Source organism: Lentzea rhizosphaerae (genome assembly GCF_042649515.1).
Lineage (GTDB): Bacteria > Actinomycetota > Actinomycetes > Mycobacteriales > Pseudonocardiaceae > Lentzea > Lentzea aerocolonigenes.
Genome location: NZ_JBHRZI010000037.1, coordinates 1 through 55,739 on the forward strand (window position 1 = coordinate 1; position 55,739 = coordinate 55,739).

At 68.6% G+C, this 55,739-nt stretch carries 57 protein-coding genes (1 of these 57 running past the window's edge); 23 read left to right on the forward strand and 34 right to left on the reverse strand.

Annotated features, from left to right (window positions below; all coding sequences use genetic code 11):
- The first annotated feature begins 273 nt into the window (after positions 1–273).
- The 4 genes from ACFOWZ_RS39215 to ACFOWZ_RS39230 are packed head-to-tail and all read left to right on the forward strand — an operon-like array spanning position 274 to position 5,008.
- A complete protein-coding gene (locus ACFOWZ_RS39215) occupies positions 274–1,782 on the forward strand; it encodes an NCS1 family nucleobase:cation symporter-1 (RefSeq protein WP_382379033.1) in 1,509 nt (502 codons plus the stop codon).
- Positions 1,779–2,621 (forward strand): nitrilase-related carbon-nitrogen hydrolase, encoded by an 843-nt coding sequence (locus tag ACFOWZ_RS39220; RefSeq protein WP_382379034.1) that lies wholly within the window; start codon positions 1,779–1,781, stop codon positions 2,619–2,621. Before ACFOWZ_RS39215 ends, ACFOWZ_RS39220 begins: the two co-directional genes overlap by 4 nt.
- Positions 2,618–4,003 (forward strand): dihydropyrimidinase, encoded by a 1,386-nt coding sequence (gene hydA, locus ACFOWZ_RS39225; RefSeq protein ID WP_382379035.1) that lies wholly within the window; start codon positions 2,618–2,620, stop codon positions 4,001–4,003. Before ACFOWZ_RS39220 ends, hydA begins: the two co-directional genes overlap by 4 nt.
- Before the next feature lie 12 nt (positions 4,004–4,015).
- Positions 4,016–5,008, forward strand: a complete 993-nt coding sequence (locus ACFOWZ_RS39230; RefSeq protein WP_382379036.1) for a TIGR03842 family LLM class F420-dependent oxidoreductase — start codon at positions 4,016–4,018, stop codon at positions 5,006–5,008.
- A gap of 78 nt (positions 5,009–5,086) precedes the next feature.
- On the opposite strand, the gene ACFOWZ_RS39235 is transcribed toward ACFOWZ_RS39230, so the two are convergent.
- The 9 genes from ACFOWZ_RS39235 to ACFOWZ_RS39275 all read right to left on the reverse strand — a co-directional run bounded on the left by ACFOWZ_RS39235 (position 5,087) and on the right by ACFOWZ_RS39275 (position 13,585).
- Positions 5,087–5,506: a hypothetical protein gene (locus ACFOWZ_RS39235; protein WP_382379037.1), complete on the reverse strand. Its 420-nt coding sequence runs from the start codon at positions 5,504–5,506 to the stop codon at positions 5,087–5,089.
- A gap of 122 nt (positions 5,507–5,628) precedes the next feature.
- Complete coding sequence (locus ACFOWZ_RS39240; protein ID WP_382379038.1) at positions 5,629–6,579, reverse strand: NUDIX hydrolase; 951 nt, start codon at positions 6,577–6,579, stop codon at positions 5,629–5,631.
- On the reverse strand, positions 6,576–7,688 hold the full coding sequence (locus ACFOWZ_RS39245) for a glycosyltransferase family 4 protein (RefSeq protein ID WP_382379039.1): 1,113 nt from the start codon (positions 7,686–7,688) through the stop codon (positions 6,576–6,578). The genes ACFOWZ_RS39240 and ACFOWZ_RS39245 overlap by 4 nt, the downstream gene beginning before the upstream one ends.
- Entirely contained in the window at positions 7,685–8,587 is a 903-nt protein-coding gene (locus tag ACFOWZ_RS39250; RefSeq protein ID WP_382379040.1) for a phosphatidylinositol mannoside acyltransferase, read from the reverse strand. Before ACFOWZ_RS39250 ends, ACFOWZ_RS39245 begins: the two co-directional genes overlap by 4 nt.
- Positions 8,584–9,186, reverse strand: a complete 603-nt coding sequence (pgsA, locus tag ACFOWZ_RS39255) for a phosphatidylinositol phosphate synthase (protein WP_030466204.1) — start codon at positions 9,184–9,186, stop codon at positions 8,584–8,586. Before pgsA ends, ACFOWZ_RS39250 begins: the two co-directional genes overlap by 4 nt.
- Positions 9,187–9,280: 94 nt before the next feature.
- Complete coding sequence (locus ACFOWZ_RS39260; RefSeq protein WP_382379041.1) at positions 9,281–10,120, reverse strand: helix-turn-helix domain-containing protein; 840 nt, start codon at positions 10,118–10,120, stop codon at positions 9,281–9,283.
- 343 nt (positions 10,121–10,463) lie between these two features.
- The gene (locus tag ACFOWZ_RS39265) at positions 10,464–11,012 is read right to left on the reverse strand and encodes an HIT family protein (RefSeq protein WP_382379042.1); all 549 of its coding nucleotides are present in this window, start codon (positions 11,010–11,012) and stop codon (positions 10,464–10,466) included.
- On the reverse strand, positions 11,009–13,057 hold the full coding sequence (gene thrS / locus ACFOWZ_RS39270) for a threonine--tRNA ligase (RefSeq protein ID WP_382379043.1): 2,049 nt from the start codon (positions 13,055–13,057) through the stop codon (positions 11,009–11,011). Before thrS ends, ACFOWZ_RS39265 begins: the two co-directional genes overlap by 4 nt.
- A 33-nt stretch (positions 13,058–13,090) precedes the next feature.
- A complete protein-coding gene (locus ACFOWZ_RS39275) occupies positions 13,091–13,585 on the reverse strand; it encodes a GNAT family N-acetyltransferase (RefSeq protein ID WP_382379044.1) in 495 nt (164 codons plus the stop codon).
- A gap of 143 nt (positions 13,586–13,728) precedes the next feature.
- Between ACFOWZ_RS39275 and ACFOWZ_RS39280 the strand changes: the two genes are divergently transcribed.
- Both ACFOWZ_RS39280 and ACFOWZ_RS39285 read left to right on the forward strand, forming a co-directional pair.
- Positions 13,729–14,037: a hypothetical protein gene (locus tag ACFOWZ_RS39280; RefSeq protein WP_030466209.1), complete on the forward strand. Its 309-nt coding sequence runs from the start codon at positions 13,729–13,731 to the stop codon at positions 14,035–14,037.
- Positions 14,034–14,558 carry a hypothetical protein gene (locus ACFOWZ_RS39285; protein WP_382379045.1) on the forward strand — a complete coding sequence of 175 codons (525 nt, stop codon included), beginning with the start codon at positions 14,034–14,036 and terminating at the stop codon, positions 14,556–14,558. Before ACFOWZ_RS39280 ends, ACFOWZ_RS39285 begins: the two co-directional genes overlap by 4 nt.
- 132 nt (positions 14,559–14,690) lie before the next feature.
- Here ACFOWZ_RS39285 and ACFOWZ_RS39290 read toward each other — a convergent pair whose 3' ends face one another.
- The 6 genes from ACFOWZ_RS39290 to ACFOWZ_RS39315 form a co-directional block, all read right to left on the reverse strand.
- A complete protein-coding gene (locus ACFOWZ_RS39290) occupies positions 14,691–16,337 on the reverse strand; it encodes an AMP-binding protein (protein ID WP_382379046.1) in 1,647 nt (548 codons plus the stop codon).
- 187 nt (positions 16,338–16,524) lie between these two features.
- The gene (locus tag ACFOWZ_RS39295) at positions 16,525–17,223 is read right to left on the reverse strand and encodes a FadR/GntR family transcriptional regulator (protein WP_382379047.1); all 699 of its coding nucleotides are present in this window, start codon (positions 17,221–17,223) and stop codon (positions 16,525–16,527) included.
- Positions 17,223–17,990 (reverse strand): 3-oxoacyl-ACP reductase, encoded by a 768-nt coding sequence (locus tag ACFOWZ_RS39300; protein WP_382379048.1) that lies wholly within the window; start codon positions 17,988–17,990, stop codon positions 17,223–17,225. Before ACFOWZ_RS39300 ends, ACFOWZ_RS39295 begins: the two co-directional genes overlap by 1 nt.
- Positions 17,991–18,018: 28 nt before the next feature.
- Positions 18,019–19,371: an aldehyde dehydrogenase family protein gene (locus ACFOWZ_RS39305; protein ID WP_382379049.1), complete on the reverse strand. Its 1,353-nt coding sequence runs from the start codon at positions 19,369–19,371 to the stop codon at positions 18,019–18,021.
- Entirely contained in the window at positions 19,368–20,063 is a 696-nt protein-coding gene (locus tag ACFOWZ_RS39310; RefSeq protein WP_382379050.1) for a gamma-glutamyl-gamma-aminobutyrate hydrolase family protein, read from the reverse strand. Before ACFOWZ_RS39310 ends, ACFOWZ_RS39305 begins: the two co-directional genes overlap by 4 nt.
- Positions 20,050–21,390 carry a glutamine synthetase family protein gene (locus ACFOWZ_RS39315; RefSeq protein ID WP_382379051.1) on the reverse strand — a complete coding sequence of 447 codons (1,341 nt, stop codon included), beginning with the start codon at positions 21,388–21,390 and terminating at the stop codon, positions 20,050–20,052. Before ACFOWZ_RS39315 ends, ACFOWZ_RS39310 begins: the two co-directional genes overlap by 14 nt.
- A 110-nt stretch (positions 21,391–21,500) precedes the next feature.
- Between ACFOWZ_RS39315 and eat the strand changes: the two genes are divergently transcribed.
- From eat to ACFOWZ_RS39335, 4 genes are all read left to right on the forward strand, one after another.
- Entirely contained in the window at positions 21,501–22,925 is a 1,425-nt protein-coding gene (gene eat, locus ACFOWZ_RS39320; protein WP_382379052.1) for an ethanolamine permease, read from the forward strand.
- Positions 22,922–23,827 (forward strand): NAD-dependent epimerase/dehydratase family protein, encoded by a 906-nt coding sequence (locus tag ACFOWZ_RS39325; protein WP_382379053.1) that lies wholly within the window; start codon positions 22,922–22,924, stop codon positions 23,825–23,827. The genes eat and ACFOWZ_RS39325 overlap by 4 nt, the downstream gene beginning before the upstream one ends.
- The gene (locus tag ACFOWZ_RS39330; RefSeq protein ID WP_382379054.1) at positions 23,820–24,683 is read left to right on the forward strand and encodes a 3-hydroxybutyryl-CoA dehydrogenase; all 864 of its coding nucleotides are present in this window, start codon (positions 23,820–23,822) and stop codon (positions 24,681–24,683) included. Before ACFOWZ_RS39325 ends, ACFOWZ_RS39330 begins: the two co-directional genes overlap by 8 nt.
- Before the next feature lie 69 nt (positions 24,684–24,752).
- The gene (locus ACFOWZ_RS39335; protein WP_382379055.1) at positions 24,753–26,090 is read left to right on the forward strand and encodes a hypothetical protein; all 1,338 of its coding nucleotides are present in this window, start codon (positions 24,753–24,755) and stop codon (positions 26,088–26,090) included.
- Here ACFOWZ_RS39335 and ACFOWZ_RS39340 read toward each other — a convergent pair.
- The 5 genes from ACFOWZ_RS39340 to ACFOWZ_RS39360 all read right to left on the reverse strand — a co-directional run bounded on the left by ACFOWZ_RS39340 (position 26,087) and on the right by ACFOWZ_RS39360 (position 30,874).
- Positions 26,087–26,671 carry a GTP-binding protein gene (locus ACFOWZ_RS39340; RefSeq protein WP_030466221.1) on the reverse strand — a complete coding sequence of 195 codons (585 nt, stop codon included), beginning with the start codon at positions 26,669–26,671 and terminating at the stop codon, positions 26,087–26,089. The genes ACFOWZ_RS39335 and ACFOWZ_RS39340 overlap by 4 nt on opposite strands.
- Positions 26,652–27,017, reverse strand: coding sequence for a DUF742 domain-containing protein (locus ACFOWZ_RS39345; RefSeq protein ID WP_030466222.1), 366 nt, complete (start codon positions 27,015–27,017; stop codon positions 26,652–26,654). The genes ACFOWZ_RS39340 and ACFOWZ_RS39345 overlap by 20 nt, the downstream gene beginning before the upstream one ends.
- The gene (locus tag ACFOWZ_RS39350; RefSeq protein WP_089913172.1) at positions 27,017–27,451 is read right to left on the reverse strand and encodes a roadblock/LC7 domain-containing protein; all 435 of its coding nucleotides are present in this window, start codon (positions 27,449–27,451) and stop codon (positions 27,017–27,019) included. The genes ACFOWZ_RS39345 and ACFOWZ_RS39350 overlap by 1 nt, the downstream gene beginning before the upstream one ends.
- Positions 27,448–29,772 (reverse strand): sensor histidine kinase, encoded by a 2,325-nt coding sequence (locus ACFOWZ_RS39355; RefSeq protein ID WP_382379056.1) that lies wholly within the window; start codon positions 29,770–29,772, stop codon positions 27,448–27,450. Before ACFOWZ_RS39355 ends, ACFOWZ_RS39350 begins: the two co-directional genes overlap by 4 nt.
- Before the next feature lie 202 nt (positions 29,773–29,974).
- The gene (locus ACFOWZ_RS39360; protein ID WP_382379057.1) at positions 29,975–30,874 is read right to left on the reverse strand and encodes a superoxide dismutase; all 900 of its coding nucleotides are present in this window, start codon (positions 30,872–30,874) and stop codon (positions 29,975–29,977) included.
- Positions 30,875–30,990: 116 nt separating this feature from the next.
- Between ACFOWZ_RS39360 and ACFOWZ_RS39365 the strand changes: the two genes are divergently transcribed.
- Positions 30,991–32,271 carry a hypothetical protein gene (locus ACFOWZ_RS39365; RefSeq protein WP_382379058.1) on the forward strand — a complete coding sequence of 427 codons (1,281 nt, stop codon included), beginning with the start codon at positions 30,991–30,993 and terminating at the stop codon, positions 32,269–32,271.
- A gap of 3 nt (positions 32,272–32,274) precedes the next feature.
- Here the strand turns inward: ACFOWZ_RS39365 and ACFOWZ_RS39370 are convergent, their stop codons facing one another.
- The 5 genes from ACFOWZ_RS39370 to ACFOWZ_RS39390 all read right to left on the reverse strand — a co-directional run bounded on the left by ACFOWZ_RS39370 (position 32,275) and on the right by ACFOWZ_RS39390 (position 36,179).
- Positions 32,275–33,117 carry a helix-turn-helix domain-containing protein gene (locus ACFOWZ_RS39370; RefSeq protein WP_382379059.1) on the reverse strand — a complete coding sequence of 281 codons (843 nt, stop codon included), beginning with the start codon at positions 33,115–33,117 and terminating at the stop codon, positions 32,275–32,277.
- A 126-nt stretch (positions 33,118–33,243) separates the two neighbouring features.
- Positions 33,244–33,978: a hypothetical protein gene (locus tag ACFOWZ_RS39375; RefSeq protein ID WP_382379060.1), complete on the reverse strand. Its 735-nt coding sequence runs from the start codon at positions 33,976–33,978 to the stop codon at positions 33,244–33,246.
- A 50-nt stretch (positions 33,979–34,028) separates the two neighbouring features.
- Entirely contained in the window at positions 34,029–34,349 is a 321-nt protein-coding gene (locus ACFOWZ_RS39380) for a hypothetical protein (protein WP_382379061.1), read from the reverse strand.
- 66 nt (positions 34,350–34,415) lie between these two features.
- Complete coding sequence (locus ACFOWZ_RS39385; protein WP_382379062.1) at positions 34,416–34,730, reverse strand: hypothetical protein; 315 nt, start codon at positions 34,728–34,730, stop codon at positions 34,416–34,418.
- 9 nt (positions 34,731–34,739) lie between these two features.
- Complete coding sequence (locus ACFOWZ_RS39390; RefSeq protein ID WP_382379063.1) at positions 34,740–36,179, reverse strand: PucR family transcriptional regulator; 1,440 nt, start codon at positions 36,177–36,179, stop codon at positions 34,740–34,742.
- A gap of 128 nt (positions 36,180–36,307) precedes the next feature.
- On the opposite strand from ACFOWZ_RS39390, the gene uraH reads away from it, so the two are divergent.
- From uraH to ACFOWZ_RS39435, 9 genes are all read left to right on the forward strand, one after another.
- A complete protein-coding gene (gene uraH / locus ACFOWZ_RS39395; protein ID WP_382379064.1) occupies positions 36,308–36,622 on the forward strand; it encodes a hydroxyisourate hydrolase in 315 nt (104 codons plus the stop codon).
- 2 nt (positions 36,623–36,624) lie between these two features.
- Positions 36,625–37,485: an FAD binding domain-containing protein gene (locus ACFOWZ_RS39400; RefSeq protein ID WP_382379065.1), complete on the forward strand. Its 861-nt coding sequence runs from the start codon at positions 36,625–36,627 to the stop codon at positions 37,483–37,485.
- Complete coding sequence (locus ACFOWZ_RS39405; RefSeq protein WP_382379066.1) at positions 37,476–37,937, forward strand: (2Fe-2S)-binding protein; 462 nt, start codon at positions 37,476–37,478, stop codon at positions 37,935–37,937. The genes ACFOWZ_RS39400 and ACFOWZ_RS39405 overlap by 10 nt, the downstream gene beginning before the upstream one ends.
- On the forward strand, positions 37,934–39,286 hold the full coding sequence (locus tag ACFOWZ_RS39410) for an 8-oxoguanine deaminase (protein WP_382379067.1): 1,353 nt from the start codon (positions 37,934–37,936) through the stop codon (positions 39,284–39,286). The genes ACFOWZ_RS39405 and ACFOWZ_RS39410 overlap by 4 nt, the downstream gene beginning before the upstream one ends.
- A complete protein-coding gene (locus ACFOWZ_RS39415) occupies positions 39,283–41,469 on the forward strand; it encodes a molybdopterin cofactor-binding domain-containing protein (protein ID WP_382379068.1) in 2,187 nt (728 codons plus the stop codon). The genes ACFOWZ_RS39410 and ACFOWZ_RS39415 overlap by 4 nt, the downstream gene beginning before the upstream one ends.
- Positions 41,470–41,488: 19 nt before the next feature.
- Complete coding sequence (locus ACFOWZ_RS39420; protein ID WP_382379069.1) at positions 41,489–41,950, forward strand: nucleoside deaminase; 462 nt, start codon at positions 41,489–41,491, stop codon at positions 41,948–41,950.
- A 157-nt stretch (positions 41,951–42,107) separates the two neighbouring features.
- The gene (locus ACFOWZ_RS39425; RefSeq protein WP_382379070.1) at positions 42,108–43,514 is read left to right on the forward strand and encodes an NCS2 family permease; all 1,407 of its coding nucleotides are present in this window, start codon (positions 42,108–42,110) and stop codon (positions 43,512–43,514) included.
- 59 nt (positions 43,515–43,573) lie between these two features.
- The gene (locus ACFOWZ_RS39430; protein ID WP_382379071.1) at positions 43,574–44,656 is read left to right on the forward strand and encodes an XdhC family protein; all 1,083 of its coding nucleotides are present in this window, start codon (positions 43,574–43,576) and stop codon (positions 44,654–44,656) included.
- Positions 44,541–44,870: an allophanate hydrolase-related protein gene (locus tag ACFOWZ_RS39435; protein ID WP_382379109.1), complete on the forward strand. Its 330-nt coding sequence runs from the start codon at positions 44,541–44,543 to the stop codon at positions 44,868–44,870. The genes ACFOWZ_RS39430 and ACFOWZ_RS39435 overlap by 116 nt, the downstream gene beginning before the upstream one ends.
- A gap of 296 nt (positions 44,871–45,166) precedes the next feature.
- On the opposite strand, the gene ACFOWZ_RS39440 is transcribed toward ACFOWZ_RS39435, so the two are convergent.
- The 6 genes from ACFOWZ_RS39440 to ACFOWZ_RS39465 all read right to left on the reverse strand — a co-directional run bounded on the left by ACFOWZ_RS39440 (position 45,167) and on the right by ACFOWZ_RS39465 (position 51,441).
- The gene (locus tag ACFOWZ_RS39440; protein WP_382379110.1) at positions 45,167–45,790 is read right to left on the reverse strand and encodes a response regulator; all 624 of its coding nucleotides are present in this window, start codon (positions 45,788–45,790) and stop codon (positions 45,167–45,169) included.
- Between the two features lie 35 nt (positions 45,791–45,825).
- Positions 45,826–46,980 carry a sensor histidine kinase gene (locus ACFOWZ_RS39445; RefSeq protein ID WP_382379072.1) on the reverse strand — a complete coding sequence of 385 codons (1,155 nt, stop codon included), beginning with the start codon at positions 46,978–46,980 and terminating at the stop codon, positions 45,826–45,828.
- Between the two features lie 15 nt (positions 46,981–46,995).
- Positions 46,996–48,393, reverse strand: coding sequence for an IS607 family element RNA-guided endonuclease TnpB (gene tnpB, locus ACFOWZ_RS39450; protein WP_382379073.1), 1,398 nt, complete (start codon positions 48,391–48,393; stop codon positions 46,996–46,998).
- A gap of 467 nt (positions 48,394–48,860) precedes the next feature.
- Entirely contained in the window at positions 48,861–49,586 is a 726-nt protein-coding gene (locus tag ACFOWZ_RS39455; RefSeq protein ID WP_382379074.1) for an ABC transporter permease, read from the reverse strand.
- The gene (locus tag ACFOWZ_RS39460; RefSeq protein WP_382379075.1) at positions 49,570–50,463 is read right to left on the reverse strand and encodes an ABC transporter ATP-binding protein; all 894 of its coding nucleotides are present in this window, start codon (positions 50,461–50,463) and stop codon (positions 49,570–49,572) included. The genes ACFOWZ_RS39455 and ACFOWZ_RS39460 overlap by 17 nt, the downstream gene beginning before the upstream one ends.
- 57 nt (positions 50,464–50,520) lie before the next feature.
- Positions 50,521–51,441: a LysR family transcriptional regulator gene (locus ACFOWZ_RS39465; protein ID WP_382379076.1), complete on the reverse strand. Its 921-nt coding sequence runs from the start codon at positions 51,439–51,441 to the stop codon at positions 50,521–50,523.
- 71 nt (positions 51,442–51,512) lie between these two features.
- Here ACFOWZ_RS39465 and ACFOWZ_RS39470 point away from each other — a divergent pair, with 71 nt between their 5' ends.
- On the forward strand, positions 51,513–52,328 hold the full coding sequence (locus tag ACFOWZ_RS39470) for an SDR family NAD(P)-dependent oxidoreductase (protein ID WP_382379077.1): 816 nt from the start codon (positions 51,513–51,515) through the stop codon (positions 52,326–52,328).
- Here ACFOWZ_RS39470 and ACFOWZ_RS39475 read toward each other — a convergent pair.
- Entirely contained in the window at positions 52,321–52,911 is a 591-nt protein-coding gene (locus tag ACFOWZ_RS39475) for a TetR/AcrR family transcriptional regulator (RefSeq protein WP_382379078.1), read from the reverse strand. The two genes, ACFOWZ_RS39470 and ACFOWZ_RS39475, sit on opposite strands and share 8 nt — an antisense overlap.
- An 81-nt stretch (positions 52,912–52,992) precedes the next feature.
- On the opposite strand from ACFOWZ_RS39475, the gene ACFOWZ_RS39480 reads away from it, so the two are divergent.
- Positions 52,993–53,319 carry an antibiotic biosynthesis monooxygenase family protein gene (locus tag ACFOWZ_RS39480; RefSeq protein WP_382379079.1) on the forward strand — a complete coding sequence of 109 codons (327 nt, stop codon included), beginning with the start codon at positions 52,993–52,995 and terminating at the stop codon, positions 53,317–53,319.
- A 16-nt stretch (positions 53,320–53,335) separates the two neighbouring features.
- On the opposite strand, the gene ACFOWZ_RS39485 is transcribed toward ACFOWZ_RS39480, so the two are convergent.
- Complete coding sequence (locus tag ACFOWZ_RS39485; protein WP_382379080.1) at positions 53,336–53,938, reverse strand: DUF305 domain-containing protein; 603 nt, start codon at positions 53,936–53,938, stop codon at positions 53,336–53,338.
- A 91-nt stretch (positions 53,939–54,029) separates the two neighbouring features.
- Here ACFOWZ_RS39485 and ACFOWZ_RS39490 point away from each other — a divergent pair, with 91 nt between their 5' ends.
- Positions 54,030–55,511 carry an LVIVD repeat-containing protein gene (locus tag ACFOWZ_RS39490; protein ID WP_382379081.1) on the forward strand — a complete coding sequence of 494 codons (1,482 nt, stop codon included), beginning with the start codon at positions 54,030–54,032 and terminating at the stop codon, positions 55,509–55,511.
- 12 nt (positions 55,512–55,523) lie between these two features.
- Here ACFOWZ_RS39490 and ACFOWZ_RS39495 read toward each other — a convergent pair whose 3' ends face one another.
- On the reverse strand, positions 55,524–55,739 hold the final stretch of the coding sequence (locus tag ACFOWZ_RS39495) for an MFS transporter (RefSeq protein ID WP_382379082.1). 945 nt of this gene lie beyond the right edge of the window; the window shows 216 of its 1,161 coding nt (coding positions 946–1,161); its start codon lies off the right edge, out of view — the gene reads right to left on this strand; its stop codon occupies positions 55,524–55,526.

The following is a 55,739-nucleotide window of genomic DNA, read 5'->3' on the forward strand; positions in this document are numbered from 1 at the left end:
GGTCAAGCCTGGCCGCGACGGGCAACCTACCGGGGGTCCGGGGGCGAAGCCCCCGGCTGGGGTCTGGGGGCTCGGCCCCCAGAAGACACAGCGGAAGAGACCGGCTGACGCTTTCCGTCGGCAGACCTGTCCCACTCTGAAGCACAGAATGTGCGCGGATCAAGACAAGCGTGGACACTTTGACACTGCCACACCTGCGGCACCGGACCCAGGATTCTCCGATGGAACCGACCGCGTTCGCCGTGTTTCAGCAGCGTAACAGGGGGTTGAACGATGGCAGTTGAGTCCTCACCGCCCCAGGTCACACCGGACGGCCGCGTCGAACTGAGCGACGTGGGTCCCATCAAGGACAGCCGTTTCTACAACCCCGAGCTCGCGCCGGTGCCGATCGAGCAGCGGACCTGGACGACGTACAACTTCTTCGCGCTGTGGATGGGCATGGCGCACAACATCCCCAGTTACACGCTCGCGGCGTCGCTGATCGCGCTGGGCATGGACTGGGTGCAGGCGTTCCTCACGATCACGCTGGGCAACCTGATCGTGCTGATCCCCATGCTGCTCAACAGCCACGCCGGCACGAAGTACGGCATCCCGTTCCCGGTGTTCGCCCGCGCGTTCTACGGGATCCGCGGGGCCAACCTCGTCGCGCTGCTCCGCGCGTTCATCGCGTGCGCCTGGTTCGGCATCCAGACGTGGGTGGGCGGCAAGGCGCTGCACGTGATCATCGGCCGGCTGGCCGGTGAGGGGTGGACCAAGGCGTCCGAAGTGGGCGGTCAGCCCTGGACGTTGTGGTTGTGCTTCTTCGGTTTCTGGGTCGTGCAGATGCTGGTCATCTGGCGCGGTATGGAGGCGATCAGGCGGTTCGAGAACTGGACGGCGCCGCTGGTCAGCGTCGGGTTCCTGATCCTGCTGGGCTACGTGCTGGTGAAGGCGGGCGGCTTCGGGCCGATCCTGCACACCGGCAGCAAGCTCGGCTGGGGTCCCGACTTCTGGAAGGTCTTCTTCCCGTCGCTGATGGGCATGATCGCGTTCTGGTCCACGCTGTCGTTGAACATGCCGGACTTCACGCGGTTCGGCGGGTCGCAGCGCAAGCAGGTCACCGGGCAGATCCTCGGTCTGCCGACCACGATGTCGTTCATCGCGATCGTGGCGATCCTGACGACGTCCGGCGCGCAGGCCCTGTACGGCGAGGCGATCTGGGACCCGGCGGACCTCGCGTCCCGCTTCGACAGCACGATCCTGGTGCTCGTCGCGCTGATCTCGCTGGTGCTGGCCACGATCTCGGCGAACCTCGCGGCGAACGTCGTCAGCCCCTCCTACGACTTCTCGAACGCGTTCCCGAAGCGCATCACGTTCGCGATCGGCGGCCTGATCACCGGCGTCGTCGGCGTCCTGATCCAGCCGTGGCGGCTGATCTCCGACCCGAGCATCTACATCTTCGCGTGGCTCGGGTTCTACGGCGGTCTGCTCGCTTCGGTGGCGGGTGTGTTCGTCGCCGGGTACTGGGTGATCAAGAAGACGCAGCTGCACCTGCAGGACCTCTACCTGGACGGCAGGGGCGCGTACTGGTTCAACGGCGGCTGGAACTGGCGTGCCGTCCTGGCGACCCTCGTGGGCTCCGTGCTCGCGGTCGGCGGTGCCTACGGCGGACCGTTCCCGGCGGACGGCCTGATCCCGTTCCTCAAGCCGCTCTACGACTACAACTGGGTGGTCGGCTTCGTCGCCGGCTTCCTGGTTTTCCTTGCTCTGAAGGACAACACGGCAAAGGAGACGACCAGGTGAGCAACATCATCCGGGCGGCGCTCGTCCAGCAGAAGTGGACGGGCGACAAGGAGTCGATGATCGCGAACGCGGTCGAGCACATCCGCAGCGCCGCTTCCCAGGGCGCGCAGGTGCTGTGTCTCCAGGAGCTCTTCTACGGACCGTACTTCTGCCAGGTTCAGGACGCGGACTTCTACTCCTACACCGAGGCGATTCCCGACGGCCCCACCACGGAGCTGATGCAGGAAGTCGCGGCGCAGAACAACATCGTGCTGATCGTGCCGATGTACGAGGTGGAACAGCCGGGCGTCTACTACAACACCGCGGCCGTGATCGACGCGGACGGCACGTACCTCGGCAAGTACCGCAAGAACCACATCCCGCAGGTGAAGGGCTTCTGGGAGAAGTTCTACTTCAAGCCGGGCAACCTCGGTTACCCCGTGTTCGACACCGCGGTGGGCCGGATCGGCGTCTACATCTGCTACGAGCGCCACTTCCCCGAGGGCTGGCGCGCGTTGGGGCTCGCGGGCGCGAAGATCGTGTTCAACCCGTCGGCGACGTCTCGGTCGCTGAGCGAGTACCTGTGGCGGCTGGAGCAGCCCGCCGCGGCCGTCGCGAACGAGTACTTCGTCGGCGCGATCAACCGTGTCGGCGTGGAGCCGTTGGGAGACAACGAGTTCTACGGTCAGACGTACTTCGTCTCGCCGCGCGGCCAGCTCGTCGGTGACGCGGCGTCCGACACCGAGGAAGAGCTCGTGGTGCGCGACCTGGACCTCGACCTGCTGACCGAGGTGCGGGACACGTGGGCGTTCTACCGCGACCGCCGTCCCGACACCTACGAGGGCCTGGTGACGCCGTGAGCGTGCTGATTCGCAACGGACTGGTCATCAACGCGACCGGCTCGCACGCGGCCGACGTGCTGATCGAGGGCGAGCACATCGCCGCCCTGGTCACGCCTGGGTTCGAGGTGCAGGCCGACGAGGTGATCGACGCGGCCGGGAAGTACGTGATCCCGGGCGGCATCGACGTGCACACGCACATGGAGATGCCGTTCGGTGGCACCCAGTCCGCGGACACGTTCGAGACCGGCACGACCGCGGCGGCGTGGGGCGGCACGACGACGATCGTGGACTTCGCCGTGCAGCCCAAGGGAAGCAGTCTGCTGTCCACTCTGGACAAGTGGCACAGCAAGGCCGACGGCAACTGCGCGATCGACTACGGCTTCCACATGATCATCTCTGACGTGAACGACGCGTCGCTGAAGGAGATGGAGTCGTGCATCGCGGCCGGGGTGAACAGCTTCAAGATGTTCATGGCCTACCCCGGCGTCTTCTACGCCACCGACGGCGAGATCCTGCGCGCCATGCAGAAGGCGCGCGAGACCGGTGCCACGATCATGATGCACGCCGAGAACGGCATCGCGATCGACCAGCTCGTCGCGCAGGCGCTGGCCAACGGTCTGGGCGACCCGGTGCAGCACGGGCTGACCCGCCCGCCGGAGCTGGAGGGCGAGGCCACCTCTCGAGCGATCCAGCTGGCGAAGGTCACCGGTTCACCCCTGTACATCGTGCACTTGTCCGCCGCACAGGCACTCGACGCGGTGACGGCCGCCCGTGACACGGGCCAGAACGTGTTCGCGGAGACGTGCCCGCAGTACCTGTACCTGTCGCTGGAGGACCTGGCCCGTCCCGGCTTCGAGGGCGCCAAGTACGTCGCGTCGCCTCCGTTGCGTCCCAAGGAACACCAGTCGTCGTTGTGGCGGGGCCTGCGGACGAACGATCTCTCGGTGGTCAGCACCGACCACTGCCCGTTCTGCTTCAAGGACCAGAAACAGCTGGGGCTGGGCGACTTCTCCAAGATCCCCAACGGCATGCCCGGCGTCGAGCACAGGGTCGACCTGCTGCACCAGGGCGTCGTGAAGGGCGAGATCACCCGCGAGCGCTGGGTCGAGATCGCCTCCACGACCCCGGCCCGCATGTTCGGCATGTACCCGCGCAAGGGCGTGATCGCACCGGGCGCCGACGCGGACGTCGTGATCTACGACCCCGCGGCCACGCAGACGATCTCCGCGGAGACCCACCACATGGCCGTGGACTACTCGGCCTACGAGGGCTTCGACGTCACCGGCAAGGTCGACACCGTGTTCTCCCGCGGCCGCAAGGTGATCGCCGACGGCGCCTACCACGGCTCGACGGGCCACGGCCGCTTCGTGTCCCGCGACCTCAACCAGTACCTGGTCTAGGAAAGGACGATCGTGGACTTCGGCATCGTGCTGCAGACCGACCCGCCGGCGCGGGACGTGGTGGAAGGCCTCCGCGCGGCCGAGGACTGCGGCTTCCGCTACGGCTGGACGTTCGACTCCTGCGTGCTGTGGCAGGAACCGTTCGTCATCTACTCCCAGGTCCTCGCGGCCACCCGTGACCTGATCATCGGCCCCATGGTCACCAACCCGTCCACCCGCGACTGGTCGGTGACGGCATCGCTGTTCGCGACGCTGAACGACATGTTCGGCAACCGCACGGTCTGCGGCATCGGCCGGGGCGACTCGGCCCGCCGCGTGATCGGCCAGAAGCCGGCCTCCCTGGCCACGCTGGGCACCGCGATGCACGTGATCAAGGAGCTCGCCGAGGGCCGGGAGGTCGAGCACCACGGCACACCCGTGCAGATTCCGTGGGTGCGCAACGGAAAGCTCGAGATGTGGATGGCCGCGTACGGTCCCAAGGCGCTGAAGATGGTCGGCGAACAGGCCGACGGCTTCATCCTGCAGACCGCCGACCCGGACATCGCCCGCTGGACGATCGGCTCGGTCCGCGAGGCCGCAGCCGCCGCCGGACGTGACCCGTCGGCCATCACGATGTGCGTGGCGGCCCCCGCCTACGTCGGAACTGATCTCTCCCATCAGCGGGACCAGTTGCGGTGGTTCGGGGGCATGGTCGGCAACCACGTCGCGGACCTCGTTGCGCGGTACGGGGATTCGGGCGTCGTGCCCAAGGCCCTGACCGACTACATCAAGGACCGCGAGGGCTACGACTACTCCCACCACGGCAAGGCGGGCAACCGCTCGACCGACTTCGTGCCCGACGCGATCGTGGACCGGTTCTGCCTGGTCGGTCCGGAGTCGGCGCACGTGGAACGGTTGCAGGAGCTGAAGGAGATCGGCGTCGACAACTTCGCGCTGTACCTGATGCACGACGAGAAGGACAAGACGCGCGACGCCTACGGCTCGTCGATCATCTCCGCGGTCTGAGCTCCGCGAGGTTGGCGATGAAGGGAACCTTCCTCGACCTGAGGTGGAGGAAGGTTCCCTTCATCGCCGAGCGTCACGTCAGAAGTTCGGGTTGCTGAACGCCTTGGAGTCGCACTCCGGGATGAACGTGTCACGGCAGACGTAGATCACGATCCGCCGGATGCCCTCGATGTCGCTGGCGTGCACGTCGTCCCAGGACGCCTCCGAGTTGCAGCCGCCGTGGTGGAACCGCTCCGTGCCGGTCCAGCGGTTGTCGACGTCGATGTACCAGAACACCGGCTGGCTGTCGCAGGCCAGGTCGCGCAGGTGCGCCGTCGGGATGTTGAAGCTGCTCCTGTTGGTCCAGCTGATCGAGCCCCAGGCGCGCGCGTGCCGCGTGCCGTCGCTGTTGCTCTCGTAGATGTTGTAGTCCGTGGCCGCCAGCGCGGGCGTGACACCGATGCCGGCCAGCACGGCGACCGACCCCAGCGTCGCCAGTGCCTTGGAGATGAGACGCACCCCTTGCTCCTTTCGAAACGTCCCCCATTCGAGTGACGCGAAAGGATCATGCCCAACGGTCCATCAAGATCCAATACATCGGACCGAATCGTGATCATCGTCCACAATCGACGGAAGGACGGCTACCGCACGGTGCGGGTCTCGCCATCCCACTCCGCAGTGAGCTCGGGCAGCAACTCCGCCAGCTGCACCGGATACACCGTGTCCTCAGTGGACTCCAGCTCCTCCACCGTCCACCACCGGTACCCGGAGATCGTCGTCTCCTCCACGTCGTTGAACCCCGACGTGTCCACGGCCAGATCCCCGTCCACGGAGGCGTAGAAGAACCACTCCTCCGCGTCGAACGTGTCGCCGTCGAAGCTGAACACCGCACGACGACGCCAGATCGGGCCGATCAGCGACTCGGGCGAGAGCTTCAGACCGGTCTCCTCGAAGGCCTCGCGCACGGCCGCGTCCCGCAGTTCCTCGCCGTCCTCCACACCGCCGCCGACGGTGAACCAGAAGTGTTCCTGGGGGCGCGCAGGGTCGAAGCCGTGGAACAGCAACACGCGCCCCGCAGCATCCGTCAGCACCACACGGGCAGAAGGGCGCGGTGTCAGCATCACGGCGTCGGACGGTGCGGACGGCTCGGCGATCTCGAAGTACGACGGCTGCGGTGCGGTGCCGCTCAAACGCAACCACCGCACGATCCTGCGACGGCGCTGGAGCAAGGTGTCGCGGACCGCGTCGTTGTGCACGCGGCGGGCCAGCACGACGCGTTCCTCGGCGTCGGCCAGCTCGAAGGCCAGTGCGGGAGCCAGAGCAGAGCGGTCCAGGGCGCCCAGCAAACCGGAGAGCTCGTTCTCGGCCAGCTCGCGCTCCGAACGAGAAGCCGACTCGGCACGCGAGGCCGCAGCGGACAGGGCCGGGTCCAGCAGGGCGCGGACCACGACCGCGCGGCGGGCCAGGGCCGCGTCGAGGGCGGCCCAGGCTGCGTCGGTGCGGACGTGCAGGCGGTCCAGGCGGTTCGCGATCGAGAGGATCCACGCGGACAGCAGCAAAGCGAAGACGACTACAACCAGGAAAGTGGTCATGCCTCGCTCACCCGGCGCGGGTCGGCGGCGATGGCCGTTTCGTAGACACGCAGGACCTGCGACGCGACCACGGACCAGTCGAAGGCCTGCACGCGTGCGGACGCCTGGTCGACGTACTCCGCGCGCAAAGCCGAGTCCTGCAACACAGAGCGCAACGCCGAAGCCAAAGCAGCCGCGTCGCCCACCGGGAACAGCACGCCCGCCTTGCCGTCGTCCAGCACGCGGCGGAACGCGTCGAGGTCCGACGCGACGACGGCGGTACCGGCGGACATGGCCTCGGTCAGGATGATGCCGAACGACTCGCCGCCGGTGTTCGGGGCGACGTAGACGTCCACCGAACGCAGCATCCTGGCCTTCTCGACGTCGTCGACCTGGCCCAGGAGGTCGACGCGGTCGGCGAACGGGCCGTCGAACGTCGACTCGCCGCGGCCCACCACCAGCAGCCTCAGGTCCGGGAACTCGTCGGCGATCAGGCCGAACGCCTCCCACAGGATCGGCATGCCCTTGCGCGGCTCGTCGTAGCGGCCGACGAAGCCGATCGTGCCGCCGGGGCTCGGGTATCCGTCCAAAGTGGACGCCGAGGCGAAGAACTCGACGTCGACGCCGTTGGGGATCTCCACCGCGTCGCCGCCGAGGTGCTCGACCTGCACGCGCCTGGCCAGCGCGGACACGGCGATGCGGGCGGTGACCTTCTCCAGGAACGGTTGCAGCACGCCCTGGAACGCCGAAAGCATCTTGGAGCGCGGGGTCGACGTGTGGAACGTGGCGACGATCGGGCCGTCGGCGACCATCAGCGCCAGGAACGACAGCGACGGCGCCGTGGGCTCGTGCAGGTGCAGGACGTCGAACTGGTGCTCATCGATCCACCGGCGTACGCGCGCGTATGAGACGGGGCCGAAGGACAACCGCGCCACGGACCCGTTGTACGGGATGCCGACCGCGCGGCCCGCGGACGTCACGAACGGCGGCAGCTCCTGGTCGTCGTCCGCCGGCGCGAGGACGTTGACGGAGTGCCCGAGGCCGATCAGGGCGCGCGCGAGGTCGACGACGTGGGCCTGCACTCCTCCCGGGACGTCGAAGGAGTACGGGCAGACGATGCCGACCTTCACCGCGAGAGCCTCCTGGCGAGGGCGGCGCGGCGGCTCTCCGGCAGGTCGGCGAGCCAGAGCTTCTGGAGCATGTGCCAGTCGGCCGGGTGCGCCGCGATGTCGGCCGCGAACACGTCCGCGACGGCCTGGGTGGCGGCCTGGACGGTGCTGACCTTGATCGGCGGGTGGATGCGGAAGTGCCAGCCGTCCTCGGTGAACCAGCAGCCGACCGGGAGCAGCGCGGCCCCCGTCGTCGCGGCGAGGTGCGCGGGGCCGGCGGGCATCAGGGTCTGCTCGCCGAAGAACGTGACGGGCACGCCGGACGAGGTCAGGTCGCGGTCCGCGAGCAGGCAGACGACCTTGTTGTCCCGCAGGCGCTCGGCCAGCACCGTCGCGGGTGGACGGTCGCCGCCGTTGAGCGGAAGCACCTCGAAGCCCAGGGTCTCGCGGAACTCCACGAACTTGCGGTACAGCGACTCCGGCCTCAACCGCTCGGCCACCGTCGTGAACGTGCCGGAGTGACCCACGAGCCACACGCCGGCCATGTCCCAGTTGCCGCTGTGCGGGAGCGCGACGACCGCACCGCTGCCCTCGCTCAACGCGGCGTCGAGGTTCTCCTGGCCGGAGACCTGCGAGTTGCACTTCTCGTACGCAGCGCGCAAGTCCATAGACGGCAGACGGAACGCCTCGCACCAGTAGCGCGCGTACGACCGCAAGGAGTCGCGCACCAGTTCGTCGAGTTCTTCCTCGCCCGCACGGGGCACGACCCGGCGCAGGTTCTTGCGCAGCTGTTCGACGCCCTCGCCACCGCGCTTGGCGGCGTAGTCGGCACCGAAGCGGAACAGCGCGTGGGCCCACGACTGCGGCAACAGCCGAATGAGCCGCCACCCGGCCGTGTACCCGAGGGTCGCGAGGTTCACGCGGCCTCCCGCGCCGACTTCGCCACGGCCAGGATCCGCTGGATCACCGTCGCGACCGTCATGACCGCCAGCAGCCACAACGCGATGTCCATCAGGTGCGGCACGCCGAGTCCCTGCACACCGGCACCGACCAGGGCGACGATGAAGCGCTCCGCCCGCTCGGCCAGACCACCGTCCGCGGAGAGCCCCGACGCCTCGGCGCGCGCCTTCACGTACGAGATGACCTGCGAGGCCACCAGGCAGATGAAGCCGGCCACCGCCGTCCAGCGCGCACCCGTGTCGAACGCGTACCAGGTGAGCGCCGCGAACAGCGCGCCGTCGGCGATGCGGTCGCAGGTGGCGTCGAGGACGGCGCCGAACTTCGTCGGCCCCTGTGCTCTGGCCATCGCGCCGTCGATCAGGTCGAGCAGCACGAAGAACGTCACCAGCGCGCAGCCCAGGAACAGCTGCCCGCGGGGGATGAACCACAGTGCGCTCGCCACGGCACCGGCGGTGCCGACGACGGTGACGGCGTTGGGCGTGAGGCCACGCGCCAGCAGCCACGCCCCGATCGGATCGGTGACGCGCGAGACGGACGCGCGAGCGAAGATGTTCAGCATGGCGTGTCGCAGCCTAGCTGGACTGGTGAAACGCACTTCCCGCGGGTGAGGCGGCACCCACGAGCAGCCGCTCAGAATCCCCCTCTGGCCCCCTTCAACCGAGCCGGCGGTGATCCTCCGCTATCCGCTTCAGCAACGCCTGCAGCTCCTCCCCCCGCACCGCCAGCCGCTCCAGCCTGCCGAACAACGCGAGGTACTCGCGCACGTCCAGCGGGTCGGTGATGGTGGCGTTGCCGGTCAGCACGCTGACCGTGACGACGCGCTCGTCGTAGATGTGGAAACCGTGCAGCGCGACCACGTTCGCGTCGGCTGACCACGGCACCACGCCCAGGCGGACGTTCGGGCGGCGCTGGATCGCGGCCAGGTGCTCGACCTGTTCCGCCATCAGCTCCGCCGAGCCCATCCGCCAGCGCAGCGCGCTTTCGGAGAGCACGAACACGAACTGCTTGGCCAAATCGTCCATGCGGGACCGTCGTATGCGCAGGGCGGCCACCGCGGCCTCCTGCTCCGACGGCGGCATCGTCCCCAGCACGATGCGCAGGTAGGCCTCCGACTGCAACAACGCGGGTACCAGGTTCACCTGGAAGAACCTCGATGTCGCTGCTCGGGCCTCCACGCGGCTTATCGTCTGCTGGTGGCGGTGCGCCCCTCGGTGCAGCACGACTCGGCGGGTTTCCGCCTCCGCGTGCAGCGACCTGGCGAGTTCGACCAGTTCGATGCGCGTCTCCCTCGTCGCGGCCAATTCCGCTACGAGACGCTCCACATCCGTGACGGACGGGAGCAGCATGCCGTTCTCGATCTTCGACAGCTTTGACTGGCTCATCCCGGTGGCACGGGCGGTGGCCGTGCCGGTCATCTTCGCCTCGGTGCGCAACCGGCGTAACTCACGCGAAAGCCGTTCTCTCGCTAATCGCGAACGCTCAGGTGCGGTCATGTTCGCACCGTAACCATCCGCACACGTTGAGACGATCGGCCATAGGCGGGGACTTGACTCGCAGTTGACACCTCCAGGTGGGTGATCTCACCTACCTGGAATCGGTTTGTACTGGCGTTACGTCTCGATCGATCGACCAAAAACACCCGAAAGTTGCAATGCAACCTATTCCGCGCCGGGTGGAAAGAGCACCGAATGTCCGACGCGGACAACGTGAGTGGTTTTTGTCACTCTTTTGTCCAAGAATTAGTACGGCTTTCAATCACGCATGGCCTGGCTAAACGCACTGTTTAGCACGTGGGCAATACAAGACTCACCGAACCCAAAGGTGACGGCGACCGAGTCAGTCGACGGCCTTCCAGCCGTCCGCGAGCAGCTGCCGGGTCTCCCCCAGGAGCTGGGGCAGCACCTTCGTGTGCCCGATGACCGGCATGAAGTTCGCGTCCCCGCCCCACCGCGGCACCACGTGCTGGTGCAGGTGGGCGGCGATGCCGGCGCCGGCCACGACGCCCTGGTTCATGCCGACGTTGAACCCGTGCGGCGACGACACGTGCCGCCCCACCCGCATCGCTTTCTGCGTGAACGCGGCGAACTCCGCGGTCTCCGACGAAGTCAGGTCCGTGTAGTCCGGCACGTGCCGGTACGGCAGCACCATCAGGTGGCCGGGGTTGTACGGGTACAGGTTCAACACCGCGAAGACCTCGGCGCCGCGCGCGACGATCAGACCGTCCTCGTCGGACAGCGTGACGACGCGGCAGAACGGGCAGCCCGCGGGCTCGTCGCCCTCGGCCTTGCCCGCGCCCTGCACGTACGACAGGCGGTGCGGGGTCCACAGGCGCTGCAACGCGTCGTGGACCCCCACACCGTCCTGTTCGGAGTACTCAGGCGTCACGAGAGCAGTTCCGCCGTGGGCGAGGCGTTCTCGCGGCGCTGCACCCAGTCGACGATCTGCTCGACGGCCCGCTCCACCGGCACGCCGTTGATCTGCGTGCCGTCGCGGAACCGGAACGACACCGCGTTCGCCTCCACGTCCTTGGCGCCGGCCAGGAGCATGAACGGCACCTTCTGCATGGTGTGGTTGCGGATCTTCTTCTGCATGCGGTCGTCGGACGCGTCGACGTCGACCCGGATGCCCTTCTTGCGCAGCACCTCGCGCACCGCGAACAGGTGGTCGGCGTTGTCCGAGGTGACCGGGATGCCGACGACCTGGACCGGTGCGAGCCACGCGGGGAACGCGCCCGCGTAGTGCTCGGTCAGCACGCCGAAGAAGCGCTCGACCGAGCCGAACAGCGCGCGGTGGATCATGACCGGGCGCACGCGCGAGCCGTCCGGGCCGGTGTACTCGAGCTCGAACCGCTCCGGCAGGTTGAAGTCGAGCTGGATGGTCGACATCTGCCAGGTGCGGCCGAGCGCGTCACGGCACTGCACCGAGATCTTCGGGCCGTAGAACGCGGCGCCACCGGGATCCGGCACGAGCTCCAGACCGGACTCGCGGGCCACCGAGGCGAGCGTCTCGGTCGCCTCTTCCCAGATCTCGTCGTCACCCACGTACTTCTCGGGGTTCTTGGTCGAGAGCTCCAGGTAGAAGTCGTCCAGGCCGTAGTCGCGCAGCAGGTCGAGCACGAACTTCAGCAGTGAGGCCAGCTCGTCGCGGATCTGGTCCTTGGTGCAGAAGATGTGCGCGTCGTCCTGCGTCATGCCGCGGACTCGGGTCAGGCCGTGCACCACGCCGGACTTCTCGTAGCGGTACACGCCGCCGAACTCGAACATGCGCAGCGGCAGCTCGCGGTACGAACGCCCGCGCGACTTGAAGATCAGGTCGTGGAACGGGCAGTTCATCGGCTTGAGGTAGTAGTCCTGGCCGGGCTTGCGGACCGTGCCGTCCTCGTTTAGCTCGGCGTCGAGGTGCATCGCCGGGTACATGCCGTCGCGGTACCAGTCGAGGTGGCCGGAGACCTCGAACAGGTTGCCCTTGGTGATGTGCGGCGAGTAGACGAACTCGTAGCCCTCTTCGGTGTGCCGCTGCCGGGAGTAGTCCTCCATGGCCTTGCGGATGATGCCGCCCTTGGGGTGGAACACCGCGAGGCCGGAGCCGATCTCGTCCGGGAACGAGAACAGGTCGAGCTCGGTGCCGAGCTTGCGGTGGTCGCGGCGCTCGGCCTCGGCCAGGCGCTCCAGGTACGCGTCCTGCGCCTCCTGGGACTCCCAGGCGGTGCCGTAGATGCGCTGCAGCTGCGGGTTGTTCTCGTTGCCCCGCCAGTACGCGGCGGCGACGCGGGTCAGCTTGAACGCCGGGATGTGCTTGGTGGTCGGCACGTGCGGGCCGCGGCACAGGTCGCCCCAGACCTGCTCACCGGAGCGCGGGTCGAGGTTGTCGTAGATCGTCAGCTCGCCGCCGCCGACCTCCATGACCTCGCTGGTGTCGACGTCGCTCTTGATGTCGACGAGCTCCAGCTTGAACGGCTCGTTCGCGAGCTCGGCCTTGGCGGCGTCGACCGACTCGACCACGCGGCGGGAGAACCGCTGCGAGCCCTTGATGATCTGCTTCATGCGCTTCTCCAGCGCCTGCAGGTCCTCGGGGGTGAAGGGCTTGGAGACCTGGAAGTCGTAGTAGAAGCCGTCCTTCACGGGCGGGCCGATGCCGAGCTTGGCCTCGGGGAACTGCTGCTGCACCGCCTGCGCCAGCACGTGCGCGGCGGAGTGGCGGATCACGCTGCGGCCGTCCTCGGTGTCCGCGGCGACGGCCTCGACCTCGACGTCGACCTGCGGGGTCCACGACAGGTCGCGCAGGTGGCCCTCGGCGTCCTTCACGACGACGATCGCGTCGGAGCCCTTGCCGGGCAGACCGGCCTCGCGCACGGCCGTGCCCGCCGTCGTCCCAGCCGGAACCACCACGCGCGGCGGATTCTGGGCGACTGCTGGGCGCGACTCGGACACGGTGACTCCTAGCTCGAAGTATGGGTAAGCAGATCAGATGTTATCGGTGCTCAAAACCGACATGACGATCGCGTCGTGGAAGACGCCGTCCCAGAGCAGGACGTCCCTCAGCCGGCCCTCCTCGCGGAAGCCGCACTTCTCGTAGACGTGGATCGCCCGTTCGTTGAACTCGTACACCTCCAGGTCCACCCGGTGGAGGTTGCGCTCGGTGAACGCGTGGTCGAGGACGTGCCTGATCGCCGCGGTGCCGTAGCCCTTGCCCCAGCCGTCCCACAGGGCGATCCGCAGCCCCGATTTCCGGTTCGCGTCGTCGATGGGATTCAGCACGATCTCGCCGATGCACTTCCCGTCCTCGACGATCGCGCGGGTGTAGCGGTTCGGGTCGTTCAGCGTCCGCTCGATGTAGGCCTCGTAATCCTCCAGGGTGAACGTGCCGTGCGTACCGGTGAAGCGGTTGACCTCGTCGTTCTTCGGTCCGCCCGCGAGCATCTGCGGTGCGAACTCACGACGCAGCGGTACGAGTTCCATGCTCTGATTGAAGCGGGTGGTCGCAAGTCGTTTCCGCTGGACGCGATTCATACGCAGCGGCTTCTGAGTGGTTTTTCGGATGCGTCCGGGAGGGTGGAGCGAGCAGTCTGTGTGCCCGGCCCGCCGCCGAACGGAGCACCGAGATGCACGACGTCGTCGTCGAATGCCCGGTCCGCCTCACCGAGGCCAACCGGGACGAACTGCGCCTGCTGTACGCCGACCTGCGCGACCACTACGCGCGGCGCGACGCCCGTGACGGCACCCGCACGACGCTGCACTTCGTGTGGTCCGGCGTGCTCGACGCCGAACTCTTCGGCGCGACCTACGCCGACCAGCGACACGTCTTCGCGGGCTCGCGACCGGTCCTGAACTCCGCCGGGAACGGGCTTCAGGAAACGAACAGGTGGCTGTCAGCCTCACCTCAGCCGAACGGCGCATCGTTGAGGACATGAGCGAGCAGGGACAGGCGCCTCCACCGCAGGAGCCGCCGAAGAACGAACCGCAGGCCGCCCCTGCACCGGACCAGGCGACGACCCCGCTGCCGGCCGGAGCACCGGCCACACCTGGACAGCAGCCCACCGCCGAGCAGCCGGCAGCACCCGCCGCGGGCCAACCGGCGGCGGAGACACCAGCTCCAGCAGCAGCGACAGCGGCGGAAGCACCGGCCGCACCCCATCCAGCGGCAGCGACCCCTTCGGTTGCAGCACCCGCCAGGCCTGGCCGCGTGAGGCGTTTCGCGGGACACCGCGCCACCCAGCTGGTCGCCGTGGGCCTGCTGGGTCTCGTCCTCGGCGGCGGCATCGTGGGAGCCGTCGCGGCTAACCGCCTCGACCACCGCGGCGGACCGGGCCACGTCCGGATGTACGACCGCGGCGACCGCGGACCCGACCGTGGTCAGGATCGCGGCCAGGACCGCGGTGGCTTCGAGCAGCGCGGCCCGTTCGGGGACCGGGGCGACCGCTTCGAGCGGTGACCGACCGAGCGCGCGACCCACGTCTCTGCCCGAGTCCCCGACGACGTGAGTCGCGCGCCACCAGCCAGGAACGCACGTCACCGCCGGATCAGTCCCCCTCGTTCTGCGGTGGCGTGCGTTCCGCCCACACGACTACTGCGAAGCCTGCGGCCCCAACCGGATCGCCAGCAGCTGGCGTCGCAGCACCTTCCCGGTCGCGTTGCGCGGCAGCTTCGGCACGACCACGACCTCGCGGGGCACCTTGTGCCGCGCCAGCCTGGTCCGCACGAACTCGCGCAGCTCCCGCACGTCGATGCGGGCACCCGCCACCGGCACCACGAACGCGCGCAACCGTTGCCCGTACTCGGGATCCGGCACGCCGAGCACCGCCGCGTCGCGCACCCGGTAGTGCGTCATGAGCAGGTTCTCGACCTCGACGGGGTACACGTTCTCGCCGCCGGACACGATCATGTCGTCCTCACGGCCGTCGAAGTACAACCGGCCGTTGGGGTCGAAGTGGCCGAGGTCGCCGGTCGCGACCAGCCCGTCGATGGACTCCTTCTGCGAACCGTCCGTGTAGAGGTCGACGGTGAGAGAGCCGCGCACGTAGATCCTGCCCGTCACGAACGAACGCGTGATGCGGTTTCCTTCTTCGTCGTAGAGCCGCACGATGCAGTTGTGCGGCGGCAGGCCGACGCTGGACGGCGCGGCGGCGAGGTCGTCCGGCGTCGCGACGGTGGCGACCGCGACTTCCGTTGAGCCGTAGAGGTTGTAGAGCACCGGCCCCAGCACGGCCTGGGTGCGGTGCACGAGGTCCGGAGGGAGCGTCGAGCCCGAGGAGAACACCACGTTCAGGTGGCTCAGGTCGTACGAGTCGATCACCGCGCGGTCCAGCTCCATGATCCGCTGCAGCATCGTCGGCACCAGCACGATCGTCGTGCACCGCTGGCCCTGCACCGACCACAGCGTTCTGCGCGGGTCGAAACGGCGGTGCAGCACCGCGCGCGAGCCCAGTGACATCGCGAGCGTCAGGTGCGAGTAGCCGACGGAGTGGAAGATCGGCGCGGCGATGAACGTCGACTCGTTCGCCCTCATCGGGATGCGGTCGAGGAAGTCGGACGCCGTCAGCACCGACTTGATCTCGCGCGCCGTTCCCTTCGGCACGCCGGTGGTCCCCGACGTCAGCTGGATGACGACACCGGGCTCGCGCGGCGGTTCCAGCTCTCCGCGCGGTGCCTTGGCGACCAACTGGTCGAGCGTCGGCGTGCGACGGTCCAGCCCGTCGCGCGACCACGCGAGCCAGCGCGGGATCGACGGCGGCAACTGGTGGAACAGCGGGGTGAACTCCTCGTCGTGAATCACGAGCGACGCCCGTTCACGTTGCAGCAGGTCCAGCACGACCGGAGCGCCGAAGCCCGTGTTCACCAGCAGCACGCGGACACCGAGCTTCGCGCACGCCAGCAGCGACTCGACCATGCCGCGGTGGTTGCGGCACATCAGCGCCACGATGTGCGTGTGCTGCACCCCCAACGCGCGCAGGCCCTGCGCGATCGCGGTGGAACGCCGGTCCAGCTGCCGGTACGTGACCGATCCGCGTTCGTCGACGACCGCGATGCCGTCCGGGTTCAGCAGGACGGAACGGCGCAGCGCCGTCACGTTCGGTCCCCAGACCTTGACTTCTTTCAAGGCCTGCACGGACATCTTGAAGTTCTTGAGACTCACCATGCCCGCCTCGGACAAGACGCGGAGTGAGTGCACCCGGCCCATGGCGTCGTGAAACACCTTGCGCAACCCTGGCATCAACAGCTCCTTGCCGCTGCAAGTCCCCGAGGTATTCGGACGGTAACTGTCCGCAAGGCTCACGCCAAGTGTTGTTCCATGCGGAATGTGCATGACAACGGTACTACCGTACCTGAAAACCTTTTCACGTTGCCCGGGTGGTGCCCGGAACCCTTCCACAGCGCTGTCAGAGCACGAGTCTGACCGGTCAGACCAAAAATCCCCGCAGCAACGACGCCGTTCCGTCGAGGTGCTCGGCCATCGCCTGCCGGGCCGACGCCGGGTCTCCGTCCAAAATGGAGGTGATGATGCGTTCGTGCTGGGCGTTGGAGTGCGCCAGGTTCGGCTCGAGCAGCGGGATGTTGTCCAGCAGCTCGTTGGCGCGCATCCGGGCCTCGGCGACGGCGGCGGTGAGCGACGCGGACCCCGTGGCCTCGGCGATCGCCAGGTGCAGCCGCGAGTCCTTGCGCCGGTACTCCGCGAGTGACGCGGTGGACGCCTCCTCCAGCCGGGTCCGCAGCCCGCGCCGTTCCGACGGCCCCAGCGACCGGCCCGCCGCGGCCTCCGCGGCACCGGTCTCCAGGACTTTCCGCAGCGTCAGCGCGTCGTGGAGGTCCCCGAACTCCTTTCCGGGTGCCGACTTGGGGATCTCGTGGTTGACGAACGTGCCGCCGTACCGGCCGCGCCGCGACTCGACGTAGTTGTTCTCCTGCAACGTTCTGATGGCCTCGCGCACGGTCACCCTGCTCACGCCGAGCCGGGTGGCCAGCTCCCGTTCGGACGGCAGCCGCTCCCCCGGCGCGACGACGCCGAGCCGGATGGACTGCATGAGCCGTTCGACGGTCTCCTCGAAGGCGTTGCCCGCCCGGACCGGGCGGAACAACGCCTCCTGCGCGTGTTCGACCATTAGAGCGGTGTGACGTACGCGCCGGCGATGCCACCGTCCACGAGGAAGTTCGACGCCGTCATGAACGACGAGTCGTCCGACGCCAGGAACGCGACAGCGGCGGCGATTTCCTCGGGTTCGGCGAACCGGCCGAGCGGTACGTGCACCAGGCGCCGCGCGGCCCGCTCGGGGTCCTTCGCGAACAGCTCCTGCAGCAGCGGCGTGTTGACCGGCCCGGGGGAAAGCGCATTCACGCGGATGCCCTCGCGCGCGAACTGCACACCGAGCTCACGCGACATCGCCAGCACGCCGCCCTTGGACGCGGTGTAGGAGATCTGCGACGTCGCCGCGCCCATCGTCGCGACGAACGACGCGGTGTTGATGATCGAGCCCTTGCCGTTGGCCTGCATGTGCGGGATGGCGTACTTGCAACACAAATAAACCGACGTGAGGTTCACCTTCTGGACGCGCTCCCACGCCTCGATGCCCGTCGTCAGGATCGAGTCGTCGTCGGGCGGCGAAATGCCGGCGTTGTTGAACGCGATGTCCAGCTTGCCGTAAGTGTCCACAGTGGCCTGGAAGAGCGCCTTGACCTGCTCCTCGTCGGTCACGTCGACCTGGACGAACAGTCCGCCGGCCTCGTCCGCGGCCGCCTTGCCGGTCGCCGGGTCGAGATCGGCGACGACGACCTTCGCGCCCTCGCTCGCAAACCTGCGCACGGTCGCGAGTCCGATGCCGCTGCCGCCACCCGTCACGACGGCCACGCGGCCCTCGAGTCGCTGCACCATCTTGTTTCTCCTGTCAGGTTGCGTGAAATCAGGTAGCGATGAAGACGTTCTTGACTTCGGTGAAGGCGTCCAGCGCGTCCGGACCGAGCTCGCGACCGAGCCCCGACTGCTTCACGCCACCGAACGGCGTCCAGTAGCGGACGGACGAATGTGAGTTGACAGAGAGATTTCCGGCCTCGACGGCACGCGACACCCGGATCGCGCGGCCGACGTCGTTCGTCCAGATCGACCCGGACAGCCCGTACTCGGAGTCGTTCGCGATCCGGATCGCGTCGGCCTCGTCGGTGAACGGCAGCACGACGACGACCGGTCCGAAGATCTCCTCGTAGACCGTCGGGTGGTCCGCGGGCGGTGTGAGGACCGTCGGCGGGAACCAGAACCCCGGTCCGTCCGGCGCGCTTCCCCGGAACGCGACAGGAGCGTCGTCTGGTACGTAAGACGCGACCTTGCCGAGGTGCGACGCGGAGATGAGCGGCCCCATCTCGGTCGCGTCCTCGCCGGGCTCACCGACCTTGACGCCCTTGACGGCGGGCTCCAGCAGCTCCATGAACCGGTCGTAGGCGCTCGCCTGGACGAGGATCCGCGACCGGGCACAGCAGTCCTGCCCGGCGTTGTCGAACACCCCGTACGGCGCCGTCGCCGCCGCCTTCTCCAGGTCGGAGTCCGCGAAGACGATGTTGGCCGACTTGCCGCCCAGCTCCAGCGTCACCCGCTTCACCTGGTCCGCGCAGCCCGCCATGATCTGCTTGCCGACCTCGGTCGAGCCGGTGAAGACGACCTTGCGCACCAACGGGTGCGTGACGAACCGGTTGCCGACGACGCTGCCCTTGCCCGGCAGCACCTGGAAGACGCCCTCGGGGATGCCTGCCTCCAGGGCCAGCTCGCCGAGCCGGATCGCCGTCAGCGGCGTGAGCTCGGCGGGCTTGAGCACGACCGTGTTGCCCGCGGCGAGCGCCGGGGCGAACCCCCAGCCCGCGATCGGCATCGGGAAGTTCCACGGCACGATCACGCCGACGACGCCGAGCGGCTCGTGGAACGTGACGTTCAGCCCGCCGGGCACCGGGATCTGCTTGCCGAACAACCGTTCCGGCGCGGCCGAGTAGTACTGCAGCACGTCGCGGACGTTGCCGGCCTCCCACCGCGCGTTGCCGATCGTGTGGCCGGAGTTCTCGACCTCCAGCCGCGCCAGCTCCTCGTTGTGCGCGTCGACGAGCTCCGCGAACTTGCGCAGCAACCGCCCGCGATCGCCGGGTGCGACGTTCCGCCAGCTCTGGAACGCCTGCTGCGCGCGCACGATCGCCGCGTCCGTCTCTTCGAGAGAGGTGTGCGGTACGGACCGAACGACCTTCTCGGTGGCGGGGTTGATGACGTCAAAGGTCACGACGCTCTTCTCCTTGCGGCTTCGACCAGCGCTTCGAACAACCTCAGGTCCTCGGTGTCCTGCTCGGGGTGCGACTGCACGCCGACGACGAACGGGGCGCTCTCCAGTTCGACGGCCTCGACCGTGCCGTCGGGTGCCGCGGCGGTGACGCGCAGCCCGTCCGCGACCCGGTCCAGCGACTGGTGGTGGTGGCACTGCACGGTCGTCGCGCCGCCGAGGACGTCGTGCAGCCGTGAGTCCCCGACGATCTCGATGTCGGTGTGCCCGAAGACGCCCGGCGCCGGGTTGTGACCCTCGATGTGCTGGTGCAGCGTGCCGCCCAGCGCCACGTTGAGCACCTGCATGCCCCGGCACACGCCGAGCACCGGCAGGTCGATCTTCAGCGCGGCCTCGACCAACGCGAACTCGGCGTCGTCGCGGTCGCGCCGCGGTTCGCCGGTCTTCTCGTGCTTCTCGGCACCGTAGGCGGCGGGGTCGATGTCCGCGCCGCCCGCGATCACCAGTCCGTCCAGGAACGCGATGGTCTCGGCGGTCCAGGTGCCGACCGGCGGCAGCATGACCGGGTTGCCGCCCGCCTTGACCACGCAGTCGAGGTAACCGCGGTAGAGCACCGCGGCTTCCACGTCCCAGTGCCCGAAGCGCGTGCGTTCCAGGTACGTGCTGATGCCGATGAGTGGCTTAGAGGCGCTCAAACCCGCGTACCTTCTCCCAGTCCGTGATCGCCGCCTCGAACGCGTCCAGCTCGACCTTGGCCGCGTTGAGGTAGTGGTCGACGACGTCCTTGCCGAAGGCCTCCCGCGCGATCTCGCTGGCCCCGAACAGGTCGGCCGCCTCGCGCAACGTCGTCGGCACGGTCGGCCGGTCGGACGCGTAGGCGTTGCCGACGAACTCGTCCTCCAGCTCGAGCTTGTTCTCGACCCCGTGCAGACCGGCCGCGATCAGCGCCGCGACCGCCAGGTACGGGTTCACGTCCCCGCCGGGTACCCGGTTCTCGAACCTGAGCGACTGCCCGTGGCCCACGACCCGCAGCGCGCAGGTGCGGTTGTCGCGACCCCACGCCACCGCGGTCGGCGCGAACGAGCCCTTCACGAAACGCTTGTAGGAGTTGATGTTCGGCGCCAGGAAGTAGGTGAACTCGCGCAGCGCCGCCAGCTGGCCCGCCAGGAAGTGCTTCATCATCTCGGACATGCCGTGGCCCTCGGCGAAGACCGGGTCGCCGTCCTTCGAGCGCACGGACAGGTGGATGTGGCAGGAGTTGCCCTCGCGTTCGTTGTACTTCGCCATGAACGTGAGCGACTTGCCCTGCTGCGCCGCGATCTCCTTGGCGCCGTTCTTGTAGATGGCGTGCTGGTCGCACGTCCGCAACGCCGTCGTGTACCGGAACGCGATCTCGTGCTGGCCGGGGTTGCACTCGCCCTTGGCCGACTCGACGACCATGCCCGCGCCCGTCATGCCGTTGCGGATAGCGCGCAGCAACGGTTCAACGCGCGCGGTGCCCAGCAACGAGTAGTCGACGTTGTACTGGTTCGACGGCGTGAGGTTGCGGTAGCCGGCGTTGAACGCCTGCTCGTACGTGTCGTCGAAGACGATGAACTCGAGCTCGGTGCCGACGTAGGCCTCCAGGCCGAGCGCGGCCAGCCGGTCGAGCTGCTTGCGCAGGATCTGCCGCGGCGAGGCGACGACCGGCTCGTCGTTCTCCCAGACGAGGTCGCACATGACCAGCGCGGTGCCCTCCTGCCACGGGACGCGGCGCAACGTCGAGATGTCCGGCTTCATCACGAAGTCGCCGTACCCGCGGTCCCAGCTCGACATCGCGTAGCCGCTGACCGGGTTCATCTCGACGTCGACGGCGAGCAGGTAGTTGCAGCCCTCCGCGGAGTGCCCGAGGACCTCGTCGAGGAAGTACTGCGCCGCGCACCGCTTGCCCTGCAGGCGCCCCTGCATGTCCACGATCGCCACCAGGACGGTGTCGATCTCACCGGTGTCCACGGCCTCGCGCAACTCCTCGACGGTCAGCATCCCGCGTTCCTCCAAAGGTATGTCTGCGAGCCATTGGCGGCACCATCTTGACACTTGTGGGTGACGGGCGCCACCCTCAACCACCGGTTAAAGGACTATTAGGAGTCCATATGGCCAAGCACGTCGAGTACGAGAAGGTCGGCAGCGACTACCTGGAGCACCGTCAGCTCAAACGTGGGGCGGCGGGTTGGGTCCTGCTCGCCGGGCTGGGTGTCTCGTACGTGATCTCCGGCGATTTCGCCGGATGGAACTTCGGTCTCGCCCAGGGCGGGTGGGGCGGGTTGCTGGTCGCCACGATCCTGATGGCGACCATGTACACGTGCATGGTGTTCGGTCTCGCCGAACTGGCCTCGGCACTGCCCGTCGCGGGCGCTGGCTACGGTTTCGCGAGGCGCGCGCTCGGCCCGTTGGGAGGCTACGCCACCGGCATAGCCATTCTGATCGAGTACGCCATCGCGCCCGCGGCGATCTCCGTGTTCATCGGCGACTACGTCAAGGCACTCGGTTTGCTGGACGCCACCTGGCCGGTGTACCTGGCCTGCTACGTGATCTTCGTGGGCATCCACCTGTGGGGTGTCGGCGAGGCGTTGCGGCTGATGTTCGTCATCACCGGCATCGCCGTGGTGGCTCTGGTCGCGTTCGTGGCGGGCATGATCCCGAAGTTCGACTCCGCCAAGCTGTTCGACATCGGCGACGGCTCGTTCCTGCCCATGGGCGTCACGGGGGCGTGGGGCGCGATCGTGTTCGCGATCTGGTTCTTCCTCGCGGTCGAGGGCGTGCCACTGGCCGCCGAGGAAGCACGCGATCCCAAGCGCGACATGCCACGCGGCATCATCGGCGCGATGGTCGCTCTGCTCGTCTTCGCGGCGGCAATCCTGCTCGTGGCACCCGGTGGCGCGGGCGCGAAGGTGCTGGAGGCGTCCGGCAACCCGTTGCCCGAGGCGGTCCGCGCGGCCTACGGCGGCGACAACTTCCTGGCGCAGCTGGTGAACTACGTCGGCCTGGCCGGACTGGTCGCGTCGTTCTTCTCCATCATCTACGCCTACTCGCGGCAGCTCTTCGCCCTGTCCCGCGCGGGCTACCTGCCGCGGTGGCTGTCGAAGACCGGCAAGCGCAAGACGCCCTACCTCGCGTTGATCGTGCCGGGCACCATCGGTTTCGCGCTGGCCACGATCATGAAGACGGTCGACCCGGTCACGGGCGGCGCGCGCCTCATCAACATCGCGGTGTTCGGGGCGGCTCTCTCGTACGTGCTGATGATGGTGTCGCACATCGTCCTGCGCAAGACGGCACCGGATCTGCCACGCCCGTACCGCACGCCCGGCGGTGTGGTCACCACGAGCGTGGCCCTGGTTCTGGCCGTTGCGGCCGTTATCGCGACGTTCTTCGTCGACGAGATCGCGGCGGCGGTGACGGCAGGCATCGTGCTCGTGGCGGTGGCCTACTACTGGTTCTACAGTCGCCATCATCTGGTGGCGAACGCGCCGGAGGAGGAGTTCGCGGCCATCGCGAAGGCAGAGGCAGAGCTGGATTGAGCAAGCGAGCGTTGATCCTCGGCGGCACGGGCCTCATCGGCCGTGCCGCCGCTCGGCGTCTGCGGGCACACGGCTGGACCGTCGACGCACCCGGTCGTGAGGTCGACCGCGAGGATCCGGCGGCGATCGCCCGCGCACTGGGCGACGGCGCGGACCTGCTGGTCGACTGTCTCTGCTACACCGCCGAGCACGCCAGAACACTGCTGCCGCTGGCCCGCCACGCGGCCTCGACGGTGATGATCTCCGCCAAGGCCGTGTACGTGGACGACGAGGGCCGGCACGTCAACTCCGCCGAGCCGCCGCGGTTCACCGGTCCCGTGACCGAGGACCAGCCGACGACGGCTCCGGGCGGTGGTGACTTCATGACTCGCGAGGGCTACGGCCCCAACAAGGTCGCTGCCGAGCGGACGTTGCTCGACAGCGGCCTGCCGATCACCGTGCTGCGACCGTCCAAAGTGCACGGAGTGGGCAACAAGCGCCCGCTGGAGTGGTACTTCGTCGAACGGATCCTCGCCCGGCACCGGGTGGTGCTGCTCGCTGACCGGGGCGAGGGCGTCGACCACCCGTCCGCCGCGGCCAACATCGCCGCGCTGATCGAGACCGCCGCCGACCGCCCCGGCCGCCGGATCCTCAACGCCGCCGACCCGGACGCGCCGAACGGCCTGGAGATCTCCCGGATCATCGCGCGCCACTTCGGCCACGACTGGCACGAGATCCTGCTCGACCACGACCAGTCCGGCCGCCACCCGTGGCACCGCGTGCCGCCGTTCGTCCTCGACACCTCCGCGGCCACGGCGCTCGGCTACCGGCCGGCGGGCGACTACGCCTCCACGGTCGCCGAGACCCTGGACTGGCTCGGCGCGCCTTCGAGCAGGCCATGGCAGGATCGGGTGGGTGAGTGACATTCAACGAGTGGGAGTCGTCGGTTCCGGCCTGATGGGGTCCGGAATCGCCGAGGTGAGCGCCCGCGCCGGCCTCGACGTCATCGTCGCCGAGGTCAACGTGGACGCGGCCGCGGCCGCGCAGGGGCGGATCGCCTCTTCGCTGGCCAGGGGCGTGAAGTCCGGCAAGCTCAGTGAGGCCGACCGCGACGCCGCCCTGGCGCGCATCCGGTTCACCACCGACATCGGCGACTTCGGCGACCGGCAGTTCGTGGTCGAGGCCGTCGCCGAGAACGAGCAGATCAAGACCGAGGTCTTCACCGCGCTCGACAAGGTCGTGAAGGACGAGGACGCCATCTTCGCGTCCAACACGTCGTCCATCCCGATCATGAAGCTGGGCATGGCCACCGGCCGTCCCGAGCAGGTCATCGGCGTGCACTTCTTCAACCCGGTGCCCGTGCTGAAGCTCGTCGAGATCGTGCCGTCGCTGCTGACCGGCTCGACGACCCAGGACCGCGCCGAGGAGTTCGTCCGGGGCACCCTCCACAAGGAGGTGATCCGCTCGCAGGACCGCGCCGGCTTCGTGGTCAACGCGCTGCTGATCCCCTACCTGCTCTCGTCGATCCGCATGCTCGAGTCCGGCTTCGCCTCGGCCGACGACATCGACAACGGCATGGTGCTGGGCTGCGCACACCCCATGGGACCGCTGCGCCTCACCGACCTGATCGGCCTCGACACCACGAAGGCCATCGCCGAGTCGATGTACGACGAGTTCAAGGAGCCGCTGTACTCGCCGCCGCCGTTGCTGCTGCGCATGGTGGACGCGGGCCTGCTGGGCAAGAAGTCGGGCCGCGGGTTCCACAACTACGCGAAGTGAGTCCGGTGCCGGGCCGGTGATTGCACCGACCCGGCCCACTCCGGCCAAGATCACGGATAGCGTGATCACGTGGACCTGACCAAGGGCGAGCTCGTCGACTTCGAAGGCGCCGCGATCTCGGCGTCGTCCATTCGCGACCTGTTGGTGGACGCCGACAAGCTCGACCCTCGCGGCCTGAGGGTGCGCAACGCGCGCATTGAGGGACAGCTCGACCTCTGCGACGTGGTGGCCAAACGGCCGTTGGTGCTCTTGGACTGCACGGCGGAGGCGCCGATCCTGCTCGACCGCGCGCAGCTGTCCGCGCTCGACCTGTCCGGCCTGACCGCACCGGCGGTGATCGCGCCGTGGATGCGGCTGGACCACTACTTCTACCTGGTCGGCGCACGTCTCGACGGCGGCACGGCGAACTACGCCCTCGACCTGGCCGAGGCGACCGTCGGCGGTCACGTGAACCTGCGCGGTGCCCACCTGCTCAGCCGGACCTCGAACGCCCTGCACGCCGCCAAGCTCCGGACCGGCAGCGACCTGTACCTCAACGACGTCAGGACGTCCGCGACGGTTCTGCTCGACGGCGCCCGCATCGGCGGCAACCTCGACTGCGGGGGCGCCGAGCTGACCGGGCTGGACAGCGCCCTGCGCGGCATGGACATGCAGGTCGACGGCAGCGTCCTGCTCGCACACGGCTTCCGCGCGCGTTCGGAGCAGCACCGGGGCGTGCGCATCCGGGGATCCCGCATCGGCGGCCAGCTCGTTCTCCGGCGCGGCGCGGCAGCAGGCCCGGAAGCCGCGCTGGACGTCAAACACGTGAAGCTGGGCATGGAGTTGTTCCTGCCCGCTGACTTCGCGGACGGCCCCGTGGAGTTGGACGGGCTCACGTACGCGGGCCTGCCGCGTGACTCGACCCTCGACGAGTGGCTCGACCTGCTGGCGAACAGGACACCGCAGTACGCGACCCAGCCCTACGCCCAGCTCGCCGCCGCGCACCAGGCGGCGGGCCACGAACGCGACGTCCGGCGCATCCGCGTCGCCCAGCAGCGCGACCTGCTGCGCCGCGGCAGGCTGACGCGCTGGGGCCGGGCGTGGCACCGCATCACCGGCGCCACGGTCGGCTACGGCTACCGGCCCGCGACGGCGTTGCTGTGGCTGCTCGGCACGCTCGCGGTGTCGGCCGCGGTGGTGCTCGGCTCGGGCGCGGTCCGCTGCTCGACCGTCGAACAGATCGGCTACGCGCTCAACGCCGCCGCGCCCCTGGTGAAGACCGACGCCGTGCAACGGTGCCAGGTCGCCACGACGACGACGTCCGGTCAGTTCGTGGTCGTGGCGACGTGGATCCTGCAGCTGCTGGCGTGGGCGTTCGCGACGTTGTTCGTCGCGGGGTTCACCGGCTTGGTCCGGAAGAACCCCTAAACCGCCGCCTCCAGCCGGTTCATCGAGTGCTGGATCAGCCCGACCAGCACCGCCTTCGACGACTCGCGGTCCCGTGCGTCGCACAGCACCACCGGGATCGAGTCGTCGAGGTCCAGCGCGTGCCGCACCTCGTCCACCGTGTACAGCTGCGCCCCGTCGAAGCAGTTCACCGCCACGACGAACGGGATGCCGCGGTGCTCGAAGAAGTCGATCGACGGGAACGAGGAGTCGAGCCGCCGCGTGTCCACCAGGACCACCGCGCCGATCGCGCCCGTCGCCAGCTCGTCCCACATGAACCAGAACCGGTTCTGGCCCGGCGTCCCGAACAGGTACAGCACCACCTTGGTGTTGATGGTGATGCGCCCGAAGTCCAGGGCGACGGTCGTCGTGTCCTTGCCCTCGATGCCGGCGAGGTCGTCGACGTGCACACCCGCCTCGGTGAGCAGCTCCTCGGTCCTCAGCGGCGCGATCTCGGACACCGACCCGACCATCGTGGTCTTGCCGGTGCCGAACCCGCCTGCGATGACGATCTTGACCGCGGTGGGCACGGTCAGCTGGTCGTCAGATCCCACGAACACCATCCAGTACGGCCTGCAGGAGATCCCTGTCGGGAATCTGGGGAGGGGAGTTCTGCACGATCACGTCACCGCGCTCGATGAGGTCCGACAGCAGGACCTTCACCACGACGAGTGGGACGTCGAGGTAGGCGGCGACCTCGGCGACCGAGAGCGGGCGTGCGCACAGGGCCATGATCTCGCGATGCTCGACCGTCAGCGACGTCTGGTCGGACGCAAACGAGGAGGCGCGGACCTGCGTCACGAGGTGGAGATCAGGCGCGTTCGGCCGGGTGCGGCCGCGCACCATCGCGTAGGGCCGCACCAGCGGCCCCGCGGCCTCGTCGTACCACCAGTCCTCCCGCGCGGTCATCAGCGCGACTCACGCGCCGAAGGAACTGTCGCCGTCTCTGCGCGCGGGGCCGACGAGAGGTACGTGCCCACCCGCTTGACCAGCATGTTCATCTCGTACGCGATCATGCCCATGTCCGCGTCCTCTTCACCCAGAACGGCCAGGCAGGCGCCGTGGCCCGCCGCCGTCACGAACAGGTACGCGTGCTCCATCTCCACGATGGTCTGCCGCACCGCGCCGCCGCCGAAGTGCCGGCCGGTGCCGCGGGCGAGCGACTGGAACGCCGACGCCATCGCGGACAGGTGCTCCGAGTCGTCGCGGGACAGCCCGGCCGAGCGGCCGAGCAGGAGTCCGTCCGCCGACAGCACGACCGCGTGACGGGCGCCGACCACGCGCTGGATCAGGTCCTCCAGCAACCAGTTCAGTTCGCCGTGCTGGCTGGTGTTGTCCTTCATGACGAGGGGGCTCCTTCTGATCTCCAGTCGTCGGTCAGCCGGGCGTCACGGGTGCCGCGCTGGAACGCGGCGAGCCCGTCTCGGGTCCGCTCGGCCGTCCTTTCGCCGGTAATCGGCTCGGCGTGCGAAGGCTCCTCCGCGGACTGCATGAGCTGCGGCGCGAGGTTCTGCCGCTTCTTCCTGCGGGGAAGGGGGGCCTTCCCGTCCGTCGGAGGTGCCGCAGGGGTTGGTTCGTCCACCGATGCGTCTGCTTCGGAAACGGCTGGGGGAGCGGTCGCGTTCAAGGCCGCCTGGAATTCCGGGGTCACCTTCAGCGGGAAGCTCGGGTGCTCCGCGGCGTGGTGCTGGTCGCGGAACGACCGCACCGGCATCTGCGTGGTCTCGGTGATGTCGCCCGCGGTGTTGTGCGGCGCGACGATGTTGGGCGGCAGCACGCACAACGCGACCGTGCCGCCGTAGGGCGAGTCGCGCAGCTCGACCTTGATGCCCCGGCGCGCGGCGAGCCGGGCGACGACGAACAGCCCGAGGCGCGACTCGCCCCGGAACGCCATCGTCTCGAAGTCCGGCGGGTTGGAGAGCTTCGCGTTGGCCTGGAGTCGTTCCTCCTGCGTCATGCCGAGACCGTGGTCCTCGATCTCGATCACGATCCCGTGCGGGACGGCGCTGGAGTGGACGATCACCTCCGAACGCGGCGACGAGAACGCCGTCGCGTTGTCGACGAGCTCCGCGAGCAGGTGGATCGTGTCGGCGACGGCGACGCCGACCAGGGCGCGGTCCGGCACCGGGTTGACCTTCACCCGGACGTACTGCTCGGTCTCGGCGACCGCGGACCGGATGACGTCGCTCAGCCGCACCGGCTTGCGCCACTGCCTGCCCGGCTGCTCCCCCGCGAGGATGATCAGGTTCTCGGCGTTGCGGCGGGCCCGCGTCGCCAGGTGGTCGAGCTGGAAGAGCGAGTCGAGCTGTTCGGGGTGCTCCTCCTCGCGTTCGAGCTTGTCGAGGATCTTGAGCTGGCGGTGGACGAGTCCCTGGTTGCGGTGCGCGATGTCGAGGAAGACCCGGTTCACGCCTTCGCGGGCCTGCGTCTCCTTCACCGCGGCCGCGACGGCCGTGTACTGGGCGGTGTTGAACGCGTCCGCGACCTGGCCGATCTCGTCGTTGCCGTAGTCCAGCGGCGGCATGTCGCGGTGGACGTCCACCTGCTCACCACCGCGCAGGCGCGCCACGATGTGCGGCAGCCGTTCCTGCGCGAGCCGCAGCGTGTCCTCCCGCAACGAGGTGAGCCGCGTGACCAGCGCCTTGCTGACCAGGCGGTTCGAGATGCGCAACGCGAGCACGATGCCCACGACGACGGCGAGCAACGCGATGAGGCTGCCGATCAGCACCGCGGTGAGCCGGGTGTTGGCCTTGTCGAGACCGAGGTCGGCCGCGGCCTGTGCCTGCCCGGCCGCGATCCCGACGAGGTTCTCGTGCACCGGACCGGCCGCCGCGCGCCACTGCTGGTCGGTGACGGACGCGTCGCCGTTGATGATCCTGCCCTCGAGGTCGAGCAACGACCGGTACTCCGTGGTCGCGCGCAGCTCGTCGTACCGCTGACGGGACTGCTGCAGGGCGTACGGGATCGTGGAGTCGACGCCCGAGTGGTAGGCGCCGACGAGCCGGGCGAACTCGACGCGCTCGGCCGGGGTGAACTTGCCGTTGAGCAGCCCGCGCGACCCGATCGTGGCGGCGCGCGACAACCAGTCGGCGGCCTGGAAGATCGTGACCGCGTGGACGCTCGCCTGCCCGGCCTCCGCGTCCGGCACCAGGCGCGCCTGCCGGGAGAACAGCGCGACACCGGCGTCGAGGACGCTGTTGTAGTAGTCGTAGACCGCCTGCGGGTTCGCGTTGCCGGACGCGACCTGCGTGCGCTGTTGCGGCAGTTCGTTCAGCACGGAGTTGAGGGCGTTGATCCGGTCGACCACGTCCTGGGGCGAGTTGTCCGAAAGGTCCGCGAAAGCGTCTTTCATCTTCCGGACGGATTCGTCGGTCGACTCCTGCTGCTTCTTCATCGCGGCCGCGTCCACACCGCCCGCCTTGCTCAGCAGGACGAGGCTCAGCTGGCGTTCCTTCTGCAGCCCGACGAACGCCTCGGCGGACGGGGTCGTCACGTCCTTCACGCCGGATGCGATCGAGCGCATGTAGAAACCGTCGAAAACGGTGTACGAGGAGAAAACCGCCCACATCACCAGGAGAACGACGCTGGGAACGACCACGACACCCGCCAGCCGGGACCGAATGGTCCGGTAGTTGGTCGGTGTGTAACCGCTCTTCTCGTTCACAGCGCTCTCACGGTCTCCGTAACCCGGGTCACTCCTTCGGCTGCAATAAGGTAACAAGCAGAGATCATCGTTACCCAATGACAGCGATCACACGCAGTGCGCGGTTGGCAGGCTACCCAGTCGAGTGAGCGGAGCAACACCCGGTACGAGGGTTCTCACAAGGCAAGAACCCCCGTACGGGCTAGTTCTCATGCACGTTTCACTATGGGCGCTCTACTGCGACGACGTTGTAGGTCGTCTCCGGCGTCGGCGGCGTGCTGAAGCGGGCATTCGGCAGGTAGAGGCGCTTGCCGAACGCGGCCACCGTCGTGGGAACGTCGAACCGGGGGTCCGTGCGTTCCGCGGCAAGAGTCGCGCCATCGCGGCCGAGCGTGTATCGCGCGACTTTGTTCAACCTGTTTTGCACCACGAACAACTGGCGTCCCTCACGCAACAGACCGTCACCATTCGCAAGTGTTTGACCGTGCAAATTGATGCTCGTGGTGTTGCCCGTCCGAGCATCGATCTTGAACAACTTGCCGGTGTTGCTCTGCACCGCGATCAGGCCGCCGTCGAGCCCGGTGACGATGCCGTTGAGGTTCACCGCGCCGGGTGTGATCACGAGGTCACCGGTCAGCGCCAGGGTCCGGTGCGGCTTCAGGTTCAGCGGCACCTCGTAGAGCACCGCCTTGCGCGAGTCGGTGAACCACGCCGACCTCTCGGTCAGCACGACGTCGTTGACGAACGTGTCCGTGGTCGCGAACTGGAACTTCGCCAGCAATGCGCCCGTGCGGGTGTCATAGACGCGTGCGTCGCCACCCGTGCCGCCCGCGACCCACAGCCGCTTGCGCGCGTCGACCTTCATGCCGAGCGACGGCGTACCGGGCCCCTTCGCGAGCACCTTGCCGTTGCCGGTGCGCAGGTCCGCCGCGTAGATCGACCCGTCGGCCCGCGACCCGAAGTAGGCCGTGGTGCCGCTGATCGCGATGCCTTCCGGTTGCCACCCGTTCGGCAGCGAGAACTCCGTCGGGAACTGCTTGAACCCGTCTGCGGTGGCCGGCGCCGCGGCGGTGAGCGTGACGCCCAGGACCGCCGCGAGCAGGACACCGAATCTGCGGTACATGCCGCCTCCTTCTCGGATTGGGGTGCGCCCCCGATCCTTCTCCAGGTGGGCGGCCGAACCGGAGTTTTCTCAGGAATCCGACATCTCCACAGCTCAGCGGTGACTAGCCTGAGTTGATGATCACCGGAAGAGGCCGACTGCTGGTCGTGCTGATCGCTTTCGCCGCCTCGCTGACGTGGGTGCAGCCGGCGTCGGCCGCGACGGCGTTGACCGTTCTGCCGAACGCCTCCAGGGACTTCAAGCTCAAGATCGACCCGACGGCGGACTGGCGTGCCTACGGCGCGGCCATCAGGGGCGCCGAGGCGTCCGGCGCGGTCACGAGGGTCACGCCGTTGCAGGTGGCGCAGTCCGCGCAACACGTCGGCCGTGCGGCCCTGTGTCACGACACGGGACTGAACGGCACCTACAAGTACGACGGATTCTGCTGGGACTCAGGGGACGACAACACCAGCGCCTACTCCGCCGAAGGTGGCTGGCACCCCCAGGGGTTCACGGCCTCCCACGACTTCGACGGGACGTCGTACCACGGCCACCACCTCTACCTGGCGTCCTGGTTCTTCGGGAACGCCTCCGCCGGCCAGAACAAGTTCGGGCGCGTCACCATCGCCGAGTCCACCGGCGGCCGAGTCAGCTACGGCCACGTCATGCTCGTCCAGCCCACCGGCAACGACACGTCCGGGAACTTCGTCCCCGTCACCAACGTCCACGCCGACGGCATGGTCTGGTACGGCAACAAGCTGTTCGTGGCCAACGGCGGTGAACTTCTCGTCTTCGACATGCAGTACCTGTGGAAGATGAGCACCACGTCCCGCGAGGAGACGGGCATTCGCGCCGGCGTCTCGTCAGCGCGCTGGCACCAGTGGGCACTACCGCTCGTGGCCCGCTATCACACAGGAGAACGCTCGGCCGACCCTCGCGCCTGCGCGGGAGCGAGCGGACCGATCTGCCTGGGTTCGCTGAGCCTCGACCGCAGCACCACCCCGCACGCCCTCGTCTCAGGCGAGTACCGCAGCTCCGCGGCAGGCGCAGGAGGCCGGATCGTTCGCTGGCCGCTCAGCAACACCCACGACATGCCCAGGGCGGACAACGGCGACGCGGTGAACACGACCTCCGCCACCGCCGGGTACAGCACACCGGTCTTCCAGATGCAGGGCGTGGCCACCGACGGCACCTGGTACTACATGTCCGGCGAGTGCCCCGAGAGCTGGGTCCCCGACCCCACCGCCCGCGGCGCCTACTCGTGCATCCACCGCGCACGCCCCGGCAACGCCCCCTCCGTCCTCACCAAGTCCCCCAGCCTCACGCAGAACCTCTCCTACAGCCGCGCGTCCGGACGCCTGTGGGGCCTGAACGAGTGGACCGGCCACCGGGTGGTCTTCAGCATCGACCCGCCCTGACCCTCACAGCTCGGCGGCGGCCTCGGCGATGAGCTCCAGCGACTCGCCGGTGCCCAGCGCGAGCTCCCGCAGGCTCGTGAACCGTTGCGCGCACTGCTCGGTCAGGCCCGGCTCCTCGACGTACTCGCCCCTGATGAACGTCTCCAGGTACGCCACGTCGTTGTGCTGGCGGTGCGGGAAACCGAGCAACGTGAACGGCGACCCCATCGCCGGATAGGCCCCGACCGAACGCGGCACGACCTGCACGCTCACCGTCGGGTGCTCGCTGACCTCCATCAGGTGCAACAGCTGCGCCTTCATCACCCGCGGCCCGCCGACGACCTGCCACAGCACCGCCTCCGGAAAGACCACCTCCACCGCAAGTGGATCCTTGTCGCCCAGGCGCGTGGACCACGCCTCCCGCACCATCGCGAACCGTGCGGTCCGAACCGGATCATCGGTCTGCATCACGGCGTTGGTGTAGCCGGGGAGCTGAAACACCGCGGGAACGAGATCCGTCGTGAACACCCGCAGCAGCGTCGCCTCGAACACCAGGTTCGCGAAGTCCGCCGCCGGGTCGAAGTTCACCGCGTTGTTGAGCGCGCGCGTACGGACCTGTTCCGCGTACTGCGCGCGCAACACGACGGCCTGCCACTCCGGAGTCGGCACCTTGTAGACGTACCCCAACGCCATGACGTCCACGGGCGCCGACGGCTGCACCGCGTTCTCCATCATGGACAACTTGGCACCGCTGAAACCCACGCGCTGACCCGCTTCGGCGAGGCTCAGCTCGCGCTCGGCGCGCCACCCGGCCAGCTGCCGCCCGATGGCGCGTTCGAGCGCCGTGGCGCGGAAATCCTTCGGCATGACGAGAAGGATATGACCAATTCAGATTCCCGAATGGAGCACCCGGTGTTGATAACCGTTAAACGCCAACGCTTCCGGTTCAGCGGAGTACTTCACCTTAAACGGCCGTTGGCGCTTTTCAATCCGTTAGCTCTTCGTGCGCGCATGAGCCCGCACGAGCTCATGGAACCTGAACGCGTAGTCGCCGACCTCGGTCAGCAACGACTTCTCGACCAGGTCGTCCAGCGCGTCCTCGACGTCGCACTCGGGTTCTCCCGCGATCGCCGCCGCCACCGGCACGTCGAACGCACCGGACTGCCACGCGCAGAGCCGGTAGAGCCGCGCCTGCCGTTCCGGAAGCTCCACATAGGACAGATCGAGCAGCTGGCGAAGACGTCCGTCGTCGGTGAGCGGCGCGACGTCGATCTCGCACGCCTGCGGGAGGTTCAGCCTGGTACGACTCGTGATCAGCACCGTCCCCTGCGCGGGCAGCAGCGGCGTCACCTGGTCGGCCGAGTCCGCGTTGTCCAGCAACAGGGTGAACTGCCGCCGGCTCACGAGACTGCGGAACACCGCGGCTCTGTCGTCCTCGGACACGTGGTTGAGACGAAACGCCCGTAGCAGCGCATCCAGGTCGTGCGTGGCCAAATCGAAGTAGAGCTGATCGCCGGATCCCCTTTCCCGCAACCACTTGAGCGCCAGCGCGGTCTTCCCCACCCCGCCGGCCCCGCTCAGCACCGTCACCCCGCCGGCCCGAATGCCCGCCAGTTCCGCATCCCTGCCGACGAAGTGCCGCGGCGGCGCGGGCGGCCGGAAGTGCGGCGGCACGTCGTTCCTGCCCCTGATGACCCCTGTGGTGGTCATCGCCAGTACGTCACTCATGACCCGTACCTCCCCGACACCTCGAAGTTACGGGCTTTCTCCTACTTGCGTCAGACGGCCATAGAGTGATCGCACGTGAGTGCGGCACCCGTGTTCGAAGTCGAGGACCTCACCTGGCGGCCGTTGATGATGATCTTGCAGGTGAGTTCGCCGTGCACGCCCTCGAGCCGGATCGCGATCCGGCCCTTGCGCTTGCTCATGCGCTCGAACGGCATGTCCGGGTTGCGGAGGACTCGTTCCTCCTCACCGGGAATGGCGTAGGTGAGCCGATCGGCCGTACCCGTTCCTTCCACCACCACGCGAATGCTGGGCGCTGCCGCGCAGCCGGTGCTCCCGGTCAGCAGCAGGCCCACGAGTAAGACCGTCTTCATGGTGGGAACAGTAGGAAGCGGGAAGGTGCGGACACATCAGCCTGAAGGCTCAGATGGCATCAACCATCAGACTGACAACCCGAGGTCCCTCAGGCGTTCCTCGACGCGGATCCGCTCGATCTCCCGGTCCATCCCCTCGGGCAGGACCAGCAACCGGTGTTCGACGTCCAACGCTTTGCACGCCTGCACGAGCAACGCGTCGTACGCCTGACGAGCGGCGATCTTCTTGACCGCCGAAGCCCCCGGCTCGAAGCACGCGCGGGCCCGCCGCACACGGCGAAGGTCGGCCGCGATTCGTTCGATCGGCCGATGCGGGGACACACGAGCGGGAGGGCTTTGAAAACGCAGCCGGCGCAGCGCCTCCACCAGGCTGAAGGGCACCCCTTCAAGCTACCCCGCCTGCAAGGCCAGGAAGAGGTCCACGCGGGCCTCGAACTCGGCCAGGTCGACGCCCAGCAGCTCCTCCACGCGCCCCACCCGGTACCGCAACGTGTTCACGTGGACGTGCAGCTTGGCGGCGGCGGTCGTCCAGGAGCCCGAGCAGTCCAGGAACACCTTCAACGTTCCGGCGAGGTCGGAGCCGTGTTCGGCGTCGTAGTCGAGCACTGGGCCGAGCAGCCGCCGTCGCAACGAACCGCGCAGCTCCTCCGGCACGCCCGCGAGCAGCAGTTGGTGCAGGGCGATCTCCTCGCCCGCCACCACACACGTGCGGCCTCCACGCCGTTCGCCGAGCCTGCGCGCGTGTGTCGCCTCCTCCGCAGCGCCACGCAGTCCGCGCGAGACGACCGGTGAGCTGATGCCGACGAGCACGCGGGCCGAGCCGAGGCCCGGTTCCATCACGCGCATCGCCTCGCGCACGTCGTCGGGCACCGCGTCGTCGGCCTTCGCCACGGCGTAGACCGTGTCCGCGACAGGCGTCACCAGGGCTTGGGGCAGTGCTTCCTCCAGCACGGCGGCCGCGAGTTCGGTGCGCTGGTCGGACGTGATGGCGCTGATCACGCGCAATCGGGCGTCCTCCAGCCCGGCCGCTGCCAGACGTGACTCCAGGTCGGCCGACCCGCCCAGCACTGCGGCGACCAGTGGCGCGGCCGTGCGGTTCTCGATCTGACGGCCCTGGGCCTGCCGCAGGCGTTCCAGTGCGACGAGCGAGGCGAGCTCGGCGGCGGCCTCCAGCTGTGGTTCGCCGCCCACTACGAGGATCCAGCTGGTGAGCCGGCTGCCTCCTCGTTCGGAGACGGGCACGAGCGTCACGCCCCTGACCGTCTTCGGCAGACGGTCGGCCTGGAGGAACTCCTTGACCAGGCTCACCCGCTCGGGCAGTTCGCCGCCCGCGACGACCCTGCCGGTCGTGGAGAGCACCCAGCACTGCGCGCTCAGCTCGTGGCTGCCCGCCAGCAGCAACGCGGGCAGGCCGGAGCCCTCCGCGACGACGTTCAGCAGGCGGCGCTGCCGGGAGAGGCCGACCAGCTCCATCGAGACGCGTTCAGTGATCGTCGCGAACGACAGGTCGACCGGGACCTCCAGCAACGGCACGTGGTGGCGTTCGCAGGCGTCGACCAGGTCGTCGGGCAGCGCGCGGTTCTCGGTCTCACTGGCGGCGAGGCCCGCGACCTTCGCCGAGGCGAGCGAGCGGACGAACGTCTCGGAGTCCTGCGGGCCGTGGTGCCAGAGCAGGCCGGACAGCACGAGCTCCCCGCCGGACAGGTACCGGCTGGGGTCGGGCAGCTCCGTTCCGTACACGCGGGTGACTGTGCGGTCGAGCTGGTCGGAGCCGGTGTGCAGGCTCAGGCGCAGTTCCGGCATCTGCAGCAACGTCCGCAGCAGCAACATGGGAGGTCACTTTCGTCCATTCGTGTTTGTAGGAAAGCACAAATTCGTTACGTGTAGGAGCCTGCTGATTCATGCGATCCGGCTGTAGTGGAACCGGGCCGCGGCTCTGTGTACTGGCTCACAACCAGATGGGAGGGCGAGTGACGATCTCCACGCACGTGCTGGACGCGGCACGCGGCAGGCCGTTCACGGGCATCACCGTGTCGCTGCAGCGCCGCGACGGGACCGAGGTGACGAAAGCCGAGACGAACGCCGACGGACGAATCACCGGATGGGGTGACGGTCTGGAGGCCGGCGTGTACCGGCTGGTCTTCGACACCTCCCAGGCGGCGCCGTTCTTCCCCGAGGTCGTGCTCACCTTCGACTACTCCGATCCGGCTCAGCACTACCACGTGCCGCTGCTGCTGTCGCCGTTCGCCTACTCCACCTACCGAGGTAGCTGACGATGGACTTCCTTCGACCGGAAACGCTCGCCGAGGCGTTGGAGATCAAGGCCGAGCGCCCCGACGCCGTGCCGATCGCCGGTGGCACCGACGTCATGGTGGAGCTGAACTACGACCACCGCAGGCCGGCCGCGCTGCTGGACCTGACCAGGATTGCCGAGCTCGGGCAGTGGGAGGACGGGCTGCGCGTCGGTGCCGGCGTGCCGTACGTGCGGATCATCGACGAGCTGGGTGCTCAGCTGCCGGGCCTCGCCATGGCCTCGCGGACCGTCGGGTCGCCGCAGATCCGCAACCGGGGCACGGTGGGCGGCAACCTCGGCGCGGCCTCCCCCGCGGGTGACACGCACCCGGTGCTGCTGGCGTCGGACGCGGTCATCGAGGTGGCCTCCGTGCGCGGGACGCGGATGATCCCGGCCGCCGAGTTCTACCTGGGGGTCAAGCGGAACGCCTTGGAGCCGGACGAACTGATCGTGGCCGTCCACCTGACGCCTGCCAAGGGGCCACAGCAGTTCTCGAAGGTCGGCACGCGCAACGCCATGGTGATCGCGGTGTGCTCGTTCGCGATCTCGCTGTTCCCCGAGGAGAACCGGGTGGGCGCAGCGGTCGGGTCGGCCGCTCCGACGCCGCGCCGGGCTCCCGAGGCCGAGGAGTTCCTGGCCTCGGCGCTGGACTTCAAGAACCCGAAGCCGTTGCTGGACTCGGTGAAGCGCGAGTTCGGCGAACTGGTCTCGCGGGCCGCGTCACCGATCGACGACGTGCGCGGGTCGGCGGCCTACCGCAAGCACGCACTGGCCGTGATGGCCCGCAGGACGCTGGGCTGGGCGTGGCAGGAACTTCTGGACGGGGAGCAGCAATGCGCGTGAACGTGACGGTCAACGGCGAGCAGCGGCAGGCCGACGACGTGTGGGAGGGCGAGTCGCTGCTGTTCATGCTGCGTGAGCGGCTCGGGCTGCCCGGTTCGAAGAACGCCTGCGAGCAGGGCGAGTGCGGTTCCTGCACGGTCTACCTGGACGACGTGCCGGTGTGCGCGTGCCTGGTCGCGGCCGGGCAGGCGCAGGACCGTTCCGTGCGCACGGTCGAGGGGCTCGCCGAGGGCGATCAGCTGGACCCGGTGCAGGAGGCGTTCGTCGAGGCGGGCGCCGTGCAGTGCGGGTTCTGCACGCCCGGTCTCGTGGTGCAGGCGCACGACCTGCTGGACCGCGTGCCGAACCCGTCCGACCCGGAGATCCGCGAGGCGCTCGCCGGGAACCTGTGCCGCTGCACGGGTTACGAGAAGATCCTGGACGCCGTGCGATTGGCGGCGTCGCGCCGATGATCGTCCTCGACCGCTGTGCGGTGTCCACCGTGGACTCGGCCGGGACCGAGCACCTGTCCGGTCACGTGGTCGTGGCCGACGGGCGCATCCAGTCCGTCGGTTCGGGCCCTGCGCCTCGGCCGTACGAGTCGCACACCTACGTCGACGCGTCGTCGTGCCTGGTCACGCCGGGGCTGATCAACACGCACCACCACCTGTACCAGTGGGCGACGCGGGGTCTCGCGCAGGACGCGACGCTGTTCGAGTGGCTGACCACGCTGTACCCGGTGTGGCGCGGGCTCGACGACACCGTGACGCACGCGGCGGCGTCCGCGGGCCTCGCGAAGCTGGCGCTGACCGGCTGCACGCTGGCCGCCGACCACCACTACGTCTTCCCGTCCGGCGGCGGTGACGTGTTCAACGCGCTCGTGTCGGCGGGGCGGCGGATCGGGATCCGGCTGGAGGCGATCCGCGGGTCGATGGACCGCGGCGAGTCCCAGGGCGGACTGCCGCCGGACAACCTGGTCGAGGACACCGAGGCCGCGCTGGTCGCGACCGAGCAGGCGATCGGCGACTACCACTCGACCGCTGACGACGCGCTGGTGCGGGTCGCCGTCGGGCCGTGTTCGCCGTTCTCGGTGTCGAAGGAGCTGATGACCGGGGCTGCTTCGCTGGCGCGCCGGCACGGCGTCCGGCTGCACACGCACCTCGCCGAGACGCTGGACGAGGAAGAGCAGTGCCTGGCGGAGAACGGGTGCACGCCGACCGAGTACGCCGAGCAGCTCGGCTGGCTGGGTTCGGACGTTTGGCTCGCGCACACCGTGCACCTGAACGCCGACGCCGTGAAGCGTCTCGGGGCGACCTCAACGGGTTCCGCGCACTGCCCGACGTCCAACGGGCGGCTGGGCACCGGGATCGCGCCCGTTCGCGACCTGCTGGACGCGGGTGCGCCGGTCGGGCTCGGGGTCGACGGCGCGGCGTCCAATGAGGACGGTGGGCTGGTCGTCGAGCTGCGTTCGGCGCTGTACCAGGCCCGTCAGCGTGGTGGGCCACGTGCGCTGGACGCTCGCAAGGCGTTGTGGATGGGCACGATGGGCGGAGCGCAGGTACTGGGGCGCGACGACTCGCTGGGCTCGATCGAGCCGGGCAAGGTCGCGGACCTGGCGGTGTGGGACCTGTCCGGAATGGACTACGCGGGTATCGCGGACCCGGTGGCGGCGCTCGTGCTGGGCACTCCCCCGCCGTTGAAACTGTTGATCGTGGGCGGCCGGGTCGTCGTGCAGGACGGGGTCCTGCTGACGGCGTCGACCGACGAGCTGGCGCGTGACCTCTCCGCTGCCAGCACCAAGCTCCAGGAGGCTGCGCGATGACCCTCACTCCCGCCGAACTGACCTCCGCGGTGTCGGGTGGCATCGGGACGTCGCCGCAACGCCCGGACGGCAACCTGAAGGTGCGCGGCGAGTTCGCCTACGCGTCCGACCTGTGGCACGAGGACATGATCTGGGGCGCGACCCTGCGCTCACCGCACCCGTACGCCCGCATCACGTCGGTGGACATCACCGAGGCGTTGAAGGTGCCGGGCGTGTACGCGGTGCTGACTGCTGACGACGTACCCGGCCGCAACCTGTACGGGTTGGAGCACAAGGACCAGCCGGTGCTCGCGGTGGACGTCGTGCGCTACCAGGGCGAGCCGATCGCGCTGGTCGGTGCCGACCACCCGGAGACCGCGCTGCGGGCGATGAAGAAGATCGTCGTGACGTACGACGTGCTCGAACCCGTTGTGGACATGGAAACGGCCGTGGACGACACGCCGTTGCACCCCGGCGGGAACCTGGTGCGGCACGTGCCGATCCGGCGCGGCTCGCAGGACGTCACGGCCGAGGTCGTGGTCACCGGCCGGTACGAGGTCGGGATGCAGGACCAGGCGTTCCTCGGCCCGGAGTCCGGGCTCGCGGTGCCGGCCGAGGACGGTTCGGTCGACCTGTACATCGCGACGCAGTGGCTGCACGTCGACCGCGACCAGATCGCGGCCGCGCTCGGGCTGCCGCAGGAGCAGGTCCGGTTGACGCTCTCGGGTGTCGGCGGCGCGTTCGGTGGCCGTGAGGACCTGTCGATGCAGGTGCACGCTTGTCTGCTGGCGCTGCGCACCGGCAAGCCCGTGAAGATGGTCTACAACCGCGAGGAGTCGTTCTACGGGCACGTGCACCGGCATCCGGCCGTGCTGTACTACGAGCACGGTGCCGACCACACGGGCAAGCTCGTCTACGTCCGCACTCGCATGTACCTCGACGGTGGCGCGTACGCGTCGTCGACTCCTGCGGTTGTGGCCAACGCGGCGACGCTGGGCGTTGGGCCGTACGAGGTCGACAACGTGACCGTGGACGCGTACGGCGTGTACACGAACAACCCGCCGTGCGGTGCGATGCGCGGATTCGGTGCTGTGCAGGCAGGTTTCGCCTACGAGTCCCAGATGGACAAGCTGGCAGAGGCGCTGGGCATGTCGCCGGTGGACGTCCGGGTGCGCAACGCGATGACCGAGGGTTCCGTGATGCCGACCGGCCAGGTGGTCGACTCGGCCGCGCCGGTCGCGCAGCTGCTGAAGCTGGTGCAGGACAAGCCTTTGCCCGCGGGGACGTCGTCCGACATCCGTGAGCTGCCCGGTGGTGTCTCGAACACCACGCACGGCGAAGGTGTCGTGCGCGGCGTCGGTTACGCCGTCGGCATCAAGAACATCTGCTTCTCCGAGGGCTACGACGACTACTCGACCGCACGTGTGCGCGTGTCGATGGTCAACGGTTCGTTGGCCGCCGCTGTGCACACCGCTGCCTGCGAGGTCGGGCAGGGCCTGGTGACGATCATGCAGCAGATCGTGCGGACCGAGCTGGGCATCGAACGCGTGACCGTGCTCCCGATGGACACGACGATCGGCAACGGTGGCTCGACCTCCGCCTCGCGCCAGACGTACGTGACCGGTGGCGCGGTGAAAGCCGCCTGCGCGTTGGTGCGCGACAAGCTGGCGGGCCGCACCGACATCGGCGACGAAGTGATCGACGAGACCACCGAGTGGCGCCACCGCGCGACCGAGGCCATTGATCCCGTTACCGGACAAGGCAACGCTCACGTGCAGTACGGCTTCGCCGCTCACCGCGCGGTCGTCGACGTGGACGTCGACCTCGGCCTGGTGCGCGTCGTTGCCCTGGACTGCGCCCAGGACGTCGGCAAGGCGCTGAACCCGCAGGCCGTGGTCGGCCAGATCCAGGGCGGATCCGCCCAGGGCCTCGGCCTCGCGGTGATGGAGGAGATCCAGACCTCCGGCGGCAAGGTGCGCAACCCGTCGTTCACCGACTACCTCATCCCGACCGTGCTCGACATGCCGCCGATGAGCATCGACGTGCTCGAGCTCGCCGACCCCCACGCCCCGTACGGCGTCCGCGGCGTCGGCGAACCGCCCACCATCTCGTCGACCCCGGCGATCGTGGCGGCGATCCGCGCGGCGACCGGCCTGGCGCTCACCCGCGTCCCGGTCCGCCCGGAACACCTCACCGGTACCTGAGTTTCTGGAGTTTGTTGCTGTGAACGCACATCTGCTCGCCACGATCGACCTGGCCACCCGCAACGTGGCCTCGGGAGGTGGCCCGTTCGGCGCGATGATCGTCCGTGACGGTTCCGTCATCGCCACCGGCGTCAACCAGGTGACGCCCACGCTCGACCCCACCGCGCACGCCGAGGTCGTCGCGATCCGCGCGGCCTGCCAGGTGCTCGGTGACTTCAAGCTGACCGGCTGCACGCTGATCTCCTCGTGCGAGCCGTGTCCCCTGTGCCTGTCCGCCGCGCTCTGGGCGCGCGTGGACAAGGTGATCTACGCCGCCGACCGTGATGACGCGGCCGCGGCCGGGTTCGACGACCGGGAGTTCTACGAACTCTTCAGCAAGCCCCGCAGCGAGTGGGACTTGCCCGTGCACCAGATCTCCACAGGCGAGGACAACGCCCCGTTTACCGCGTGGATGTCACTCGCAACTCGTATCGACTACTAGGCCGTGTTTGTTCACGAGCAACCAGTACGCCGTCGGCGTTCCCCCAGAGCGCTGGCCGCGCAATAGAGGCCAAAAGCCTGCCTTGCTGACCGGAGCTGTATCTAATCGCGTTCCGGCGTTGGAACGCGCCCACCGGCATGGGAAAGGCCGTCCTTCAATGACCCAGTTACGGAGCCGACCGACGTCCTCGTCGCTCGACCAGTTCTTCCGCATCACCGAACGTGGCAGCTCGTTGGGCCGAGAAGTGCGCGGTGGCATCACGACGTTCGTCGCGATGTCGTACATCGTGCTGCTGAACCCGTTGATCCTCGGCGCGTCCGCGGACATCACCGGCGCCAAGCTCACCATCGCCGAGATCACCACGGCGACCGCGCTGGCCGCGGGGGTGATGACCGTCCTCATGGGACTGGTCGGCAACGCGCCGCTGGCGATAGCGGCCGGCCTCGGCGTGAACGGCGTGGTGGCGTTCCAGATGGCGCCGACCATGACGTGGGCCCAGGCCTTCGGGCTGGTGGTGCTGGAGGGCCTGTGCATCGTGATCATGGCCGCGTCCGGCGTCCGTGAACGCATCATCAACGCGATCCCAGAACCGTTGAAGATCGCCATCACCGTGGGCATCGGGCTCTACATCGCTTTGGTGGGACTGGTCTCCGCCGGTTTCGTGACCCGCACCCCCGACGCGGCCGGGTCGACGGTGCCGGTGCGGATGGGCCTCGACGGTCACCTCAGCGGCTGGCCGATCGCGATCTTCTGCCTCGGCCTGCTGCTGATGATCGTCCTGATGGCGCGCGGCGTGCCCGGTGCCGTCCTGATCAGCATCGTGGTGGCCACGGTCGTTGCCGTGCTGGTGAACTCCGTGTTCCACGTGCAGGGCTGGGGCCTGGTCACGCCTTCCCTGCCGTCTTCCGTGGTCAGCTCACCCGACTTCGGGTTGTTCGGCCGGGTGGACCTGTTCGGTGGTTTCGTCTCGGCCGGCGTGATCGCGGCGACGATCTTCCTGTTCACCCTGGTGTTGTCAGGATTCTTCGACGCCATGGGCACGATCACGTCCGTCGCCGACGAAGCGGGTCTCACCCGTGACGGCCGCGTGGAGGGCATGGGCAAGATCCTGATGGTCGACGGTGCCGGCGCGATCGCGGGCGGCGTCACGGGATCGGCCCCGAACACCGTGTTCCTGGAGTCGGCCGCGGGGGTTGGCGAAGGCGCCCGCACCGGCCTGGCCTCGGTGGTGACCGGCGGGTTGTTCCTGGTGGCGTTGCTCTTCACGCCGCTGGCGGCCATCGTGCCCGCGCAGGCGGCGGCCCCCGCGCTGGTGGTGATCGGCGGGCTGATGATGACCCAGATCCGCCGGATCCCGTGGCAGGACACGGACTTCACCATCCCGGTGTTCCTGACGGTGGCGATCATCCCGTTCACCTACTCGATCACCAACGGCATCGGCGCCGGCCTCGTGTCGTACGTCGTGCTGCGCATCTGCAAGGGCCGCTGGCCGGGCTGGCTGATGACCGGCCTCGCCGTGATGTTCGCCGTGTACTTCGGCGTGGATCTGATCACCGGCAAGTGACGCGGTGAGGTTCGGCCGGGCGGCCACCCGGCCGAACCTCTCCGCCCGAGGGAGGTTCGATGCGTGACCTGGCACCGACGTTGCTGTCGTGGGACCGTTTCGCGGTCGCCTCGGTGGTGGCCGTGCGCGGCAGCGCGCCCCGCCCGGTCGGCGCGGCGATGGCGGTCGGCCCGTCCGGCGAGGTGATCGGCAGCGTGTCCGGCGGCTGCGTGGAGGCCGAGGTCTACGACCTGGCGTGCACGGTGCTTTCGAGTTCGGTTCCGGCTTTGGCCACGTTCGGCTACTCCGACGACACGGCGTTCGCGGTCGGCCTCACCTGCGGCGGCTCGCTGGACGTGCTGGTGCAGCGGGACAGCCCGTCGTTGCGCGCGGCCCTTCAGGCCTCTGTGGACGGTCATCCGGTGTCGGTGTTGTTCAGCGCGGAGGGCCGCACGTTCGTCGAGTCCTGGATGCCGCCACCGCGACTGCTGGTGTTCGGCGCGATCGACCACGCCGCCGCGGTCGCCGAGATCGGGCGTTTCCTCGGCTACCACGTGACCGTGTGCGACGCACGGCCGATCTTCGCGACTCCGGAGCGGTTCCCCGCAGCGCACTCGGTGGTGGTGGACTGGCCGCACCGCTATCTGGCCTCTACACACACCGACGCATCCACGGCCGTTGTGGTGCTCACGCACGATCCGAAGTTCGACATCCCGGTGCTGCGTGAGGCGCTGTCCAGGCCGTTGGCGTTCGTCGGCGCGTTGGGCTCCCGCCGCACACATCTCGAACGCCTCGACCGCCTCCGTGCTGAGGGCGTGCCCGAATCGTCGTTGGCGCGCCTGAGGTCACCGATCGGCCTGGACCTCGGCGGCCGCAGCCCAGCGGAGACCGCCGTCTCGATCGCCGCCGAGCTGGTGGCCGTGCGGCACGGCGGCAGCGGCCTGCCGCTGTCGGTTCTGTCGACCCCCATCCACCGGACCCAGGAGAGTCATGGCACTGATCTTCCTCAACGGCGGCGGCATGAAGGACGGCCCGCTGCACTCCCAGCTGCAGGGCACGCCGATGGTGTGCCGGGCGCGCAGTGCGGCCAAGTACCGGTACTTCTCGGTGCGGGGCAAGTTCCCCGCGATGCACGAGTCGGGCTCGGCCTCGGTGGTGGGTGAGCTCTACGACCTGCCGTTGAAGATCCTGCGCGACCACCTCGTCCCGGCAGAGCCGCCGGAGCTGGAGATCGGCGTCATCGAGCTCGAGGACGGCAGCGCCGCCCTGGCCACCGTGCTGCGCGACGCGATGGTGGACGGACTACTCCAATCGGGTGACATCCAGGACATCTCGTATCTGGGCGACTGGCGGGAGTTCCTACAACGCGAGGGGTGAGGGAGCGGCATCGGGGGGTGCCGCTTGGCAAGGGGGAGTTGCCGCAGGCGGCGGGGCCAACCGAAGTGGCCCCGCCGCAGGACCTCAGTTCAACGCCGTCGCGAGACCGCCAGGTCGCCGGCCCCCACTGCCCCTGTGAGGCGAGCATCAGGGACGCCACCGTCTCAGGTTCCTCACCCAGGTCAGCTCTTTCAGCGCCGCGGCGACTCGATCCCCGGCGGCCGGGGGGCACGTCGGCGTCCCCGAGCATCGGCAGGAGCAGTCATCGGCCAGCGGGTGGTCCTCGTAACCGGGAATCAACGTCCACGCCCTCTCAACAGCCCGCGCTCGTACGCCACCGCGACCGCCGCGGCCCGGTCCGAGACACCCAGCTTCGCGTAGACGTGCAGCAGGTGCGTCTTCACCGTCGCCTCGGAGATGAACAGGGCCGCCGCCACCGCCCGGTTCGTGGATCCCTTGGCCACCAGCGCCAGCACGTCGAGCTCCCGCGCCGACAGCGGCTCCAGCGCAGGCTTCCGGACCTGCCCCAGCAACCTCGTGGCGACCGCGGGCGACAGCACGGCCTCCCCGGCGTGAGCAGCCCGGATGGCCCGCTGCAACTCGTCGCGCGGCGTGTCCTTCAACAGGTAACCGGTGGCGCCGGCCTTGATGGCGGGCAGTACGTCCCGATCGGTGTCGTAGGTGGTCAGCACCAGCACGCGACACGGGTGTGTGCGCAGGCGCTCGATGGCGGACAGCCCGTCGGAGCCCGGCATCCGCAGGTCCATCAGCACGACGTCCGGCGACAACGCCGTGACCACGGCCACCGCCTCGTCACCTGAGGCGGCCTCGCCGACGACCTCGAAGTCGGCGGCGGCGAGCATGCCGCGCAGGCCGTCGCGGACGACAGGGTGGTCGTCGACGATCACGAGCCGGATCACGCCACCCACCACCCGGTTCACCAGTCCCTCGCCACTCACGCCGGCACCCGCGCCGAGATCGCCGTGCCCGACCCCGGCTCCGACTCCACGAACAGCGCCCCCGACAACCGGTGCACCCGGTGCCTCATCGCGGGCAGGCCGAACCCGGTCGACGGGTGCGCCAGGTCGAAGCCCACGCCGTCGTCGCGCACGTCCAGCGTCACCACGTCCTCCATGTACGACAGGGTCAGGCCCACGCGGGAGGCGCAGGCGTGTTTGGCCACGTTCGCCAGGGCCTCCTGGGCTGTGCGCAGGAGGGCGACCTCGACCTCCGGGTGCATGACGCGGACGGCGCCGGTCAACGTCACCGAGACCGGCACGCCGTACACCGTGGACCAGCCCGAAGCCACCTCGTCCAACGCTTCCGGCAGCGCCGCGGAGTCCAGGGCCGGCGGGCGCAGGGCGTGCACCGAGCGGCGGGCCTCGGCCAGGTTCGCACGGGCCAGGTCGGCCGCCACCGACACGCGGCGTTCCCAGTCGTCGGCAGTGGCCGCCGAGAGCTGCGTGATGATGCCCGTCAGGCCCTGGGCCAGCGTGTCGTGGATCTCGCCCGCCAGGCGGTGCCGCTCGTCCAGCACGCCCGCCTCGTGCGCCTGCACCAGGAGCTGGGCGTGGAGGCCCTCGTTCTCCTCCAGCAGGTCCTTGCGCAGGCGGGCCTGTTCGGTCGTCACGTGGCCGACGAACGTGAAGGTGCACGCCAGCACCATGAACACGAGCAGCAGCAACCAGAAAGCGGGCCGAGTCTCCGCAGGCGGGTAGCCGCCGAACAACGACAGCGTCGCCAGCACCGCGGTGAGCGCCACCACGATGAACATCCAGCGACCGCGCAGGAGCTCGCTCGCGTAGACGTAGACCGCGTACGACACGGCGCCGAACCAGTGTTCGCGCATGCCCAGCACCGCGTAGAACACGACCATGCCACCGACGAACACGGCCATGAGCTCCACGCGGGAGCGCCACCGCGGGTGCAGCGTGACCCACCACGCCATCCACCCGTAGCCGAACGCCACCACGCCGTAGGTGAACCAGCGCTCCGACGCCGAGTGCGTGGTGAAGATCGAGTACAGCACCGTGGTCACGGTCAGCACGAAGTACGGGATCGTGCGCGCGACGAACGCGAGCCTGCGCTCCCAACTGTCCAACGCGGCCATGTCCACGAGCCACCGTTACCTAAAGTGTGAGTGAACGTGAGTCCACTGTGTTGAGGCAGTCGGCGCCTTGCGGCGTCGGCGGTGACCCGTACCAGTCGGTGCGGGTCTTCCCGTGGCAGTACCCGTTGCCCGCGTAGTGCGGGTCTTACCTGGGTTTCCAGCGGGCTCGTTTCGCGTCGCCCCGCAACTCGGGGAGGACGTCTCGCATTGCACGAGCGCGGCGAGGTTGCGCGCGGCGTTGAGGTCCCGGTCCAGGACCAGACCGCACACCTCGCAGCGGTAGATGCGCTCGGCCAGGCACAGCTTGGCTTTCACCACGCCACAGGCCGAACACGTCTTGGAGCTGGGATACCAGCGGTCGGCGACGTGCACGCGCACGCCCGACCAGCCGGCCTTGTACTCGATCTGACGGCGCAACTCGGCCATGCCGACACCGGCCACACGCCTCGCCAACCGGCGGTTACGGATCATGCCGGACACGTTTAGATCCTCGATCACCACGGTGCCGTGGGTACGCACCAGCGCCGTGGTGAGCTTGTGCAGCCCATCCCGGCGGACGTTCGCCACCCGCGTGTGTAGACGAGTGATGCGGGCCTGGGTCTTGCGCCACCGGTTGGACGGGACGCGGCGGGTACGGCGGTCCGGACCGGCACGACGCGCGGCCTGCCGCTGCAGGCGCCGCAGCTCCCCCAGCGCTACGTCGAGGTGGCGCGGGTTCGGGATGGTCTCGCCGGTCGACAGCACCGCCAGCGACTTCACCCCAAGGTCGACACCCACCACACTCTCCGGCCGTGAGGGCGCGGTGCTTGCACGGGTGATCTCCACGGAGAACGACACGAACCACCGGCCGCCCCGGTGGGACACGGTGGCGGAGCGGATGCGGGCGGTGCCGCGCTCGACGTGCCGGGCCAGCTTCCGGGTCGACTCATGCGTGCGCACGAGGCCGATGCGGGGCAGCTTCACATGCCGCCGGTCCTCGGCAAGGCCGAACGCGCCGGTGGTGAACCGGCACGACAAACCGGACCGCTTGCCCTTGAACCGTGGGAACCCGAGGCCGCGACCCTTGCGCTTACCACGCTTGGAGTCTGCCCAGTTACCCAAAGCGGCCGCGAGATCGGCCAAGCCACACGAGTAGACCTCCTTCGAGTTCTCCGCCCACCACGGAGCGACCTCGTCCTTGGCCAGGTTCCAGTCCTTGCGCAGGCTGTAGGCCGACCACCACAACGAGGGCGTCAGCTCGGCCTCGGCCAGACCACAGGTCCTCTCGGCGGCCCGCTGGTCCAGGTTCGCCTTGATCCGCGCCAGGCCCCAGTTGAACGCGCGACGCCGCCCACCGCAATGCGACCGCAACGCCTGCTCCTGGCCGGGGCCCAGGTCCAGGGCGAACCGGTACGCCTGGATCACCGACGACACCCGATCACCATACCGAACACATGTTCCCATCACAGCGAAGGGCCATCCCAGCTCACACACGAACACGCTCGACCACACATGATCACAAACCACCGAACAGTTCAGAACCTCCAGCGGACTGATGCGCCGGGCTTCTGCGCGGCCGTAACGGCTGGTCCTGCTGCTCGACGTGCCGGCGCAGCACGGTGAACGGCGCACCTGCGACCGCATTGGCGACGTACGACTCGGACCATAACCGTTGTGATGGCCGGTCGGGCCGACCTCACAGACCTGCTCCGAGTGCGCAGGGATCGACGGGCCAAAACCGCTGTCGGGCAACGCCGCCAAGAACATGCTGGCCGCGAGGCAGGCGGACTACACACACGGGCCGTGGCGCGCAGGCCCGACCAAGCGGTGGCCCGTCCACACGCCGCGCGACCCGCCCACAGCGCCGAGCGAATCCCCGCCCCCCAGTGCGGACAGCGATGTCAGTCCCAGCGGAACGTCCTGGCCGCCACAGCGCCCGCCACGAGGCTCACCAGCCCCATGACCGCGAGATGCCTCCAATCCGGCGCGGTGCCGAGCCACGCCTGTTGCAGCGCCTCCACACCGGGAGGCGAGTACGAGCCGATCGTCAATATCGCCGAGGGCAGCATGAACCGCGGCAGGTACACGCCGCCGAAGAACATCAGCAGCAGGAACACCACCGTCGCCCAGCCACCGGCCGCCCGCGCGGTCGGGGCCAGTGCGGCGATCACCAGGCCCAGCGCGAACGTCCCAGCGCCTCCCAGCACCACGGCACACGCCAGGCCGAGTGGATGGTGGGGCAGGTCGACGCCGAAAACGACGTACGCCACCACGATAGTCAGCAGCACCGACAAGATCGCCGCTCCGAAGTTGACCACCAGCTGGCCGATCAGCAACCGCGCCGGGTGCATGGGCGTCGTGGACAGCCGGCGCAGCACGCCTTTCTCCCGATACGTCGCCACGACCGTCGGCAGACGCTGCAACCCGATGAACACCAACGTGAACACGATGATCGACGACACGTAGCTGTCGATGAACCGAAGACCTCCGAAGTTCGAATCGGGCGTCCGCAAAGCCGGAATCGCCCCCAGCCCGAGCAGCAACAGCGCCGGGAACACCATGGCGAACACCGAGTTCAGTCGATCGCGAACGAACAGCCGAGCTTCCACCTCAATGATCTTCAGCACGACTACCCCCGGTCAGTTCGACGTAGGCGTCGTCCAGCGAGACCTGGTCGACGCGCAGCTGACGCGCCACGATCTGCTTGCGCGCCAGCAGAGAAGTCACCGCGTGCAGCAGGTTCTCGGACCCGCTCACCACGAGCTGCGAACCCACCGACGACACCTCGGTGACCTCCGGCAGGGCCTGCAGCAGGGCAACGTCCAACGAAGCGGACGGCACGAACCGCACCCGAGTGGCACCGTCCACACGCGACACCAGCCCGGAAGGTGTGTCCAACGCCGCGATGCGCCCGTCGCGGAACACCGCGACCCGGTCGCAGAGCCGCTCGGCCTCCTCCATGAAGTGGGTGACCAGCAGGATCGTCACGCCGGCCGACCGCACCTCCTCGATCACCGACCACGTGTCGCGCCGCGCCTGCGGATCGAGTCCCGTCGTCAGCTCGTCGAGGATCGCCACCCGCGGCGACCCGATCAACGCCAGCGCGATCGACAACCGCTGCTTCAACCCGCCGGACAGCTGCCCGAACTCCGCCTTCAGGTGCCCGGTCAGCCCCAGCCGCGACGACCAGTCGGCCGGCGACGGGTAGAACGACGAGAACAGCGACAGGGCCTCGCCCACCCGAATCCGTTCGGGCAGCTCGGACGCCTGCAGCTGCACCCCGATCGCGGACCGCACGTCACCAGGCGCCCGCCCCAGCACCGACACGCTCCCCCGGTCCGGCTTCCGCAGCCCCGCCACGCACTCGACCGTCGTGGTCTTGCCCGCCCCGTTCGGCCCCAGAATTCCGAAGATCTCCCCCTCGGCCACCTCGAACGACACCGAGTCCACCGCGACGCGGGGCCCGTACCGCTTGCCCAGCTCGCGCACTTCGACGATTGCCATGCCACCACGATCGAGCAGAACAAACAGCAAATCATCGAACAACGAGCGGCACCCTGATCAACCGATCGGTTGATGCTCCAGCACGGCCGCGCGCAATGCCGCCGCCAGTCGCGAAACGGGGTCAGCGACAGGCCCCGGCACTCGCGCGATCAGCACCCGGCGCTGCTCGGACGGCCCGCCCCGCACCGGCAGCACCCGCACGCCGGCGGGCACGACCGTGGCGAGCGCGGCCGACACCGTCGTGATGCCCAGTCCCGCCGCGACGAGCTGCAGCTTGGCCAGCCAGTCACGGGCGGTGTGCGCGACGACGGGCCGTTCGTCCAGCCCCGGCCACACGCCCATCACCAGCGGATCGCCCGGCCCGGAGATCCAGCGCTGGTCCCGCAGATCCGCGATGTCGATGAAGTCGTTGCGCGCCAACGGATGCGCCGACGGCACAGCAACGCGCAGGCTGCGTTCCGTGAGGGTGTCGATCTCCAAAGCGGGCACCTCGTCGTCGGGAGCGCGAAACGGCGGTGACGACGCGATCAACGCGACATCCAACGTGCCCGCACGCAGCGCGCGCACCAACGCCGGTGTGCTCCCCTCGCGCGTGACGACAGTGATGGATGGATGACTACGCCTCAACGCCACAAGCGCAGCAGGCACCAACCACGCACCAGCCGTGGCGAACCAGCCGAGCCTGACCGTGCTCTCGTCCTCCTCCGACAGCCCCGCAAGCTCTCGTGCGCCTGCATCGACCTGATCGACCACAACGGCCGCACGCTTCAACACGAGCCGTCCGGCCGCAGTGAGCCGCACGCCGTCATGGCGCCGCTCCAACAACACGGCGCCCGCTGCACGCTCCAAGGCCGCGATCTGCCGGGACACCGCGGACTGCGTGTAACCCAACGCGGTCGCCGCCGCGGTCAACGTCCCGCGCTCGGCCACCTCGCGGAACACCCGCAGAGCGACCAGCGACGCATCGGTGAAGGCCATGACGTCTACGCATACCCTGGTTGACATTCTTTCGCTACCCGCATGCCTCGAACCGTCCTAGCGTCGAAGCCATGACGATCGCACTGGTCACCGGCGCCACCCAGGGCCTCGGCCTCGCGCTGGCAGAAGGGCTCGCGCAACGCCTGAAGCCCACCGACACCGTCTACCTCACCGGCCGCGACGCCGTCCGGGTCGCCGCCGCCGTCGGGTCTGTCCAAGGCAGCGCACAGGTCCGCGGCGAACTGTTCGACGTGGCACAACCGAACTCCGCACACGACTTGGCCGAACAGCTGAAACAACGGCACGGCGGCGTCGACATCGTGTTCGGCAACGCCGTGATGCGCATCGGCCCGGACGACGACCCGCGCGAGATCGCCGACGAGTACACTCAGGTCAACAACTTCGGCACCACGAGACTCCTGCGGGAGTTCGCGCCACTGCTCAACGACAACGGCAGACTGCTCGTCGTGGCCAGCTCGCTCGGCACGCTCCACCACCTGGCACCAGTCCTCCACGGACGGTTCACCGCACCGTCCACTCTGGACGAGATCGACGACCAGATCGCGCGCTGGCGCGACGAGATCAAGGAGAACAGGACCGGCGCCTGGCCCGGCTTCGTGAACATCCCGTCCAAGATCGGCCAGGTCGCCGCCGTCCGCGTCCTCGCCGCCCAACGGCGCGAAGAAGACACGGAGCGCGGCATCCTGATCGCCTCGGCGTGCCCCGGAATGATCAACACACCCACGTCCGCGCTGTGGTGGGACGTCAGCACCGCCCCGACTCCGGCGCAGGCCGCGAAGGCGTTGCTGGACCTCGCACTCGACCCGGTCAAACGGGAGCACTACGGCGAGCTCGTGCGTCACGGCGAGGTGGTGCCGTTCAGCTGATGGGCTGGTCCAGCCCGTGCACCACCTGGTCGAGCAACGTCTGGATGACAGCTTCGTTGTGCTCGTTGCGCCCAGGCGTGATCATCCGCGACGTCGCTTCGACCATCGCGTGCACGAGCATCGCCCGCAGCTGCGCGCGCTGCACCCCCGCCGTGGTGAAGACACCGACCAACGGCGCCAGCAGCCGTTCGTGCTCGGCCCTGATCTGCTCGCGCGACGCGTCCGGCAGCGTGTGCGCGGACAGGGCCACCACGGCGCCGTGGCTGCCGTCGGTGATGATCGCCAGCTCGGTGCGCAGGTAGGCCTCGATCTTCTCCGGCACGGACCCGGCGCTGTTGACCGCGTCCTCCAGCTTGTCCGCCCACTCGGGCAGCGCGTCCGACACGATCGCCGCGACCAGTTCCTCGCGGGACCGGAAGTACTCGTAGAGGCTCGGCCGCGACAACCCGACGCGTCTCGCGAGCGACGCGAGCGTCAGCGCCTCCGCCCCCTCGGTCGCCACGATCTCGCGCCCGGCGTCCAGCAGGGCGCGCAAACGGTTGGCGCGGTGCTCGGCCACGGTGTCGGCGCTGATCCTCGGCACAGCGGGATCGTATCGCGCCTTGCTTTCCCGACGGGGAGTTGGAATAGTTTCCGACAGAGCGTCGGAATCAAGGAGGGCCTCATGTTCATCGCGACGAACCGCCTCTTCGTGCCCGCTGAGCGTGCGGAGGAGTTCGAGGCCCACTTCCGCAGCAACATGCGCACGTTCCTGCCCGGCGTGCCCGGTCTGCTGCGCAGCACGCTGCTCAAGCCGACGAAGGACGACCAGCCGTACGTGTCGGTCAACGAGTTCGAGTCCGAGGAGCACTTCCGCGCCTGGGTCGCGTCCGACTCGTTCCGCGAGGCGCACAAGCGCAACCGTGGCATCGCCCGGCACGTCACGGGCAACGCCGTGGAGACCTTCCAGCACGCGGAGGACATGGTCCTGCCGCAGCAGCGCACCGAGTAGACGACACCTCGCCGTCTCACAGCGTCGGAAGCAGAGCCTTCATCCGGTTGATCTCGTCGGTCTGCACGGCGATCACGTCGTCGGCCATCTCCTCGACCTGAACGTTGGTGCCGGCGCCCTTCACGTCCGTCGCCATCGTGATCGCACCCTCGTGGTGCTTGATCATCAGCTCCAGGAACATCCGGTCGAAGTCCTTGCCGCGCGCGGCTCCGAGGGCGTTGAGCTGGTCCTGCGTGGCCATTCCCGGCATCGAACCGTGGTCCTCGTGCCCACCCGCCGCGCTGAACGTCCGCTGCCACTGCTTCATGGCACCGATCTCGGGCTCCTGACTGAACCGGATGCGGTCTGCCAGGCCTTTCACGGTCGCGTTCTCCGCGCGGTCGGGCGCGAACCGCGTCATCGCGAGCGCCTGCTCGTGGTGGACGATCATCATCGCCACGTACTTGCGGTCGGCGTCGTTCGGCGGCGGCGGAATCGCGCGGGAAGCGTCCGACGGTGACAACGTCTGCGCCGAACCCCCCGGTGTGTCCGGCGCGATGATCGGCGCTGCATCAGGCTCCGATGTACAGCCCGCCAACAGGGCGAATGCCGCCACGATGACCACAACCCCAGAACGCATGGACCGGACAATACCCTCCGAAAGACGCTGGCCCTTAGCAAGGCGAAAGGGTCATACTCCCCCCACCAACCCGTACTGAGGGGGTAAAGCTGTGACTTCACGCGCAACGGCCCGGCGGCGCAGAACGCCGTTCGCGGTTCTGGGGGCGCTCGCGCTGACGCTGTCGACGTTGACCGCGCCCGCGTTCGCCGAACCCGACCTGCCGTCCGACGGCGCTGGACTGAGCGAGGCTCAGCTCGAGGCCCAGGCGGAACCGGTCAACGGCATCCCGGGTGAGAACGAGATCAGCCGCAGCCGCAACATGGTCCTGGTGTCGCACCTGGACAAGGTGGCTCCGCTCGACCAGACGCAGACGGACATCGCGTTCCAGGGCAACTACGCGTTCGTCGGCAACTACAACGGCTTCACCATCTACGACATCCGCAACCCGAGGTCGCCGAAGATCAAGAGCTCCGTGCTCTGTCCCGGCTCGCAGAACGACGTCTCGGTGTACGGGAACCTGCTGTTCCTGTCGACCGACTCGTCGCGCAACGACAACTCGTGCAACAGCGTGTCCCAGCCGGCGACCGAGAAGTCGTCGTGGGAAGGCATCAAGGTCTTCGACATCAGCGACAAGTCGGCGCCGAAGTACGTCGCCGCCGTCGAGACCGACTGCGGTTCGCACACCCACACGCTGGTGCCGGCCAAGGACAAGAAGAGCCTCTACCTCTACATCTCGTCCTACTCGCCGAACGCCACGTTCCCGGACTGCCAGCCGCCGCACGACAAGATCTCGATCGTCAAGGTGCCGGTGCGCAACCCGGCCCAGGCGTCGCTGCTCAAGGCCCCGGTGCTCTTCCCGGACGGCGGCAACAAGGGCAAGTCCGGCACCATCGAGACCGGCTACGTCACGGCGACCTCTGGTTGCCACGACATCACCGTCTACCCGCAGCTCGACCTCGCGGCCGGCGCCTGCATGGGTGACGGTGTCCTCTGGGACATCTCCAACCGGGAGAACCTGGTGGAGATCAACCGCGTCCAGGACGACGAGCACTTCGCGTTCTGGCACTCGGCGACCTTCAACAACAACGGCACCAAGGTCGTCTTCACCGACGAGCTCGGTGGCGGTGGCGCCGCGACCTGCAACGAGAAGATCGGCCAGACGCGTGGTGCCAACGGCATCTACGACATCGTGGGCAAGGGCAAGGACCGCAAGCTGGTCTTCAAGTCCTACTACAAGATCCCGCGCATGCAGGCCGACTCGGAGAACTGCGTCGCCCACAACGGCTCGCTGATCCCCGTGCCCGGCAAGGACATCATGGTGCAGTCCTGGTACCAGGGCGGCGTCTCGGTGTGGGACTTCACGAACTCGAGCAAGCCGCGTGAGATCGGCTTCTTCGAGCGCGGCCCGATGCCGAACAAGGCGGGCGGCGGCACGTGGTCGACCTACTGGTACAACGGCTACATCTACTCCTCGGAGATGGGCCGCGGCTTCGACGTCATCGACATGCGCGACCCGCGCACGTTCGTGGCGAAGTTCTTCCGCACGAACGAGCTGAACGTGCAGACCCAGGGCAACTTCTACCGCGGGTAGCAGCTGTCCGGATCAGCGCGGCTGTCGTTTCTCGGCAGCCGCGCTGATCGCTGTCAGGACCAGAGTGACCGCGACACCACCGAAAACGGCCCAGATCGGCGAGCCGACGTCCAACGCCCACGCGGCGACGACGGCGGTGAGGCCGTAGCCCGCACCGGTCACCGCGTACATCATCGAGAACCCCGCGGCGTGCGCGCCGACCGGAAGCCGTTCGCGCAACGCCAGACT

What these genes read in the sequence shown, in the direction of transcription:
- ACFOWZ_RS39215 (WP_382379033.1), top strand. Translation starts at nt 274, where the DNA reads ATGGCAGTTGAGTCCTCACCGCCCCAGGTCACACCGGACGGCCGCGTC.
- ACFOWZ_RS39240 (WP_382379038.1), bottom strand. Translation starts at nt 6,579, where the DNA reads ATGACCACTTTCCTGGTTGTAGTCGTCTTCGCTTTGCTGCTGTCCGCG.
- pgsA (WP_030466204.1), bottom strand. Translation starts at nt 9,186, where the DNA reads ATGCTGAACATCTTCGCTCGCGCGTCCGTCTCGCGCGTCACCGATCCG.
- ACFOWZ_RS39260 (WP_382379041.1), bottom strand. Translation starts at nt 10,120, where the DNA reads ATGACCGCACCTGAGCGTTCGCGATTAGCGAGAGAACGGCTTTCGCGT.
- ACFOWZ_RS39275 (WP_382379044.1), bottom strand. Translation starts at nt 13,585, where the DNA reads ATGGAACTCGTACCGCTGCGTCGTGAGTTCGCACCGCAGATGCTCGCG.
- ACFOWZ_RS39280 (WP_030466209.1), top strand. Translation starts at nt 13,729, where the DNA reads ATGCACGACGTCGTCGTCGAATGCCCGGTCCGCCTCACCGAGGCCAAC.
- ACFOWZ_RS39285 (WP_382379045.1), top strand. Translation starts at nt 14,034, where the DNA reads ATGAGCGAGCAGGGACAGGCGCCTCCACCGCAGGAGCCGCCGAAGAAC.
- ACFOWZ_RS39290 (WP_382379046.1), bottom strand. Translation starts at nt 16,337, where the DNA reads ATGCCAGGGTTGCGCAAGGTGTTTCACGACGCCATGGGCCGGGTGCAC.
- ACFOWZ_RS39295 (WP_382379047.1), bottom strand. Translation starts at nt 17,223, where the DNA reads ATGGTCGAACACGCGCAGGAGGCGTTGTTCCGCCCGGTCCGGGCGGGC.
- ACFOWZ_RS39300 (WP_382379048.1), bottom strand. Translation starts at nt 17,990, where the DNA reads ATGGTGCAGCGACTCGAGGGCCGCGTGGCCGTCGTGACGGGTGGCGGC.
- ACFOWZ_RS39315 (WP_382379051.1), bottom strand. Translation starts at nt 21,390, where the DNA reads ATGCTGACCGTCGAGGAGTTGCGCGAGGCCGTGGACACCGGTGAGATC.
- eat (WP_382379052.1), top strand. Translation starts at nt 21,501, where the DNA reads ATGGCCAAGCACGTCGAGTACGAGAAGGTCGGCAGCGACTACCTGGAG.
- ACFOWZ_RS39340 (WP_030466221.1), bottom strand. Translation starts at nt 26,671, where the DNA reads ATGGTGTTCGTGGGATCTGACGACCAGCTGACCGTGCCCACCGCGGTC.
- ACFOWZ_RS39345 (WP_030466222.1), bottom strand. Translation starts at nt 27,017, where the DNA reads ATGACCGCGCGGGAGGACTGGTGGTACGACGAGGCCGCGGGGCCGCTG.
- ACFOWZ_RS39350 (WP_089913172.1), bottom strand. Translation starts at nt 27,451, where the DNA reads ATGAAGGACAACACCAGCCAGCACGGCGAACTGAACTGGTTGCTGGAG.
- ACFOWZ_RS39360 (WP_382379057.1), bottom strand. Translation starts at nt 30,874, where the DNA reads ATGTACCGCAGATTCGGTGTCCTGCTCGCGGCGGTCCTGGGCGTCACG.
- ACFOWZ_RS39365 (WP_382379058.1), top strand. Translation starts at nt 30,991, where the DNA reads ATGATCACCGGAAGAGGCCGACTGCTGGTCGTGCTGATCGCTTTCGCC.
- ACFOWZ_RS39370 (WP_382379059.1), bottom strand. Translation starts at nt 33,117, where the DNA reads ATGCCGAAGGATTTCCGCGCCACGGCGCTCGAACGCGCCATCGGGCGG.
- ACFOWZ_RS39375 (WP_382379060.1), bottom strand. Translation starts at nt 33,978, where the DNA reads ATGAGTGACGTACTGGCGATGACCACCACAGGGGTCATCAGGGGCAGG.
- ACFOWZ_RS39380 (WP_382379061.1), bottom strand. Translation starts at nt 34,349, where the DNA reads ATGAAGACGGTCTTACTCGTGGGCCTGCTGCTGACCGGGAGCACCGGC.
- ACFOWZ_RS39390 (WP_382379063.1), bottom strand. Translation starts at nt 36,179, where the DNA reads ATGTTGCTGCTGCGGACGTTGCTGCAGATGCCGGAACTGCGCCTGAGC.
- uraH (WP_382379064.1), top strand. Translation starts at nt 36,308, where the DNA reads ATGGGAGGGCGAGTGACGATCTCCACGCACGTGCTGGACGCGGCACGC.
- ACFOWZ_RS39400 (WP_382379065.1), top strand. Translation starts at nt 36,625, where the DNA reads ATGGACTTCCTTCGACCGGAAACGCTCGCCGAGGCGTTGGAGATCAAG.
- ACFOWZ_RS39405 (WP_382379066.1), top strand. Translation starts at nt 37,476, where the DNA reads ATGCGCGTGAACGTGACGGTCAACGGCGAGCAGCGGCAGGCCGACGAC.
- ACFOWZ_RS39410 (WP_382379067.1), top strand. Translation starts at nt 37,934, where the DNA reads ATGATCGTCCTCGACCGCTGTGCGGTGTCCACCGTGGACTCGGCCGGG.
- ACFOWZ_RS39415 (WP_382379068.1), top strand. Translation starts at nt 39,283, where the DNA reads ATGACCCTCACTCCCGCCGAACTGACCTCCGCGGTGTCGGGTGGCATC.
- ACFOWZ_RS39425 (WP_382379070.1), top strand. Translation starts at nt 42,108, where the DNA reads ATGACCCAGTTACGGAGCCGACCGACGTCCTCGTCGCTCGACCAGTTC.
- ACFOWZ_RS39430 (WP_382379071.1), top strand. Translation starts at nt 43,574, where the DNA reads ATGCGTGACCTGGCACCGACGTTGCTGTCGTGGGACCGTTTCGCGGTC.
- ACFOWZ_RS39445 (WP_382379072.1), bottom strand. Translation starts at nt 46,980, where the DNA reads ATGGCCGCGTTGGACAGTTGGGAGCGCAGGCTCGCGTTCGTCGCGCGC.
- ACFOWZ_RS39460 (WP_382379075.1), bottom strand. Translation starts at nt 50,463, where the DNA reads ATGGCAATCGTCGAAGTGCGCGAGCTGGGCAAGCGGTACGGGCCCCGC.
- ACFOWZ_RS39465 (WP_382379076.1), bottom strand. Translation starts at nt 51,441, where the DNA reads ATGGCCTTCACCGATGCGTCGCTGGTCGCTCTGCGGGTGTTCCGCGAG.
- ACFOWZ_RS39470 (WP_382379077.1), top strand. Translation starts at nt 51,513, where the DNA reads ATGACGATCGCACTGGTCACCGGCGCCACCCAGGGCCTCGGCCTCGCG.
- ACFOWZ_RS39480 (WP_382379079.1), top strand. Translation starts at nt 52,993, where the DNA reads ATGTTCATCGCGACGAACCGCCTCTTCGTGCCCGCTGAGCGTGCGGAG.
- ACFOWZ_RS39485 (WP_382379080.1), bottom strand. Translation starts at nt 53,938, where the DNA reads ATGCGTTCTGGGGTTGTGGTCATCGTGGCGGCATTCGCCCTGTTGGCG.